This window comes from Salmonella sp. SJTUF15591 (assembly GCF_043356435.1).
Lineage (GTDB): Bacteria > Pseudomonadota > Gammaproteobacteria > Enterobacterales > Enterobacteriaceae > Salmonella > Salmonella enterica.
In genome coordinates, this window is the sequence record NZ_JBEUJO010000014.1 from 1 (window position 1) to 57,671 (window position 57,671).

Annotated in this window: 51 protein-coding genes (1 of these 51 running past the window's edge); 14 read left to right on the top strand and 37 right to left on the bottom strand. The window is 55.1% G+C overall.

The window, feature by feature from the left end; all coding sequences use genetic code 11:
* Positions 1-41: 41 nt before the first annotated feature.
* The 12 genes from ABVM99_RS22065 to torC form a co-directional block, all read right to left on the bottom strand.
* A complete protein-coding gene (locus ABVM99_RS22065) occupies positions 42-1,085 on the bottom strand; it encodes a cytochrome c-type biogenesis protein CcmH (protein ID WP_079810445.1) in 1,044 nt (347 codons plus the stop codon).
* The gene (gene dsbE, locus ABVM99_RS22070) at positions 1,082-1,639 is read right to left on the bottom strand and encodes a thiol:disulfide interchange protein DsbE (protein ID WP_000828299.1); all 558 of its coding nucleotides are present in this window, start codon (positions 1,637-1,639) and stop codon (positions 1,082-1,084) included. Before dsbE ends, ABVM99_RS22065 begins: the two co-directional genes overlap by 4 nt.
* Positions 1,636-3,567 (bottom strand): heme lyase CcmF/NrfE family subunit, encoded by a 1,932-nt coding sequence (locus ABVM99_RS22075; RefSeq protein WP_023194940.1) that lies wholly within the window; start codon positions 3,565-3,567, stop codon positions 1,636-1,638. Before ABVM99_RS22075 ends, dsbE begins: the two co-directional genes overlap by 4 nt.
* Positions 3,564-4,043 (bottom strand): cytochrome c maturation protein CcmE, encoded by a 480-nt coding sequence (gene ccmE, locus ABVM99_RS22080; protein WP_023194941.1) that lies wholly within the window; start codon positions 4,041-4,043, stop codon positions 3,564-3,566. The genes ABVM99_RS22075 and ccmE overlap by 4 nt, the downstream gene beginning before the upstream one ends.
* Positions 4,040-4,252: a heme exporter protein CcmD gene (ccmD, locus tag ABVM99_RS22085; RefSeq protein WP_000074110.1), complete on the bottom strand. Its 213-nt coding sequence runs from the start codon at positions 4,250-4,252 to the stop codon at positions 4,040-4,042. Before ccmD ends, ccmE begins: the two co-directional genes overlap by 4 nt.
* Positions 4,249-4,986 carry a heme ABC transporter permease gene (locus tag ABVM99_RS22090; protein ID WP_000265996.1) on the bottom strand — a complete coding sequence of 246 codons (738 nt, stop codon included), beginning with the start codon at positions 4,984-4,986 and terminating at the stop codon, positions 4,249-4,251. Before ABVM99_RS22090 ends, ccmD begins: the two co-directional genes overlap by 4 nt.
* Before the next feature lie 51 nt (positions 4,987-5,037).
* A complete protein-coding gene (gene ccmB, locus ABVM99_RS22095; protein ID WP_023194942.1) occupies positions 5,038-5,697 on the bottom strand; it encodes a heme exporter protein CcmB in 660 nt (219 codons plus the stop codon).
* On the bottom strand, positions 5,694-6,311 hold the full coding sequence (ccmA, locus tag ABVM99_RS22100) for a cytochrome c biogenesis heme-transporting ATPase CcmA (RefSeq protein WP_052938313.1): 618 nt from the start codon (positions 6,309-6,311) through the stop codon (positions 5,694-5,696). Before ccmA ends, ccmB begins: the two co-directional genes overlap by 4 nt.
* Before the next feature lie 5 nt (positions 6,312-6,316).
* Entirely contained in the window at positions 6,317-7,717 is a 1,401-nt protein-coding gene (locus ABVM99_RS22105) for a cytochrome-c peroxidase (protein WP_000724476.1), read from the bottom strand.
* A gap of 188 nt (positions 7,718-7,905) precedes the next feature.
* Positions 7,906-8,538 carry a molecular chaperone TorD gene (gene torD / locus ABVM99_RS22110; RefSeq protein ID WP_023194944.1) on the bottom strand — a complete coding sequence of 211 codons (633 nt, stop codon included), beginning with the start codon at positions 8,536-8,538 and terminating at the stop codon, positions 7,906-7,908.
* A complete protein-coding gene (gene torA / locus ABVM99_RS22115; RefSeq protein ID WP_023194945.1) occupies positions 8,531-11,083 on the bottom strand; it encodes a trimethylamine-N-oxide reductase TorA in 2,553 nt (850 codons plus the stop codon). Before torA ends, torD begins: the two co-directional genes overlap by 8 nt.
* Positions 11,073-12,257 (bottom strand): pentaheme c-type cytochrome TorC, encoded by a 1,185-nt coding sequence (gene torC, locus ABVM99_RS22120; protein ID WP_023194946.1) that lies wholly within the window; start codon positions 12,255-12,257, stop codon positions 11,073-11,075. Before torC ends, torA begins: the two co-directional genes overlap by 11 nt.
* A gap of 129 nt (positions 12,258-12,386) precedes the next feature.
* Here torC and torR point away from each other — a divergent pair, with 129 nt between their 5' ends.
* Positions 12,387-13,079 (top strand): two-component system response regulator TorR, encoded by a 693-nt coding sequence (torR, locus tag ABVM99_RS22125; protein ID WP_001562512.1) that lies wholly within the window; start codon positions 12,387-12,389, stop codon positions 13,077-13,079.
* Here torR and torT read toward each other — a convergent pair.
* Positions 13,052-14,092, bottom strand: a complete 1,041-nt coding sequence (gene torT / locus ABVM99_RS22130) for a TMAO reductase system periplasmic protein TorT (RefSeq protein WP_023194947.1) — start codon at positions 14,090-14,092, stop codon at positions 13,052-13,054. The genes torR and torT overlap by 28 nt on opposite strands.
* A 79-nt stretch (positions 14,093-14,171) precedes the next feature.
* Between torT and torS the strand changes: the two genes are divergently transcribed.
* The gene (torS, locus tag ABVM99_RS22135; RefSeq protein ID WP_023194948.1) at positions 14,172-16,907 is read left to right on the top strand and encodes a TMAO reductase system sensor histidine kinase/response regulator TorS; all 2,736 of its coding nucleotides are present in this window, start codon (positions 14,172-14,174) and stop codon (positions 16,905-16,907) included.
* A gap of 104 nt (positions 16,908-17,011) precedes the next feature.
* Here torS and ABVM99_RS22140 read toward each other — a convergent pair whose 3' ends face one another.
* From ABVM99_RS22140 to yidA, 4 genes are all read right to left on the bottom strand, one after another.
* Positions 17,012-18,139 carry a DUF4056 domain-containing protein gene (locus tag ABVM99_RS22140; RefSeq protein ID WP_001258176.1) on the bottom strand — a complete coding sequence of 376 codons (1,128 nt, stop codon included), beginning with the start codon at positions 18,137-18,139 and terminating at the stop codon, positions 17,012-17,014.
* On the bottom strand, positions 18,136-19,275 hold the full coding sequence (locus ABVM99_RS22145; protein ID WP_023194949.1) for a BamA/TamA family outer membrane protein: 1,140 nt from the start codon (positions 19,273-19,275) through the stop codon (positions 18,136-18,138). Before ABVM99_RS22145 ends, ABVM99_RS22140 begins: the two co-directional genes overlap by 4 nt.
* Positions 19,272-20,294: a hypothetical protein gene (locus tag ABVM99_RS22150; protein WP_000747398.1), complete on the bottom strand. Its 1,023-nt coding sequence runs from the start codon at positions 20,292-20,294 to the stop codon at positions 19,272-19,274. The genes ABVM99_RS22145 and ABVM99_RS22150 overlap by 4 nt, the downstream gene beginning before the upstream one ends.
* 201 nt (positions 20,295-20,495) lie before the next feature.
* On the bottom strand, positions 20,496-21,308 hold the full coding sequence (gene yidA / locus ABVM99_RS22155; protein WP_000985571.1) for a sugar-phosphatase: 813 nt from the start codon (positions 21,306-21,308) through the stop codon (positions 20,496-20,498).
* A 439-nt stretch (positions 21,309-21,747) separates the two neighbouring features.
* On the opposite strand from yidA, the gene ABVM99_RS22160 reads away from it, so the two are divergent.
* Entirely contained in the window at positions 21,748-22,440 is a 693-nt protein-coding gene (locus ABVM99_RS22160) for a hypothetical protein (protein ID WP_024146499.1), read from the top strand.
* A 338-nt stretch (positions 22,441-22,778) separates the two neighbouring features.
* On the opposite strand, the gene gyrB is transcribed toward ABVM99_RS22160, so the two are convergent.
* The 4 genes from gyrB to dnaA all read right to left on the bottom strand — a co-directional run bounded on the left by gyrB (position 22,779) and on the right by dnaA (position 28,948).
* Positions 22,779-25,193: a DNA topoisomerase (ATP-hydrolyzing) subunit B gene (gyrB, locus tag ABVM99_RS22165; protein WP_000072047.1), complete on the bottom strand. Its 2,415-nt coding sequence runs from the start codon at positions 25,191-25,193 to the stop codon at positions 22,779-22,781.
* 28 nt (positions 25,194-25,221) lie between these two features.
* Positions 25,222-26,295, bottom strand: coding sequence for a DNA replication/repair protein RecF (gene recF, locus ABVM99_RS22170; protein ID WP_000060081.1), 1,074 nt, complete (start codon positions 26,293-26,295; stop codon positions 25,222-25,224).
* Between the two features lie 147 nt (positions 26,296-26,442).
* Positions 26,443-27,543: a DNA polymerase III subunit beta gene (gene dnaN, locus ABVM99_RS22175; RefSeq protein WP_023194493.1), complete on the bottom strand. Its 1,101-nt coding sequence runs from the start codon at positions 27,541-27,543 to the stop codon at positions 26,443-26,445.
* A 4-nt stretch (positions 27,544-27,547) separates the two neighbouring features.
* Positions 27,548-28,948: a chromosomal replication initiator protein DnaA gene (gene dnaA / locus ABVM99_RS22180; protein ID WP_000059093.1), complete on the bottom strand. Its 1,401-nt coding sequence runs from the start codon at positions 28,946-28,948 to the stop codon at positions 27,548-27,550.
* Positions 28,949-29,608: 660 nt separating this feature from the next.
* Here dnaA and rpmH point away from each other — a divergent pair.
* The 9 genes from rpmH (at position 29,609) to ABVM99_RS22225 (ending at position 37,295) form a co-directional block, all read left to right on the top strand.
* Positions 29,609-29,749 carry a 50S ribosomal protein L34 gene (rpmH, locus tag ABVM99_RS22185; RefSeq protein ID WP_000831330.1) on the top strand — a complete coding sequence of 47 codons (141 nt, stop codon included), beginning with the start codon at positions 29,609-29,611 and terminating at the stop codon, positions 29,747-29,749.
* Positions 29,750-29,765: 16 nt separating this feature from the next.
* Positions 29,766-30,125: a ribonuclease P protein component gene (gene rnpA, locus ABVM99_RS22190; protein WP_000239725.1), complete on the top strand. Its 360-nt coding sequence runs from the start codon at positions 29,766-29,768 to the stop codon at positions 30,123-30,125.
* Positions 30,089-30,346 (top strand): membrane protein insertion efficiency factor YidD, encoded by a 258-nt coding sequence (gene yidD / locus ABVM99_RS22195; protein ID WP_001307474.1) that lies wholly within the window; start codon positions 30,089-30,091, stop codon positions 30,344-30,346. Before rnpA ends, yidD begins: the two co-directional genes overlap by 37 nt.
* A gap of 2 nt (positions 30,347-30,348) precedes the next feature.
* Positions 30,349-31,995 carry a membrane protein insertase YidC gene (gene yidC, locus ABVM99_RS22200; protein WP_000378278.1) on the top strand — a complete coding sequence of 549 codons (1,647 nt, stop codon included), beginning with the start codon at positions 30,349-30,351 and terminating at the stop codon, positions 31,993-31,995.
* A gap of 140 nt (positions 31,996-32,135) precedes the next feature.
* On the top strand, positions 32,136-33,500 hold the full coding sequence (mnmE, locus tag ABVM99_RS22205) for a tRNA uridine-5-carboxymethylaminomethyl(34) synthesis GTPase MnmE (protein WP_023194492.1): 1,365 nt from the start codon (positions 32,136-32,138) through the stop codon (positions 33,498-33,500).
* 182 nt (positions 33,501-33,682) lie between these two features.
* Positions 33,683-34,870 carry an MFS transporter gene (locus ABVM99_RS22210; RefSeq protein ID WP_023194491.1) on the top strand — a complete coding sequence of 396 codons (1,188 nt, stop codon included), beginning with the start codon at positions 33,683-33,685 and terminating at the stop codon, positions 34,868-34,870.
* Positions 34,839-35,798, top strand: a complete 960-nt coding sequence (gene yidZ / locus ABVM99_RS22215) for an HTH-type transcriptional regulator YidZ (protein WP_000749365.1) — start codon at positions 34,839-34,841, stop codon at positions 35,796-35,798. The genes ABVM99_RS22210 and yidZ overlap by 32 nt, the downstream gene beginning before the upstream one ends.
* A gap of 157 nt (positions 35,799-35,955) precedes the next feature.
* Positions 35,956-36,711: a 4'-phosphopantetheinyl transferase superfamily protein gene (locus ABVM99_RS22220; RefSeq protein WP_000190678.1), complete on the top strand. Its 756-nt coding sequence runs from the start codon at positions 35,956-35,958 to the stop codon at positions 36,709-36,711.
* The gene (locus tag ABVM99_RS22225; RefSeq protein ID WP_077684107.1) at positions 36,711-37,295 is read left to right on the top strand and encodes an NADPH-dependent FMN reductase; all 585 of its coding nucleotides are present in this window, start codon (positions 36,711-36,713) and stop codon (positions 37,293-37,295) included. Before ABVM99_RS22220 ends, ABVM99_RS22225 begins: the two co-directional genes overlap by 1 nt.
* Positions 37,296-37,339: 44 nt before the next feature.
* Here ABVM99_RS22225 and adeP read toward each other — a convergent pair whose 3' ends face one another.
* Positions 37,340-38,677 (bottom strand): adenine permease AdeP, encoded by a 1,338-nt coding sequence (gene adeP / locus ABVM99_RS22230; RefSeq protein WP_023194489.1) that lies wholly within the window; start codon positions 38,675-38,677, stop codon positions 37,340-37,342.
* A gap of 168 nt (positions 38,678-38,845) precedes the next feature.
* On the opposite strand from adeP, the gene yieH reads away from it, so the two are divergent.
* Positions 38,846-39,511, top strand: a complete 666-nt coding sequence (yieH, locus tag ABVM99_RS22235) for a 6-phosphogluconate phosphatase (protein WP_023194488.1) — start codon at positions 38,846-38,848, stop codon at positions 39,509-39,511.
* Between the two features lie 94 nt (positions 39,512-39,605).
* Here the strand turns inward: yieH and phoU are convergent, their stop codons facing one another.
* From phoU to ABVM99_RS22270, 7 genes are all read right to left on the bottom strand, one after another.
* Positions 39,606-40,331, bottom strand: a complete 726-nt coding sequence (gene phoU, locus ABVM99_RS22240) for a phosphate signaling complex protein PhoU (RefSeq protein WP_000377800.1) — start codon at positions 40,329-40,331, stop codon at positions 39,606-39,608.
* 14 nt (positions 40,332-40,345) lie between these two features.
* Positions 40,346-41,119 (bottom strand): phosphate ABC transporter ATP-binding protein PstB, encoded by a 774-nt coding sequence (pstB, locus tag ABVM99_RS22245; RefSeq protein WP_000063118.1) that lies wholly within the window; start codon positions 41,117-41,119, stop codon positions 40,346-40,348.
* 86 nt (positions 41,120-41,205) lie between these two features.
* Positions 41,206-42,096 carry a phosphate ABC transporter permease PstA gene (gene pstA / locus ABVM99_RS22250; RefSeq protein WP_000212197.1) on the bottom strand — a complete coding sequence of 297 codons (891 nt, stop codon included), beginning with the start codon at positions 42,094-42,096 and terminating at the stop codon, positions 41,206-41,208.
* Positions 42,096-43,055, bottom strand: coding sequence for a phosphate ABC transporter permease PstC (pstC, locus tag ABVM99_RS22255; protein WP_000741630.1), 960 nt, complete (start codon positions 43,053-43,055; stop codon positions 42,096-42,098). The genes pstA and pstC overlap by 1 nt, the downstream gene beginning before the upstream one ends.
* 135 nt (positions 43,056-43,190) lie before the next feature.
* Complete coding sequence (gene pstS / locus ABVM99_RS22260; protein WP_000867131.1) at positions 43,191-44,231, bottom strand: phosphate ABC transporter substrate-binding protein PstS; 1,041 nt, start codon at positions 44,229-44,231, stop codon at positions 43,191-43,193.
* Positions 44,232-44,396: 165 nt separating this feature from the next.
* Positions 44,397-45,770: a fructose-specific PTS transporter subunit EIIC gene (locus ABVM99_RS22265; RefSeq protein WP_023194487.1), complete on the bottom strand. Its 1,374-nt coding sequence runs from the start codon at positions 45,768-45,770 to the stop codon at positions 44,397-44,399.
* A 48-nt stretch (positions 45,771-45,818) separates the two neighbouring features.
* The gene (locus ABVM99_RS22270) at positions 45,819-46,637 is read right to left on the bottom strand and encodes a shikimate 5-dehydrogenase (RefSeq protein WP_000166709.1); all 819 of its coding nucleotides are present in this window, start codon (positions 46,635-46,637) and stop codon (positions 45,819-45,821) included.
* A 94-nt stretch (positions 46,638-46,731) separates the two neighbouring features.
* On the opposite strand from ABVM99_RS22270, the gene ABVM99_RS22275 reads away from it, so the two are divergent.
* A complete protein-coding gene (locus ABVM99_RS22275) occupies positions 46,732-48,489 on the top strand; it encodes an SgrR family transcriptional regulator (RefSeq protein ID WP_023194486.1) in 1,758 nt (585 codons plus the stop codon).
* Positions 48,490-48,638: 149 nt separating this feature from the next.
* Here the strand turns inward: ABVM99_RS22275 and glmS are convergent, their stop codons facing one another.
* The 8 genes from glmS to atpH all read right to left on the bottom strand — a co-directional run.
* Positions 48,639-50,468: a glutamine--fructose-6-phosphate transaminase (isomerizing) gene (gene glmS, locus ABVM99_RS22280; RefSeq protein ID WP_000334059.1), complete on the bottom strand. Its 1,830-nt coding sequence runs from the start codon at positions 50,466-50,468 to the stop codon at positions 48,639-48,641.
* A 188-nt stretch (positions 50,469-50,656) separates the two neighbouring features.
* The gene (gene glmU, locus ABVM99_RS22285) at positions 50,657-52,027 is read right to left on the bottom strand and encodes a bifunctional UDP-N-acetylglucosamine diphosphorylase/glucosamine-1-phosphate N-acetyltransferase GlmU (RefSeq protein WP_001525665.1); all 1,371 of its coding nucleotides are present in this window, start codon (positions 52,025-52,027) and stop codon (positions 50,657-50,659) included.
* Between the two features lie 319 nt (positions 52,028-52,346).
* Entirely contained in the window at positions 52,347-53,045 is a 699-nt protein-coding gene (locus tag ABVM99_RS22290; RefSeq protein ID WP_000009908.1) for a Bax inhibitor-1 family protein, read from the bottom strand.
* Between the two features lie 229 nt (positions 53,046-53,274).
* Complete coding sequence (locus ABVM99_RS22295; RefSeq protein ID WP_001251971.1) at positions 53,275-53,694, bottom strand: F0F1 ATP synthase subunit epsilon; 420 nt, start codon at positions 53,692-53,694, stop codon at positions 53,275-53,277.
* Between the two features lie 20 nt (positions 53,695-53,714).
* Entirely contained in the window at positions 53,715-55,097 is a 1,383-nt protein-coding gene (gene atpD, locus ABVM99_RS22300; protein ID WP_000190499.1) for a F0F1 ATP synthase subunit beta, read from the bottom strand.
* Between the two features lie 26 nt (positions 55,098-55,123).
* Positions 55,124-55,987 carry a F0F1 ATP synthase subunit gamma gene (gene atpG / locus ABVM99_RS22305; protein WP_000896506.1) on the bottom strand — a complete coding sequence of 288 codons (864 nt, stop codon included), beginning with the start codon at positions 55,985-55,987 and terminating at the stop codon, positions 55,124-55,126.
* A gap of 50 nt (positions 55,988-56,037) precedes the next feature.
* Entirely contained in the window at positions 56,038-57,579 is a 1,542-nt protein-coding gene (atpA, locus tag ABVM99_RS22310) for a F0F1 ATP synthase subunit alpha (RefSeq protein WP_001176751.1), read from the bottom strand.
* A gap of 12 nt (positions 57,580-57,591) precedes the next feature.
* A protein-coding gene (gene atpH / locus ABVM99_RS22315; protein ID WP_001288957.1) for a F0F1 ATP synthase subunit delta crosses the window boundary here: on the bottom strand, positions 57,592-57,671 show its 3' portion. 454 nt of this gene lie beyond the right edge of the window; only the last 80 of its 534 coding nucleotides appear in the window; its start codon lies beyond the right edge, outside the window; the stop codon is at positions 57,592-57,594.

A 57,671-nucleotide genomic window follows, 5' to 3' on the forward strand; every position in this document is an offset into this window, starting at 1 on the left:
AGCCAGGCCCGGTGGCGCCACGCCACCGGGCCGTCAGGGTCTTATTTCTCCTGCGCCAGCCGGATACTGCGCTCTATCACCGCCCGCCTGGCGTCACCCGCCGGCAGCAGCTTCAGCATCATCTCCCAGGCCGCCACCGCCTCGCCAAAGCGCTGCTGCTCAAAGGCGCTGAACGCATACAGGCTTAACACCCGGATATCCGTGTGGTCGCGGCTCACCAGCCGGCGCAGCAGCTCCCCGCCACGGCGGTTATCCTCCGGGTCGGACGAGCGCGTCAGCGCCTCCGCGTAGCCCAGCGCCGCATCGCGGTTTTTCGGGTCCAGCCGGTACGCGTTCGCATAGGCCCCGGTGGCGGTACCGGCATTACCCAGTACCATGCCAATGCGCCCCAGCATGAGCCAGCCCTCAACATTGCCGGCATCATTCTGCAGGCGGGTGCGCAGCCCCAGCGCCAGCCGCGCCATCTCCTCCTCATTCAGCGGCTGCGCCTGCGGGTCCAGCGCCCGCGCCAGCAGCCCGGGCGTCTGCGCCGTCGCCTGCTGCCAGGCCCTCACCTGCGGATAGCTGCCGGTCAGGGCGTAGCTGCCGGCGCCGACCGCCAGCGCAATGACGGCCCCCGGCACGTAAACGCCCCACCCGGCGCGCGCGCCGCAAACCGGGGTGTCCGCCGGCAGCGGCTCCCGGCGCAGGCGCACCCGCCGGCGCGTGCGGGCGACGATTATCCACCCGCCCGCCACGATGGCGGCCAGCGGCAGCACCCACAGCAGCACCGTCAGCGGGGTCAGCGGCGGGTCGTAGGTGACAAAGTTGCCGTAGCGCGCCACCATATAATCGATGATTTCCTGGCGGCTCTTCCCCTCCTGCATCAGGTCATACACCCTGCGGCGCATGTCGGTGGCTATCATCGCGTTCGAGTCCGCAATGCTGTTGTTCTGGCATTTCGGGCAGCGCAGCTGCTCCGTGAGCTGGCGGAACTGCTGCTCCTGCGCTTCATCTTTAAACGGCATCACGTCGGTGGTCGCCCGCGCTGACCCGGCGATAACCAGCGCCAGCATCAGCATCACCATGCCCGGTAACAGTCTCATTGCGCCGCCTCCCGGCTGTATCTGTCCCACAGCGGTTTCAGTTCACTTTCCCATACCCGGGCATTCAAATCGCCCGCATGGCGGTAGCGGATAATCCCCCTGCCGTCGATGAGGAAGGTTTCCGGCGCGCCGTACACGCCCAGGTCCAGCCCCAGCATCCCGTCGCTGTCCGATAAACTCAGCGCATACGGGTTACCCAGTTCTTTTAACCAGGCCACCGCCTTCGCCCGGTCATCCTTATAGTTCAGCCCGACCACCCGGATACCCTGCGCGGCCAGCCGGTTCAGGTACTGATGCTCGGCGCGGCAGGTCGGGCACCAGGTGGCCCAGACGTTAAGCAGCACCGGTTTCCCCTGCGTCAGCACCTCCGCCTGGTAGTACTGACCCGGCGTCTCCAGCGATTCCAGGCGGAACGCCGGCACCGGCTTTCCGGTCAGTGCCGATTCGAGATTCGTCGGGTCATCCCCCTGCGCGTTGCGCGCCAGCTGCCACAGCAGCGCCGCGGCAATCAGCAGAAAAATCAGCAGCGGTAATAACAGTACGTTGCGTTTCATCCGGCCTCCGGCAATGGTTTACGGCGGCGGTAGCGCGGGTCCGCCAGGCACAGCAGCCCGCCCAGCGCCATCAGCAGCCCCCCGGCCCATATCCAGCGGACAAACGGTTTGTAGTACAGGCGCACGGCCCACGCGCCGTTGTCCAGCTCCTCCCCGAGCGCGGCGTACAGGTCGCGGGTCAGCCCGCCGTCAATCGCCGCCTCGGTCATCACCATCCGGCTGGTGTTGTAGAGCCGTTTCTCCGCGTGCAGCACCGCCTCCGGCTCGCCGTGGCGCGTCACCCCGATGAGGGCCACCCCGCCGCGGTAGTTGGGGCCGGTGATGTCCCGCACCTCCCGGAAGGTGAAGCGGTAGTCGTGAATGGTCACGCTGTCGCCCGCCCGCATCCGCACGTCACGCTCCACGCTGTAATTCTGGCTGAAGGCGATGCCGGTAATCGTCACCGCCAGCCCGAGGTGCGCCGCCACCATTCCCCAGTAGCTGAGAGAGGTTTTCGTGCCGCGGGACACGCGCTGTACGGCTTCGGCCACCGCCAGCACCGCAATCCAGCAGGCCATCGCCATCCCCACCGCCGTCATGGCGATGATTTTATCTTCCAGCAGCCATGGCAAAAGTACCGACAGCACCAGGGTGGAGACCAGGGCGGTGAGCAGCAGTTTCCTGATGTTACGCGGCCGGTCCCGGCCCCAGCGCACCAGCGGCCCCACCCCCAGCAGCAGGGCAAAGGGGACCATCAGCCAGGTGAACATGGTGTTAAAGAACGGCTCCCCCACCGAAATGCTGCCCAGCCCCAGCTGTTTGTGCACCAGCGGCAGCAGGGTGCCCAGCAGCACCACCAGCATGGCGGCCATCAGCAGGACGTTGTTGCCGAGCAGCAGCGACTCGCGCGACCACAGCGTGTTGTTCACCCGCGAACGCACCCTGTGCCCGCGCACGGCGAACAGCAGCAGCGAGCCGCCGGTGACCAGCACCATAAAGGCGAGGATAAACATTCCGCGCGCCGGGTCGGAGGCGAAGGCGTGCACCGACACCAGCACCCCGGAGCGCACCAGGAAGGTGCCCAGCAGGCACAGCGAGAAGGCGCAGATGGACAGCAGCAGCGTCCACGCCTTAAAGCCGGCGCGCTGTTCCGTGACCGCCAGCGAGTGCAGCAGGGCGGTACCCGCCAGCCACGGCATAAAGGAGGCGTTCTCCACCGGGTCCCAGAACCACCAGCCGCCCCAGCCCAGCTCGTAGTAGGCCCACGCCGAGCCGAGCACGATGCCCAGCGTCAGGAACACCCACGCCGCCAGCGTCCACGGGCGGGCAAAACGGGTGAACGCGCTGTCCAGACGCCCGCTCAGCAGCGCGGCGATGGCGAAGGCGAAGGCCACCGAGAAGCCGACATAGCCCATGTACAGCAGCGGCGGGTGGAAAATCAGCCCCGGGTCCTGCAGCAGCGGGTTCAGGTCGCGCCCCTCCACCGGAAAGGCCGGCAGCGTGCGGGCGAACGGGCCGGAGGTGAACAGGATGAACGCCAGAAAACCGGCGCAGACCATCCCCATCACCGCCAGCACCCGGGCGACGATATCCGCCGGCACCCGCCGGCTGAACACCGCCACCGCCAGGGTCCAGCCGCTCATCAGCAGCACCCACAGCAGCAGCGAGCCCTCGTGCGCTCCCCAGGTGGCGGCCACCCGGTACCACACCGGCAGCTGCGTGTTCGAGTTGCCGGCGACATAGGCCACGGTGAAGTCGTTAACCACAAAGGCGTGCACCAGCACGAAAAACGCGCCCGCCACGCAGATGAACAGCAGCCAGGCGAACACCCCGGCCGACGCCATCATCCGCGCGTCGCCGCGCGCCACGCCCCACAGCGGGTAAACGGACAGCAGCAGCGCCACGCCGAGCGCCAGGCACAGCAGTGCGTGGCCGTATTCAGGCATCATGATGAGGTGTCCTTATCAGCGCGTTGCGGGCGGCGGTGGTTTTCCTGCATCGCCTTTTCCACTTCCGGCGGGGTGTAGTTCTCGTCATGCTTGGCCAGCACCTCGTGCGCCAGAACGTGGTTGCCCTTCTCCAGGGTGCCCTGCACCACCACCCCCTGCCCCTCGCGGAACAGGTCCGGCAGTATCCCCTCATAGCTCACCGTCACCGACCCTTCGGCGTCGTAGAGGCTGAAGTTCACCTTCAGCGAGTCCGGGTCGCGCCTGACGCTGCCGGGCATCACCATCCCGCCGACGCGCAGGCGCTGGCCCACCGCCGGCAGCTGCTGCGTCTCGCGCTTGCCGTAGAGGATTTCGCCGGGGGTATAGAACAGGTCGATATTCGCGCGCAGCGCGTACAGGACCAGGGCGGTGGTCAGCCCCAGGCCCGCCAGCACCGCGCAGACCACCCGTAACCGGTTTTTACGTCGCAGGTTCACGCGGCCTCCTGTTGCGCCTGTGCGGCACGCATCCGCGCCTCGCGCGCCCGCTGCTGCGCCACGCCGCGCAGAATGGCCCGGCGCTGCAGCACCGTGTGCAGCGCCAGCAGCGCCAGCGGCGCCACGGTCATCGCCACCGCCAGCCAGACAAAAAAGGCGTACCCGCCCATGGCGAAAAAATCGCTCCACGATGAAAATGCCGGACTCACCGGTGCCCCCTTTTCAGTATCAGTTCGCTCACCCACGGGCGGCGTTTTTCCATCAGTAAAATCAGGTTGCGCATCCGCATCAGCGCCAGCGTCATAAAGAGCAGCAGGTAGCCGGCGATGGCCCAGCGCAGCGGCGAGCGCATCGCCGGGTCGATGCTCTGCTGCATCCGCGTCGAGCCCTGGTGCAGGGTGTTCCACCACTCGACGGAATAGTGGATAACCGGCAGGTTCACCACGCCGACCAGCACCAGAATGCCCGCCGCGCGCCCGGCCATTTTACGGTCGTCAAAGGCGTGCCACAGGGCGATGACCCCGGCGTAGAGAAACAGCAGCACCAGCTCCGAGGTCAGGCGCGCGTCCCACACCCACCAGGTGCCCCACATCGGTTTGCCCCACGCCGCGCCGGTGACCAGCGCGATGAAGGTGTACACCGCCCCCACCGGCGCCATCGCCGCGACGGCAAGGCTGGCCATTTTCATCTGCCAGACCAGCCCGGTAAACGCCGCCACCGCCATCGCCGCATAGATACCCATTGACCAGATGGCCGCCGGGACATGCAGGTACATAATGCGGTAGCCCTCCCCCTGCTGGTAGTCCGCCGGGGCGAAACCAAAGCCCCGGACCCAGCCGGTGGCCAGCGCGATGATGCCGGCCGCCGCCAGCCACGGCACGAGCCTGCCGCAAATCTGATACAGCCGGGGCGGCGCCGCCAGCTGATGAAGGGTTTTCCACATAGTCGTCACCTGACCTCCTGAAACCAGTAAAATGTCCGTCGTGCCGGGGCGCTACTGCGTACTGATGCGCAGCGCCGCCGCGGTGGCGAACGGGCTTAACGTCGCGCTGCCCGCCAGCAGCGCCCCCAGCACCGCCAGATAGCCGTCAGCGGGTAAATGCATCGATGCCGCGTCCATCGCCGCAGCGGCGAAAATCAGCACCGGAACACTCAGCGGCAGCACCAGAATGCCCAGCAGGACGCCGCCGCGCCGCAGGCCGGCCGTCAGCGCAACGCCCGGCGCGGCGAGAAACCCCAGCGCCGGCGTGCCGAGCAGCAGCGTCAGCGCCATGATTTTCCAGCCGTACACGTCCATCCCCAGCAGCAGCGCCACCAGCGGGGAGAGCATCATCAGCGGCAGGCCGGTCACCGCCCAGTGGGCCAGCACCTTCGCCAGCACCACCGCCGGCAGCGGCACCGGCAGCAGCATCAGCTGCTCCAGGCTGCCGTCCTGCAGGTCGTCGCGAAACAGCCGCTCCAGCGCCAGCAGCGAGGCCAGCAGCGCCGCCACCTGGATGATGCCCGGCGCGATACGCGCCAGCAGCTGCGGCTGCGGCCCGACGCTTAACGGAAACAGGGTGATGACCATCAGGAAGAACCACAGCGGGCCGGCGATGTCCGCGCCGTGGCGGAACGCCACGCGCAGCTCGAGACAGAAGACACGCCACATCACAGCCCGGCCCCCCCGCCGGTCAGCGCCAGGCGGCGGACGGTGTCCGCGGTCCCCGGCAGCGGCTGGTGGGTGGTGAGAATGACCATCCCGCCCTGCGCCGTGTGTGCCGCCATCCGCCGGGTGAGGCGCGCCACGCCGTTAACGTCAATGGCGGTGAACGGCTCGTCGAGCACCCACAGCGCGGCGCGGGTCAGCCACAGGCGGGCCAGCGCCACCCGGCGCTGCTGCCCGGCCGAGAGCCGGGCGACCGGCACGTCCTCAAATCCCGCCAGCCCGGCCTGCGCCAGCGCCTCCGGGAGGCGCGCGCCGTCACCGGGGTGGAAGAAGTGCAGGTTCTCCCGCGCCGTCAGGCGGGATTTAATCCCCGGCTGGTGCCCTATCCACAGCAGACTGCGATGGAAGCTGTCGCGCACGCGGCGCAGGGGCTCGCCCTGCCAGTACACCTCCCCGCCGTCCGGGCGCGCCAGCCCGGTCAGCAGGCGCAGCAGGGTGGTTTTTCCGGCGCCGTTGCCGCCGGTGACCTGCACCCACTCCCCGGCCTCCACGGTGAACGACAGCCCACTGAACAGCGTCCTCTCGTCCCGCTCGCAGTACAGATCTCTGGCTTCAAGCATCATTGTCATTGCGCATATTCAGGTTGATATGGCGTATAAACACCGGTCAGGCTTTCCAGGAAGGCGACGATATCGTCAATATCGTTTTGCGGCAGATCGGTGCCAACCTGGTAACGCAGCATCAGTTTTACCGCGCCATCCAGCGTCGGTACGTCGCCCCGATGGAAATAAGGCGCCGTTAACGCGACGTTGCGTAAGCCCGGGACTTTTTGCCGTAATTTATCGCGAACCTCTTTGGTGACGTTCATACGACCAATATCCGCTGCGGTAATTTCGCCAAAATTAAAGTCTCGCTTTAATCCCAATGGTTCAAAAGAGCGCCCGCCTAAAATGATACCGCCGTGACAGGTTGCACATTTATTCTCTTTAAATAATTGATAACCGTGTTTCTGTTGCGCGGTCAGCGCATTTTCATCTCCACGTAGCCATTTATCAAAGGCGGAATCCGGCGTTATCAACGTTTTTTCAAATTCGGCGATCGCATCAGTAATATTTTCCCCGGTAAATCCTTGCGGATAAACCGCCTGGAAATCTTTTTTCAGGACAGGATCTTTATCAAGCTTGCTAATAATCTCATCCCAGGATTTAGAGGCCATTTCAATAGGATTTAACGGCGGTCCGCCTGCTTGCTCCTGCAGGGTTGCAGCACGACCATCCCAAAATTGTTCGATATTAAATACGGAGTTGAATACCGTCGGCGCATTTATTGGTCCTACCGCACCGCCAACGCCAATTGAGGTTTTTCTGCCATCGACACCGCCCGCATTTAACGCGTGACAATGCGCACAGGATATTGTGCTGTCGCCGGATAAACGTTCATCATGATAAAGACGGAAACCTAAGTCGACTTTTTTCGCATCGACGGGAATATTGCGCGGAATAGGCTGAACGGGTTCATTCCGGTGCGCCGGGTCGGTATCGGCGCTGGCATAGTTGCGCTCACGCTGATCGGCTATCCAGTTCAGGATGTCAGTACGCTCTTTATCGCTGACGCCCCCCGCCCAGTGCAGCGCGACATAGCGGGTTGGCGGCATAGTCTGATGTTGCATAACCCATTCAATTTTATTCAGTTCGCTTTGCGGCACCGGCGTATCCGCAATCAGGGCGGCCCGTACCGCCTCCAGGTTAAACGATTTGTAGCCGAGCTGGATATCGTAATCCATTAGCTGCTTTGCCACCGGAAAAGAGGAATAAAAAGGTAATTCAGCGGAAGGCGTATGACAATAATCACATCCTTTCTCCCTGAAATAACCCAGTATTTTATTATTTTCACCCACAACCGAGGCCTGCACATCGCTTTTTTTACTGCGCTGTTTGTCGTAATACCATACATACCCGGACAAACCTAAATAACATAACAGCCCAACGGTGATAACCGTTGTCGCATAGAGGGTAATTTTTTTCATATCACTATCCTTATGGGGTATTGCGGCATGATTAATTAAATTTTATTTTTTACTCATGAGGCCCGTCAATACTAAATACAAACCCATCATGGATATTGATTGGTATCAATAATTACAATTGGCTAAACCTATAGATATGATAACCCCCGACTATCGTAAGATTTATTTTGCGATGCCCGTCACAGGGTTTATTCAACCGCAACAATGGATAAATCCTCTTTTCCGTCATCAAAACGAACGATAGCCAACAATAATTGACTTAACGCAGCATAAAAACCATAGGAATCATGCTTAAGGCAATTATTTGTAAATTCCGGAAGCCATTCCAGTAATGACGACAATGTTTTCTGGCGTAATTTATTCATTCTCCGTTGTTGGAACGATTCACCCAATGAAAAATGTAAATGGCTGAGTAATTCCAGATAAATCGCCAGGTGGTCGGCCGGCTCTTTAAAATCGTCGTTGACTTCCATCCCGGCTTCAAGCAATAAATGTTTAATCATGCCGGGTTCCTGCTGCGGGTATTGCGAGGCGTAGGGCAAGGCCGATTTTTTATCCGTCATCAGGAACAATCCGCAAAAATCTGCGGCCAGCTCCAGCTGCGCATCCTGGCGCAGGCTAAGCGCGGCAATTTTTTGTTCGAGTAACGCCACCGACGCCGCCAGCGCAGGCTGACGCTTTAACAGCGCCAGCCAGTCCGCGATCTCCGCGGACTGTAATTGTATTAACCCTTCATCATCCACTTCCCGGAAAAAGAGTAACGCCAGCCATGCATATACGCAGGCGTACTGTTCCTGAGCAAGCGCTGGCTGCTTAATCATGCGGATTCCCCTGCGATGCGGGTACATATTCACACTGCGCGACCATCTCGACCGGACCGTTAAACGCCGTGACGTTATCAATAGGGCCGGTATATTTTTCAATTTCCACCAGCGTCGTATGCGCGCTGGTCGCCTGCGCGAGCTGTGATGTACCGATATCCAGCGTTAATACGTTAGGGTTGCCGTACTTACATAACGCGTTGATGTCGCCGCCTTTATCAGGATCGTACCAGGCACCTTCATGAATTCGCGCCACGCCCGGCGCATAGCGATCGGAAACTACCGCCCCCGCCAGTACCTGCCCGCGTGCATTGAATACCCGCACGATGTCACCGTTGCGGATCCCGCGCGCGCTGGCATCCTGTGGGTTAATAAAGACCGGCTCCTTGCCGCCAACGGCATATTGCTGACGCAGCGTTTCCGACTCGCACAGTTGGGAATGCAGACGGAAATCAGGGTGGACGGATTGTAAGTGCAACGGCCAGCGCTGCGATCCCGGCCCGCCATGCGAGCGTTCGATTTTTTCGAACCACATGGGATGGCCCTGACAATCGTCGTATTGCATGTCGGCGATCGTTTTGGAGTAAATCTCGATCAAACCGCTTGGCGTGCCCAACGGCTCCAGGTCCGGATCTTCACGGAAAGCCTGATGGCGCACAAACATCTGCGGATGATCAAACTCGATGTACTCCTGTTGATTCCAGAACACCTCGAAAGTCGGTAAGTGGATACCGCGACCTTTTCCCTGCTGGCTCCCTTCCTGCCAGATGCGTTTCAGCCAGCCCATTTCATCAAGACCTTCCGTGAATGCCGCTTCACGGTTAAAGCGTCGGCAGAGATCGCGGAAAATATCAAAGTCATTACGCGCTTCAAACTGCGGCGACACCACCTGTTTCATGGCGATAATGCCGCGGTTAGAGTGGTTGCCGAACTGATCGAGGTCGTTACGCTCAAATTGGGTGGTAGCCGGCAAAACGATATCCGCAAAGCGGCAGGTCGACGTCCACTGGTTATCAATAGCGATGACCGTTTCCAGCTTGCGCCAGCCTTCAATTATGCGGTTAATTTGTTGGTGTCGGTGGAACGGGTTGGTCCCGGCGAACACGCACATCTTCAGCGGCGGTAATTTAACCGATTTCCCGTTCCAGTTAATGATCTTGCCCGGTTCAAGAATGGCATCCATAAAACGCGCAATAGGAATGGTGCTGCTGTAGCCTTTGTAATCCGTGCTGTCGTGCACTGGCGGAACGGTCGTCGAACCGGAAAAGCCGCTTAAAATGATCCCTTTACGGCCAGGCGTCCCGGCGCCGTTGTAGTGCCAGCCAAAACCAAAGCCGCCGCCCGGTAAACCAATCTGTCCCAGCATTGCCGCCAGCACGACGACCATCCATGACCACTGTTCGCCATGCTGCATACGTTGTACGCACCAGCCAGCGATGATTTGCGTTCTGTCGCCCGCCATCTGCCGCGCCAACGCGCGGATGGTGTCGGCGTCAATACCGCACAGTTTTTCCGCCCAGGCGGCATCTTTGGGCTGTCCATCTTTTTCGCCCAGCAAATAGGGGAGGAACTGCTCAAAACCGACGCAGTAGTTATCGAGGAAATTTTTATCGTACAGTTTCTCGCTGTACAGGGTATGCGCCAGCGCCAGTTGTAACGGGACATCCGTCTGCGGGTTAATGGCGATATGTTTGACCTTATCGCGCCCCAGATAATCGTGCGTGGAGGTAACAACCGGGTCGATGCTGATGACCGAGATAGCACCACTGGCAACCTTCTCTTTTAATTGTTCATAGTACTGATAGACATCGTGATCCGGGCACCACCAGTTTGCCTGCTGGTTTTTCACCATATCAGAACCCCATAGCACAATCGTTTTACTGTTCTGTAAAACCAGAGGCCATGACGTTTGCTGCTCGTACACTTCCATTGAACCCACCACGCGCGGCAAAATCACCTGCGCCGCGCCGGTCGAATAGTCCCCTCCCGTGCTGACGCTATTGCCATGTAGCGCAATCGCGCGCGCCAGCATCCCGGAGGCGTTATGGAACATGCCGGTAGATTGCCAGCCGCTCGCCGTCAGTAACGCGCTCGGCCCGTAGGTTTTTTGCACCCGCTCCAGTTCCTGATAGAACAGATCCAGCGCTTCATCCCAGGAGACGCGCACAAAACGATTATCGCCGCGCTGCGAGGTGTCGCTTTGATGACCTTTGCGCATCCAGTCGACGCGCACCATCGGATAGCGAATACGCGCCGCGTTGTGGACGTGATCGGGCAGACCGGCGATCATTTTGGACGGGTATTTATCCTGTTCAAACGGTTTTGCCGCCACAAATCGACCGTCAACCACCGTGGCGCGAATCGCCCCCCAGTGAGAGCCGGTAAGGATACCCTCTTTCGTCGCGGCGCCTGGTGCAACGGCATCCGCCGCGCGGGCGCTACGGGGCGTCAGTAGTGACGGCCCCAGCATTCCTGCCACCGTCAAGCCGCCAAGCTGCGCCAGAAAACGTCGACGAGAGACGTGTAACGAGTCCTTATTTTTCATTGTGTTCTCCCTTATCGCTGTGCGGCGTGTTGGTGGTATCAGACGCATTCATCTGGAGATATTTCAACAAGGTACGTTCTTCACGCTTATCCAGACTGGTGAAACCGATCATGCCGTTGAGCGTGCCGATCCAGCCGTTAGCGTCAAAGTGCGCTTTGTCCGGCGCGCCGTGACACTGATTACAGGTGCCGTTATAGAGGGAGTCGGCATAGGCCCAAATCGGTTTAATGTCATTTACCATGTCGCCTTTTTGCATCCACGCGGTTGCCTGTAATTTGCTCCACTGAGTATTGGTCGCCGCGACGGTGGTCTCTTCCAGCGTTTTCACATGCTGTTGCACATCGCCGCGAATCGAGGCGACAAAAATACGTTTACCGGGCAACTGCGTCAGCACGCGCTGGCGACCGTCCGTCTCCGTCCAGCCTTCGATTTGCACTTGCAGCCAGTCACCGTCCCGTTTAAGGACTTTCACTTCAGAAGCAGGTAACAGCGAACCTGCCGGTTCTTTATCGCCTTTAGTGGCGTAAATCGGCTTGATATCCAGCGAATAGAGCGTATCGCCGTCATTATGCGTACTGGCGCTGGCGCGCAGTTCATCAAACTGTTTGCGGAAACCGCTGCTCATATCCGGTAGCTGGTGGGCAATCCCTTTATGGCAGTCGATGCAGGACTGATTTTCTTTCGCGGCGATTTTCATTTGCCGCGCCGCTTCCGGGTTCTGTTTCGCGTGATCCATCGCATCGTAGTTATGGCAGGAACGACAGGTCGCGGAGTTATTCTCTTTCATGCGCGCCCATTCACGCTCGGCAAGCTCGGCGCGTTTGGCTTCAAATTTTTCCGGGGTATCAATCGAGTGGGCGATAAATGTCTGGTAAAGATCGTTGCTGGCTTCCAGCTTACGTTTCACCATGCCTGGAATATCAGGGGGGATATGGCAATCGTGGCATTCCGCGCGTACGCCGGAAGCGTTCTGGAAATGTACGGACTGTTTATATTCCTGATACACCGGCTGCATACTATGGCAGCTGACGCAAAACTCTGTCGTACTGGTCAGTTTGATACCGACGTGAGGTAACACGATCAGCGCAACGCCGATCACAATCCCGACAATGACCAGCGCCAGTATCGACCAACGGGCGCTTGGCCTGAGTAGCGCTCTCCAGAGTTTTCGCATAATAGCCCCTGTAATTATATGGTTTAATGCGCAGATCTTATTCCGCAAATATGAACAGCGTCACTGGTCAGGATGAACGGGATACGGCAATATATGAACAGATATGAACAGAAAGAGACCGCGCGCAGGATGTCACATCACATTGTTATTGTTGAGGATGAACCTGTTACTCAGGCCAGATTACAGGCCTATTTTGAGCAGGAGGGGTATCGCGTTTCGGTGACCGACAGCGGCGCGGGCCTGCGTGACATCATGGAGCATGAGCACGTTTCGCTGATCCTGCTGGATATCAACCTCCCCGATGAAAACGGGTTGATGCTGACCAGGGCGCTACGCGAACGCTCCACGGTGGGCATTATTCTGGTGACGGGGCGTTGCGACCAAATCGACCGCATCGTCGGACTGGAGATGGGCGCGGACGACTACGTCACCAAGCCGCTGGAACTGCGCGAGCTGGTAGTGCGGGTAAAAAATCTTTTGTGGCGTATCGATCTGGCCCGCCCCACGCCGCAAAATGCCAGTGAAAACTGCTATATGTTTTCCGGTTACTGCCTGAACGTGATGAATCACACGCTGGAGCACAATGGTGAAGCCATTAAGCTTACGCGCGCGGAGTACGAGCTACTGCTGGCCTTTGTGACCAACCCAGGCAAAGTGCTGCATCGTGAACGCCTGCTGCGAATGCTTTCCGCCCGCCGCGTAGAGACTCCGGATCTCCGCACAATTGATGTCCTGGTTCGCCGCTTACGCCATAAAATTACGCCGGAACTGCTGGTCACACAGCATGGCGAAGGCTACTTTTTAGCCTCGGAGGTGTATTGATACAGATAGACGGGCCGAAATCCCGGAGGCGATAGCGAACGACGAACGCGCGCGCTGTCGGCGTTGTTATGCGTCAAAATAAGCACCGGCGGGCTGATATTTTCAGGTACCGGTTGCCCCTGTAAGACCTTAATCGACTGCGTTATCGCTAATTCTCCCTGCCAGGCCATCTGATCGCTGAGCGCCATCAGGATATGGCCGCGTTTTAAACCGCGATAAACCTGATGCGTCAGATAAAATGAGACGATTGTGAGCGGAGTCGTCAAATTTCGCCCTTCGCCCATCGCCGCCTCCGCCGCTATCGCCGACCCGGCGACCACATTGGCGTCCGGATGGCGCTCCAGCATTTCCTGGAGTAAGTTTCGTTGCACTTCAATGTCGTTATCGCCCCAGGCGATATCCACAATGTTGATGGCGCTGCCTTTAATTGCCTGACGAAAACCCGCCACCATCTCCTGACTGCCGCCGGCTTCTTCCGGCCCCGGGAAGAGTAAAACGTTAAGCGCTTTTCCTTTGCTCCACTGCACCAGGAAACGTCCCGGCAGATACCCCATCTGAAACCACGGCAGACCAACGCGGGTTGCGACGCTGGCATCGTGAATCATGTTCACCAGTTCAATAACCGGCACATTACCGGCATACCGTTCCAGTTCCGGGAAACAATCGGTACTGCTGCCAAGCAGAATAGCGTCGGCGCCCCACTCCCGGCATTGCATCATTTGCTGTTGTTGCGTCGCCAGTTGCCGATAGCCATTCGCTTCCAGCACTTTTAAATCAACGCCATACAATTTGGCCGCTTTTTGCATCCCGTAGTTGACGGACAACCAGTAAGAATCTTTCAGGCTGGGGTATAATGCGCACAGTTTCCAGGGTTTACTCGCATTGACTGACGTTTGCCGCCAGGGAATCGCCCGATCGGCGCGCGTCCAGTGTAGCAGTCCGGTTTCGGCTGACGCCGTTTCTACATTCGAGACGATGATTATCAAAAAAAAGAACGAAATAAGCGCGCGCATGATAGCCCCACCAGCAACAAGGTTTTATCCTAATGGTTTTTCCGGCGGCAACTCAACCCATTTCACCCGCGGCGCATAAATGTCAACGCCTTCACTGACCCGCAGATTATGGCTGGCCTTCGCCCTGATGGCGGCGCTCACCCTGCTCAGCACCGTGATCGGCTGGATAAGCCTGCGCGTCATTAGTCAGGTGGAGCAAACCAATACGCAAGCGCTGCTCCCCACGATGAATATGGCCAGGCAGTTAAGCGAAGCCAGCGCTTACGAGCTCTTTTCCGCGCAAAATCTGACCAATGCCGACAGTGAGGGCGTTTGGCTGGCGCAGGGGAAGATGCTGAAAGCGCAAAGCCTTAAAATTAACCATCTTTTGCAGGCATTAAGCGAGCAGGGATTTAATACCTCGGCCATCGCCCGGCAAGAAAAAGAGATTGCGCAAACGCTTGGGCAACAGGGAACGCTGGTCGGTGAAATTCTCACGCTGCGCGCACAGCAACAGCAGTTAAGCCGCCAGATTGCGGAGGCGGCGGAAAGCATTGCCGCCCAGGCTCACGGCCAGGCCAATAATGCCGCGACATCTGCGGGCGCCACCCAGGCCGGTATTTACGATCTTATCGAAAGCGGTAAAGGGGACCAGGCTGAACGCGCGCTTGACCGATTGATTGATATCGACCTTGAGTATGTGAATCAGATGAATGAGTTGCGGGTCAATGCCCTGCGGTTTAAGCAGCTCATTGTGACCTTAAAAGACGCGCAAGGGCTGAGCGATGCCGAGGACACCGATGAAAAACTTAATCAGTTGGTTAAAATTTTATCCCGCCGCCAGCAGCGTATAGAAGATCCTACCGTTCGCACCCAAATCGCCGACGCGCTGGAGAAAATAAACCAGTACACCACACTGGTTACCCTGTTTCGTAAGGAAAACGCCATCCGCGATCAGCTTCAAACGCTTATGGCCAATAACCTCTTTCAGTTTACCCGCTTCAGTACGGAAGTGTCGCAGTTGGTGAACGCCATCGAAAAACGAAACGAGGCTGGGTTAGCGCGTCTTACACACGCCAGTCAGCGTGGGCAAATAGGGTTAGTGATCTTAGGTATCCTGGCGCTGTGCTCATTAAGTTTTATTCTTTGGCGAGTGGTTTACCGTTCCGTATCCCGCCCGCTGGCGCAACAAACGCAGGCCTTACAGCGGCTACTGGAGGGCGATATTGATTCGCCGTTTCCGGAGGCGGCTGGCGTCAGCGAACTGGATACCATCAGCCGTCTGATGGAAGCGTTTCGCGCCAACGTGCGCAAATTGAACCGCCATCGTGAGGATTTGGCGGAACAGGTGCGATCGCAAACGGCGGAGCTTCATGCGCTGGTGCTGGAACACCGGCAGGCGCGCGCCGAAGCGGAAAAGGCCAACGAGGCGAAATCGACGTTCCTTGCCGCCATGAGCCATGAAATTCGCACGCCGCTTTACGGCATTCTCGGTACGGTACAATTGCTGGCCGATAAACCGCTCATGGCAAACTACCGCGACGACTTACAGGCCATTAATGATTCAGGCGAATCGCTACTGGCGATTCTTAACGATATTCTTGATTACTCGGCGATTGAAGTAGGCGGCACCAACGTTTCTATTAGCGAGGAGCCGTTTGAACCGCGACAATTGTTGAATAGCGCGCTGCATTTAATGCACAGCCGCGTGCAGGTGGCGCTCATCGCCGACTTTAGCGAGCAACTCCCCTCCACGCTACAAGGCGATCCGCGCCGGATACGTCAAATTGTGATTAATCTTTTAAGTAATGCGGCGAAATTTACCGATCGCGGCAGCATAGTGCTGCGCACGTTTTGCGACGATCAGAGCTGGTTTATTGAGGTTGAAGATACCGGGTGCGGTATCCCTGAAGCGAAGCTGACGGCTATTTTCAAACCGTTTGTGCAGGCGACAGGACGCCGGGGCGGGACGGGCCTGGGGCTGGCTATCAGCGCCAGCCTGGCAGAAGCGATGGGCGGGACGCTAACCGTCACCAGTACGCTTCATGTTGGCAGTTGTTTTCGTTTACAACTGCCGGTTCGCCACCCCAAACCCGCAAGCAAAAATGCGTTCAGAGAACCGATAAATCTTAACGGACTACGCCTGTTGCTGATTGAAGATAATATGCTGACGCAGCGTATTACCGCTGAAATGCTCACGGGTAAAGGGGTGAAGGTCTCAGTAGCTGAAAGCGCGAATGACGCGCTACGCTGTTTAGCCGAAGGCGAGTCCTTTGATGTGGCGCTGGTGGATTTTGATTTACCGGATTATGACGGCTTAACCCTGGCGCAGCAGTTGATGAGCCTGTATCCCGCCATGAAACGCATTGGTTTTAGCGCGCATGTGATAGACGATAATCTTCGTCAGCGTACCGCCGGTCTTTTCTGCGGGATTATTCAAAAGCCCGTTCCCCGCGAGGAGCTTTACCGCATGATAGCGCACTATTTACAGGGCAAATCTCACAACGCGCGGGTGATGTTGAATGAACATCAGCTTGCCGGCGATATGGCGTCTGTCGGCCCGGAAAAGCTCCGGCAATGGGTCGCGTTATTCAAAGACAGCGCGCTGCCTTTAGTCGAGGAGATCGAGGCAGCGCGCGCCATGAATGACGACGTTAACATTAAGCGGCTGGCGCATAAATTAAAAAGCGGCTGCGCCAGCCTGGGGATGACGCAGGCAACCGAAGCCTGTCGGGAGCTGGAATTGCAACCGCTTAGCGATATAGATATTAAAACTATCGTGACGCAGGGAGTGACGGCGCTCGACGCATGGATAGCCGATCATCCTTCGCCATAATAGCTTCCGGCTCGCCAAACGACGCGTTTCACATCGCCAGTGATCAGGACATAAAACAGTACGCCGAGGGTATAAGAGGGAAATAGCCTACGGCTACTGCCTGTTTAATGATTCTGTGTTTTTTCGTCCTGTAGCCGTGCCTGCTCCGCCAGGGCGGCAAAATCTTTTTCGCTGTAATAGTGCGCGGGAGGCGGTAGCTGCGCCATATCCTCGCTGGGCCACAATTGTAGTTGCGCCAGCGTGCTAAGCTGGATACCGCGCCAGCAATGGGGCAAGCTCAGCGGCAATAGCGGCATTATCTCGCCAGGAATAGCGGTCGGCAGGCGGTCATCGCCCATCTGATAATTACGATGCAGCACCAGATATTTTTCCGGTACCCGCCGCTGGCTGTTCCACCAACGGCCATCAAGCATATCAAACTGAAAACGGGTGATCTGCGCCGGCTGCGCTGCCAGCTGCGTCAGCGCTTGCCGCAGCGCGGTTTCCATCGCCGTGTTGTACATCTCTTGCGTTTTCGTCTGGCCGCCGACAATTAAAGACGCCGCCAGACGGGCACCCGCGAGGTTAGAATAGAGATCTTCCGGCGAAAAGGCCGATACTCCCTCAGAAAATCCGCGAACAGACTCGAAACCGTACCATTGGGCGATTTCGTGCCACTCCGCCACCTGGAACGCCAGATGCGCCGACAGCCAGGCGGCCAGCGTGTAACGCTCGCGTGCATCGACCGGAGGGGTAAAAGCAGTAAAAACCAGACGCCGTTCGGCCAGCTCCTCGCCCAGATTCAGCGTAAAAGCCTGCCCCAGCTTTGGTAGTAGTTGGCTGAAGATATACACTGTCATATCAGCGGTATCCCGCACATGTGCGGTGTCGATGAATCCGCCACGCAAGGTATACACAATACCGTTATTCTCACCGCTAAGGCCAATCAGGTTTGCCACGCCCGAGTACAGATGGTCGTTGTACTGATGATGCCCCAGCGAGTCCACCGTCACGACGTTATTTAACTGATAGAACGGAACCGGCAGTCCCAGCAGCTCGGCATGCAGGTCGTAACCAAAAGCACAACACGGCCGCAACCCCTTTGGCAGCGGCTGCGGCGGCATCGTCGGCCAGGCTTCACTGGCAGCAGGCGTTGGGTGAGTGGACAGATAGAGCGTCAGTGGTAAGGCGGCGCGGGCGCTCCCCGCCAGAAACAGCAGCGCCAGAAAGATAACCCGAACGACGGACCTCAAAATGCTTCTCCTACCTGAAAATAAAAACCGCTGCTAGCTTTGCCCACGCCGTAATCCAGCCGCACGTTGACGCGCGGCTTGAACTCAAAGCGATAGCCCACGCCCGCAGAAGGCAGCCATCGCCCGTCATCCAGATGGTGCAAAGACGATCCCATGGTGCCCGCGCCCACCCAACCGACAACGCCATGCCGCCAGCTCAGCTTATGGCGATATTCCAGCTGACCGCTGATAGCATTTTTATCGCGATAGCGCCCTTCATAATAGCCGCGCATACGATGGTTACTGCCCAGCAGCGGCAGCATATTCCACGGCACGTCGCCCTGGGTAAAGGCGCCGTCAGCTTCCCAGGCCAGCACATCTTTATCATTGACGGCATGGTAACGACTATAGTGCAGTTGGTATTCATCAAACCGCGTATCGCTACCGACGTCCGGTGCGAAGTGGGTATAGCGAAGGGTGGCATACTGCCCTTTGCGTGGGTTAGGTATAAAATCACGATCATCCCAGCTAATCTCAACGCTACCGCCGTTACTCAGTGAAGAACAGCCCTGCGCTGTACTTTGAATTTTGGGCGGATCGGTCTCATCAATTTGCGCGGCGTGCTGTATATCCAGCGTCCAGCCAACGCCAAGATAGATATTGTTGACCAGCCGACGATACAGCATGGGTTGCAGATCCAGCACCTGCGCAGTATAGGCCTGCTTATGGCTGTCTTTATCACCGGCGGCAAAACCCTGTCCCCAATAGTAAGTGGGCGTGTCGCTCAATGCGCCAGTGAGGAAGAAACGCCAGCGATCTTGCGCGAAAAAAGCGTAATTTTGCAGGCTTACGCCAAAAGCGCCTGTGGAGCTAAAATAGCCGCTCAGCGACAGCGTGGATACCTGGCTAACCTTATCGGCAGGATCGGGGCGATACATACCGACGATGGCGGTGCCGATGCCCAACCCCAGTTCAGGGGTATAAAATGGCCCGGGCATTACTCCCCAGTTGACGCCTTTGGCGGCATCGTAAGTATCGCTATCCCCCATTTGTTGTAGCCAGCCGTCCACCTGACTGCGGCTGGGCAGCGCCGCCTGCGCCACGCCGGACAGCACACCGGCGACGCAAAGCAACAGTCGGCAATGGCAGCGGTTCAAAAGCGGTACTCACCGGCCACAAAGAAGCTATTGCGCTCGGCAAAGCCAAACTCAGTGGTAACGTTGAAATGGCGGGTTATTTCATACTGAGCGCCCAGCAGCATGTTCCACGGTGATTGTAGATGCTGTTTGACGTCAAAGCGGCCGTTATTGTTATAGTTAGCCATACTCACCAGCCTTTGTAGCGTCGCTGACGGCATGGTCAGGTCGTCGAGGCTGCCTTTAAACTCCTGCTGCACATCCTGATACATGCTGCCGACCCAGACGTTTAGCTTGCCCGACGGCAGATGCATCTTATCTATACCCGGGGTGGTAAAACGGTAACCAACGCGAGGTGAGACGGTAAAGGCGTCGATGCTGCCATCAAGAATATCGAACTGTGTCTGGGTGTAGTTAGCATCAACAGCGGTAAACCAGTTACCTACGCCGCCGACCAGCGTGGTGCCGATGCCATAGGTAGTGCCTTTAAAGTCGAGTTTAAACTTGAGGTTTTGCAGATCGGCGGGATGAAAAACGTGGCCATTTTTCGTCATCAACCCAACACCAATTTGCGAAATGGAATGACCATCGGTATAGCCCACCAGGCCGTACACATTCATAAATGGCAGCAGCCAGGCATCCAGCTTGACCGTTTCGGTCTTGCTCTTTTCACGGGTATGACCGACGTTAATTTTAAATGCGTTATCTAATGGAATTCCCCCGTTGGGACCTAAAGCCAGGCCATTAAAGTTGATGCTATCAACGTTAATATTCTGCCCAATATTCATGTAGTTAATATTGAGGCCAAATGGCTCGGGAAGCTCATAGCCACGCTTTCGGGCTTCATCACCCAGAAAAGGCAACACTGATGTACTGGCAGGCTTTGCCACCGGCGTTGTCGCGACTGGCGGTGTGGCAGCAGATGGGACGTCATCCTGATAGCTATAAACAGGCGACAGGTTCGCCGGGGGGCTGGTAGCCGCCCAGGTAGAAAAAGCCATAGCGGGCAGCGCCAACAGCAAAAGGGAGCGTTTTTTCATAATGATGAAGCGTTTATTCTGGCGAGAAGCGCCGCCGGATCGAAAGGAGGAGGGAGAATATAGTAATCGTCGCCTGGTGGGCGGGATTTCTGTGCGAATTAATCTTTTGAAATAAAAAACTATTTTCTACAACGTCTTTGTTGCAACACATTAGCTTCATGAGTGGAACTATCGGCCCGACGGCGATCGGGCCGGAGTGAATCAGGACAGAACATGTTGTTCAATCGCCCAGGCAACACCATCTTCAAGGTTCGATTTAGTCACAAAGTTAGCCACCTCTTTGACCGACGGAATGGCGTTGTCCATTGCCACGCCCATGCCGGCGTATTCGATCATCGCAATGTCGTTTTCCTGATCGCCAATCGCCATCACCTCCTCTGGTTTAATACCCAGCGCCTCGGCCAGTGATTTTACGCCAGTGCCTTTATTAACCCGTTTATCGAGAATTTCAAGGAAGTACGGCGCGCTTTTCAGCACGGTATACTTTTCCTTCACCTCTGCCGGTATACGCGCAATCGCCCGGTCGAGAACGGCAGGCTCATCGATCATCATAACTTTCAGGAACTGGGTGTTCGGGTCCATCTTCTCTGCTTCACAAAATACCAGCGGAATGGTCGCCACATACGACTCATGCACCGTGTAGTAGCTGATATCGCGGTTAGCGGTATAAAGCGTATTTCGGTCTAATGCGTGGAAGTGAGAACCCACCTCACGGGACAGTTTTTCCAGGTAACGGTAGTCATCATAGCTGAGCGCCGTTTGCGCAACCGTACTGCCGTCCCCTGCTTTCTGCACCAGCGCCCCGTTATAGGTGATGCAATAATCGCCGGGCTGTTCCATGTGAAGTTCTTTCAGGTAACTGTGCACACCCGCATACGGACGGCCTGTGGTCAGCACCACATTTACCCCTTTTTCACGCGCAGCGGCAATCGCGTTTTTAACCGCCGGAGAAATGGTGTGATCGGGCAGCAGAAGGGTGCCATCCATGTCGATAGCAATAAGTTTGATAGCCATGAAATCCCCGCATTAAATGAGTCCTGACTCATGCTAACGCGATTCCGCTCAAAAAACAGCAAAAGAGTCAGGGATAAAGGGGGATAAACTCTGGAAAAAGGATTCCTCTTTTGTCCGACATGATGAGGAGTTTAACGGTCTTTACAATGGTTGCTTCTATTGTGCATTGACCGATTTATCAGGCAATAACATACAGCAAAATAAAGGAGGTTATTGGGAAACTCACCGTCTATAGAAGAAAAAGAGACTGAGTGTCCCGTTAAACCATTTGAGGAATGAATAATTTGATGACAATTACCGTTAGTACTCTCTGAAAAAAATAAAAATAACACAGCTTTCGATTAAACGGCACACCGGTAAGAAAGCGCAGATAGAAAAAATAGCAATAAAATTAGCGGCGTGGTAATAATAACGAATATGACATGTAAGGAATACATTCATGAAAATAATTAAAATAATATCAGCCATTGCCATGAGTTATTTTTTAAGCGGTTGTATGACGTCATCTTTACTCGATACTATAAAAACGGAAAGCGCACCCACGACAGAAGTCTGGAAAACAGATGAAATAAAAAGTATCAAACCATCAACGACCACAAACGGAGAGGAAACGTGGACATTTGTTGGTGAAGACAATAATTATCAACTTGATATAAAAGATGATAATATCAACACAACAACCAGAAATTTCGTCACTTTACTGAATAATCCTCATATCGATAAAAGAATTATCGAATTTTCCAAACAGCTTTACTGTTCTACCGATAGTAAAAAAGGGAACAAACAAAATGAGTTTCATTGCGTCCGCCCTTCAGATATTAGATACAGTTATAAGTCTTTGACGGAAGAAGAAAAATCAAAAGTCAGAGAGGCATTTTATGTACATGAAAACGATCCTGGCAGTCCTTTTTATTTTACGTTAGCAGGAAAAATCCAACCCAAAGATGCCGGTAATGAAAATGAAATATTACTAAAATCTTCCCATAAAATAAATTTCACACGTGATAAGAAGCATTTCTCGGCTAAGGTTTTATTAATGCCATTCTCTATTATTGGCGATGTTATCACTGCGCCCTTCCAGGCAATTGGCTATATTATTATCATGAATTCTTTACCGGCGATGCGCTACTAATAATAAAGAATGCCTGAATGTATTCAGGCATTCTATGTCAGCCTCACCTTGTCGGATGGCGGAGTAAATACTCTATCCAACCAACAACGTATCTTTAATGCTAAACAATGGAAAATACATCAAGGATATATTATGAACACATTATTTAAAATATTAGTTATAACATTACTTATAGTGGTTATAGGATACGTTATTGTATTGCACTCACTACCCCCAATGCGTTACTAAATCTCAGACTGCTGACAAACCTTCCAGGCGCTGTTAAATGTTGGGATTCGCTCCCCTCAACCTACAGACTAAATCTCTCCCTTATATAAGGGAGAGATTACGCGGGAATATTAAATATCGATATTCGCTGCTTTCAGGGCGTTCTCTTCGATAAAGGCACGACGAGGCTCAACGGCATCACCCATCAGCGTGGTGAACAGCTGGTCGGCAGCAATCGCATCTTTGACGGTCACACGCAGCATACGGCGGCTTTCCGGGTCCATGGTGGTTTCCCACAGCTGATCCGGGTTCATTTCACCCAGACCTTTATAACGCTGGATAGCCAGACCGCGACGTGATTCTTTCACCAGCCACTCCAGCGCCTGCTCGAAGCTGGTTACCGGCTGGCGACGCTCGCCGCGTTCGATAAACGCGTCCTCTTCAATCAGACCGCGCAGCTTCTCGCCCAGCGTGCAGATACGACGATATTCCGCGCCGGTCACAAACTCGTGATCCAACGGATAATCGGTATCCACACCATGCGTACGCACGCGAACGATCGGCTCGAACAGATTCTGTTCCGTATTAGTATGAACATCGAACTTCCACTGACTGCCGTGCTGCTCTTTCTCATTCAGCTCGGTAATCAGCGCATTCACCCAACGCGTTACAGTCTGCTCATCAGAAAGATCGGCTTCGGTCAGAGTTGGCTGATACACCAGCTCTTTGAGCAGCGCTTTCGGGAAGCGACGCTCCATACGACCAATCATTTTCTGCGTGGCGTTATATTCAGAGACCAGTTTTTCTAACGCTTCGCCGGATAGCGCTGGCGCATGAGCGTTCGCGTGCAGAGTCGCACCGTCAAGCGCGATGGAAATCTGGTACTGATCCATCGCTTCGTCGTCTTTGATGTACTGTTCCTGCTTGCCTTTCTTCACTTTGTACAGCGGCGGCTGGGCAATGTAAACGTGGCCGCGCTCGACGATTTCCGGCATCTGACGATAGAAGAAGGTCAACAGCAGCGTACGGATGTGCGAGCCGTCGACGTCCGCATCGGTCATGATGATGATGCTGTGATAGCGCAGCTTGTCCGGGTTGTACTCGTCGCGACCGATACCGCAGCCCAGCGCGGTGATCAGAGTCGCCACTTCCTGAGAGGAGAGCATCTTGTCGAAGCGCGCTTTCTCGACGTTGAGGATTTTACCTTTCAGCGGCAGAATCGCCTGGTTTTTACGGTTACGCCCCTGCTTCGCAGAGCCGCCCGCGGAGTCCCCTTCCACCAGGTACAGTTCGGACAGCGCCGGGTCGCGTTCCTGACAGTCCGCCAGTTTGCCCGGCAGACCGGCTAAATCGAGCGCGCCTTTACGACGGGTCATTTCACGGGCGCGACGCGCCGCTTCACGCGCACGCGCGGCGTCGATAATTTTGCCGACGACGATTTTCGCGTCAGATGGGTTTTCCAGCAGGTATTCGCTCAGCAGTTCGTTCATCTGCTGTTCTACCGCCGATTTCACCTCGGAAGAGACCAGCTTATCTTTGGTCTGCGAGGAGAATTTCGGGTCCGGCACTTTTACGGAAACCACCGCAATCAGACCTTCACGGGCATCGTCGCCGGTGGCGCTGACTTTAGCTTTTTTGCTGTAGCCTTCTTTGTCCATGTAGGCGTTCAGCGTACGGGTCATCGCCGCACGGAAGCCTGCCAGGTGGGTACCGCCGTCGCGCTGCGGAATGTTGTTGGTAAAGCAGTAGATGTTTTCCTGGAAACCGTCGTTCCACTGCAGCGCTACTTCCACGCCGATACCGTCTTTTTCGGTGGAGAAGTAGAAGATATTCGGGTGGATCGGCGTTTTGTTCTTGTTGAGGTACTCAACGAAAGCCTTGATGCCGCCTTCGTAGTGGAAATGATCTTCTTTGCCATCGCGCTTGTCGCGCAGACGGATGGAGACGCCTGAGTTCAGGAATGACAGTTCACGCAGGCGTTTCGCCAGGATCTCATATTCAAATTCAGTGACGTTGGTGAAGGTTTCGTGGCTCGGCCAGAAACGTACCATCGTGCCGGTTTTATCGGTATCGCCAGTGACGGCCAGGGGTGCCTGCGGCACACCGTGCTCGTAGATCTGACGGTGAATTTTGCCATCTCGCTGGATAACCAGTTCCAGTTTTTGCGACAGAGCGTTGACTACCGAGACGCCCACGCCGTGCAGACCGCCGGAGACTTTATAGGAGTTATCGTCAAATTTACCGCCCGCGTGCAGAACGGTCATGATCACTTCCGCCGCCGAGACGCCTTCTTCCGGGTGAATACCGGTCGGAATGCCACGGCCATCATCCGTTACGGACACGGAATTATCGGCGTGAATAGTCACGACGATATCTTTACAGTGACCTGCGAGCGCTTCGTCGATAGCGTTATCTACCACCTCGAATACCATGTGGTGCAGACCGGTGCCGTCATCCGTGTCGCCGATATACATACCCGGGCGCTTACGCACCGCATCCAGCCCTTTCAGGACTTTGATACTGGAGGAGTCATAAGAATTCGACATCAACGTTTCTCGCTCATTTAATCTTGGGTTAATCCGTTATTTTACCCTTTTCCACGGTAAACATCTTCGAATTTTCATCCGACATGTCTATAACGTGTTCAGCGCTAATTGCGCTGACAAAGACCTGCGATTGCGTGGCTTTTAAGCGGCTGGCCAGCAGTCCGCGACGCGCATCGTCAAGTTCAGAGGCAAAATCATCTATCAGGTACAGGCAGCGCCGCCCGCTTTCGCGGGTGAGGAACTCGCCCTGCGCCAGACGTAAGGCGCACATCAATAACTTTAGCTGCCCGCGCGACAGGGTATCTTCCACCGGCGCGCCGTCGGCGCGAATGCGAAAGTCCGCTTTATGCGGCCCGTGCGCGGTGTAGGTCAACATACGGTCACGCTCAAAGCTTCGCTCCAGCACGTCCGCATAGTCTGTCTCTTTCTCCCAGCCGCGCTGGAAAGAGAACGTCAGGGAAAATTCAGGTAAAAACTGCTGACAGGTATCCGCCATGTCCTGTGCGATAGCGCTACTGTACTCCGCCCGCCAGGTACTAATTTGTTCCGCCAGCGGAATCAGCTCTTTATCCCACGGGCGCAATTGCTCATAACGACTCACCTGGCGCAGCGCGGCATTACGCTGTTTCAGCAATCGTTTCAGGTTGCTCCAGGCGGTGAAGAATCCGGCTTCGTTGTGAAAGCATCCCCAGTCAAGGAACGCTCTTCTGTATTTGGGGCCGCCGTTGAGTAAAGTAAACCCCTCCGGCGTAATCAACTGCATCGGCATTAAATGCGCCAGCTCCGCGATCTTGTGGCCGTCGGTACCGTCGATACGGACTTTGCTGTCGCCCTGCTTATCTTTGGTTAAGCCAATCGACGTCTCACGCTCTTCGCCCTGCAGGCGCCCGTGAAGAACAAACGCTTCCTGCTCATGACGAATCACGCGGCCAGGCTGCAAACTGCGAAACGCCCGACCGTGGCCAAGCGTATAGATAGCTTCCAGCACGCTGGTTTTGCCGCTACCGTTGGCGCCAACCAGGAAATTAAAGCCGGGGGATAAAGCGAGATCCGCATTTTCTATGTTGCGGAAGTCTTTGATTAAAAGGCGCGTCAGTGACATATATTAGTACATTCGTCCAGGGGCGTGTGTGTCGCAGCCAGTTCGTCTACCGCCAGCGCGCAGAAAGCGGAGCGTACACGAAGTACGTGAGCATTTCGAGCACTGCCGGGAGGCGAAATGGCAAGTAAACCAGCCCCTTTTCAGATTCTACAGCCTCATTGGCATAACAACGTAGGCAGCACTCTGTGACGCCGCATCCTCAATCTGTACGCTGGATACGGAATCCGTCAGCATAATGCGCACGGTTTCGCACTTCAGCGCATTGAGCACGTCCAGCACGTAACTGACGTTAAAGCCGATTTCCATCTCCGTCCCGCCGTAGCTCACGTCCAGAATCTCTTCCGCTTCTTCCTGCTCCGGGTTATTGGCGGTGATTTTGAGCTGATTCTCACTGACGTACAGACGCACGCCGCGGAATTTCTCATTCGAGAGGATTGCCGCGCGGGCAAACGCCTGCTTGAGGATATCGCAGCCCGCTTCCAGATGTTTATCCGGATTCTTCGGCAGAACGCGACGGTAATCCGGGAAGCGACCATCCACCAGCTTCGAGGTAAAGATAAAGTCGCCGACGTGCGCGCGGATATTATTACTGCCGATCTGCACGCGCAGCGGGTTTTCGCCGCCGTCGAGCATACGCATCAGTTCAATCACGCCTTTACGCGGCACAATCACCGAGTGGCTGGGTAAGGACGCTTCCAGCGGCATTGAGCACACCGCCAGACGGTGGCCGTCGGTCGCGACAGTGCGCAGTTCGCTACCTTCCGTTTCAAACAGCATACCGTTTAAGTAGTAGCGCACATCCTGATGGGCCATCGAAAACTGGGTCGCTTCAATCAGGCGCTTCATCGTGGCCTGCGGCAGCGTAAATTCAACTTCGCTTTGCCAGTCGTCAAGATTCGGGAAATCGGCGGCAGGCAGTGTAGACAGCGAGAAGCGGCTACGGCCAGAACGCACCAGCATCCGATCGCCTTCCAACTGAACGGCAATCTCCGCGCCCTCCGGCAGGCCGCGGCAGATATCAAAGAATTTCCGCGCCGGCACGGTAGTGGCGCCCGGCTCATGCGGCTGAGAAAGCGTAACGCGCGCGACCATCTCCATTTCAAGATCGGTGCCGGTCAGAGAAAGCGTACCGCCCGCTACCTGGAGGAGCAGGTTACCGAGAATCGGCAGCGTAGGACGACCGCCCAGCGGGCCGCTGACCTGCTGAAGCGGTTTTAATAAATGTTCACGTTCAACGGTAAATTTCATAGGATCACGACGACAATGTTCTGATTAAATTCGAAAAATCTTCTTTGATATCGTGGCTTTCTTCACGCAGTTGCTCAATTTTACGACAGGCATGAAGTACGGTAGTGTGGTCGCGCCCGCCAAACGCATCGCCGATTTCCGGCAGACTGTGGTTGGTGAGCTCTTTTGCCAGCGCCATAGCCATCTGGCGCGGACGTGCTACCGAGCGAGATCGACGCTTAGAAAGCAGATCCGCAATTTTGATTTTGTAATACTCGGCCACCGTCTTCTGAATATTGTCGATGGTGACCAGTTTTTCCTGCAACGCCAGTAAATCGCGCAGCGCTTCGCGCACAAAGTCGATAGTAATCGCCCGGCCGGTAAAGTTGGCATTGGCGATCACCCGGTTCAGCGCGCCTTCCAGTTCACGTACGTTAGAGCGTAGACGCTTGGCGATAAAGAACGCGACCTCGCCTGGCAGACGAATATCATTTTCGTCCGCTTTTTTCATCAGGATCGCCACGCGGGTTTCCAGTTCTGGCGGTTCGATCGCCACTGTTAGCCCCCAACCAAAGCGGGACTTGAGACGATCCTCAACGCCGTTGATCTCTTTCGGATAGCGATCCGACGTCAAAATGATCTGCTGATTGCCTTCCAGCAGAGCGTTAAAGGTGTGGAAAAACTCTTCCTGGGATCGTTCTTTATTGGCGAAGAATTGAATATCGTCGATCAGCAATGCGTCAACGGAGCGGTAGTAGCGTTTAAACTCTTCGATGGCGTTATTTTGCAGGGCTTTTACCATGTCCTGCACAAAGCGCTCGGAGTGCATATACACGACTTTCGCGTTGGGTTTGCGCGCCATAATGCCGTTACCTACCGCGTGCAGCAGGTGAGTTTTACCCAGACCGGTGCCGCCATAGAGGAATAAGGGGTTATAGGCGCCGCCAGGATTATCCGCCACCTGACGTGCCGCCGCGCGCGCCAGTTGGTTGGATTTACCTTCGACGAAGTTATCAAATGTATGTTTAACATTGACGTTGGAGCGGTAGGTCGGCTCCGCCGGCGCTGGTACGTTATCCCAGCCCGAACGGGCCGCAGGCGCTACGCGCTGCGGCTGCGCCGTCGTTGTCTGCGCAGGCGCGACAACGTTATGCACAGGCGTTTTTAGCGTTTGCGTAACGGGCTTTGTTCCCACTTCAAAACGCAGTTGTGGGGCATCCGCGCCGCAGAATGTGTTGAGTAATCCATTGATATTGTTGAGGTACTTATCTCTTACCCAATCGAGCACAAAACGGTTTGGCGCATACAAAGCCAGCGTGTTATCGCTCAGTTCCGCCTGCAACGGGCGTATCCACATACTGAATTCTGTGGCTGGTAACTCATCCTGCAATCGGGCAAGACACTGCTGCCAAAGCGAAAGTGACACGGCGGACTCCACTCGAACAAAAGTCGATAAATGACAAAGGCTGATACATTAATGATTGTTGGCGCACGTCGATAAGACCCTGCATGAAGGGTGACGCACGAACCGCTGTCTGCGGTTTTCACGGATCTTTCAAACGATCGCGATTTCACGCAGCCTGAAAGATTCCGTGTTCATGCCTGACCAGGATCGTTTGAAACGATCAGGACCGCGGATCATAGCCTAAACTGAGCAAGAGATCTTCTGTTTCTCACAGATTCTTCCCGATTTATCCACAGGACTTTCCAGGAAAGGATAAGTGTAATCGATCCTGGGGAACTCCTGTACGCTTTCGCGCGCATATTGAAAAAATTAATAGGTAAAGGTGAGCAGACGCCTAAAAGATCGCATAAAGATCCAGGGCGATCCTTGCGCTTTACCTGGCAGTCCGTATAATTCTCCACCCGTCGCGCAATGCCCGTCATATGGCGTCAACGCTGCTTATTTTCCGCACAAAAAGGCGTGGAAAATCGCGGGAAAATAAGGAAAGAGAATTGACTCCGGAGTGTACAATTATTACAATCCGGCCTCTTTAATCACCCACACTGTGGCGTAAGTCGTTCAAAGTTTGTTCGGGTATACGCAAAAGTCAGTGAATTTATTCAAGTTTAGGTAGAAATCGCCATGAAACGCACTTTTCAACCGTCTGTACTGAAGCGCAACCGTTCTCACGGCTTCCGTGCTCGTATGGCTACTAAAAATGGTCGTCAGGTTCTGGCACGTCGTCGTGCTAAAGGCCGCGCTCGTCTGACCGTTTCCAAGTAATAAAGCTAACCCCTGAGTGGTTAAGCTCGCATTTCCCAGGGAGTTACGTTTGTTAACTCCCGCTCATTTCACATTCGTCTTCCAGCAACCTCAACGGGCTGGCACGCCGCAAATCACCATCCTCGGCCGCCTGAATTCGCTGGGGCATCCCCGTATCGGTCTTACCGTCGCCAAGAAAAATGTTCGACGTGCGCATGAACGCAACCGGATTAAACGTCTGACGCGTGAAAGCTTCCGTCTGCGCCAGCATGAACTTCCTGCAATGGATTTCGTGGTGGTGGCGAAAAAAGGGGTTGCCGACCTCGATAACCGTGCTCTCTCGGAAGCGTTGGAAAAATTATGGCGCCGCCACTGTCGCCTGGCTCGCGGGTCCTGATAGCCCTTATTCGGGTCTATCAACGCCTGATCAGTCCGCTGCTTGGGCCGCATTGTCGTTTCACGCCAACGTGCTCAAGCTACGGAATTGAGGCATTGCGCAGGTTTGGAGTGATAAAAGGCAGTTGGTTGACGGTGAAACGCGTATTAAAATGCCACCCTTTACACCCTGGTGGTGACGATCCCGTCCCGCCCGGACCATTTGATACCAGAGAACACTAACGATGGATTCGCAACGCAATCTTTTAGTCATCGCTTTGCTGTTCGTGTCTTTCATGATCTGGCAAGCCTGGGAGCAGGATAAAAATCCGCAACCTCAGACTCAACAGACCACGCAGACAACGACCACCGCAGCGGGTAGCGCCGCCGACCAGGGCGTACCAGCCAGTGGCCAGGGGAAAATGATTACGGTGAAAACCGATGTGCTTGATTTGACTATCAACACCCGTGGTGGTGATGTCGAGCAGGCCTTGCTCCCGGCTTACCCGAAAGAACTGGGTTCCAACGAACCGTTCCAGCTGCTGGAAACCACCCCGCAGTTTATCTATCAGGCGCAAAGCGGCCTGACAGGCCGTGACGGCCCGGATAACCCGGCGAACGGCCCGCGTCCGCTGTACAACGTCGAGAAAGATGCGTTTGTACTGGCCGACGGTCAGAACGAACTGCAGGTTCCGATGACTTATACTGACGCCGCAGGCAACACGTTTACCAAAACGTTTGTCTTTAAGCGTGGCGATTATGCGGTTAACGTGAACTATAGCGTGCAGAACACCGGCGAAAAACCGCTGGAAGTCTCCACCTTTGGTCAGTTAAAACAATCCGTCAACCTGCCTCCTCATCGCGACACCGGCAGCAGCAACTTTGCGCTGCATACGTTCCGCGGCGCAGCGTACTCCACGCCGGATGAGAAGTATGAGAAATACAAATTCGACACCATTGCCGATAACGAAAACCTCAACGTCAGCTCCAAAGGCGGTTGGGTGGCAATGTTGCAGCAGTATTTCGCTACCGCATGGATTCCGCGTAACGACGGCACCAACAATTTCTACACCGCCAATCTGGGTAACGGCATTGTCGCTATCGGCTATAAAGCGCAGCCGGTACTGGTACAGCCAGGCCAGACTGGCGCGATGACCAGCACCCTGTGGGTCGGCCCGGAAATTCAGGATAAAATGGCGGCTGTTGCACCGCACCTGGATTTGACCGTGGACTACGGCTGGTTGTGGTTCATCTCTCAGCCGCTGTTCAAGTTGCTGAAGTGGATCCACAGCTTTGTGGGCAACTGGGGCTTCTCCATTATCATCATTACCTTTATCGTTCGCGGTATCATGTACCCGCTGACCAAAGCGCAGTACACGTCAATGGCGAAGATGCGTATGCTGCAGCCGAAAATTCAGGCGATGCGCGAACGTCTTGGCGATGATAAACAGCGCCAAAGCCAGGAGATGATGGCCCTGTACAAAGCGGAGAAGGTTAACCCGCTGGGCGGCTGCTTCCCGCTGATCATCCAGATGCCTATCTTCCTGGCGTTGTACTACATGCTGATGGGTTCCATTGAACTGCGTCATGCGCCGTTCGCGCTGTGGATTCATGACCTGTCCGCACAGGACCCGTACTACATTCTGCCGATCCTGATGGGCGTAACGATGTTCTTCATTCAGAAGATGTCGCCGACCACCGTGACCGACCCGATGCAGCAGAAGATCATGACCTTTATGCCGGTCATCTTTACGGTGTTCTTCCTGTGGTTCCCGTCAGGTCTGGTGCTGTACTATATCGTCAGCAACCTGGTCACTATCATTCAGCAGCAGCTGATTTACCGTGGTCTGGAGAAGCGTGGCCTGCATAGCCGCGAGAAGAAAAAATCCTGATTCGGTGTAGGCCGGATAAGGCGAAGCCGCCATCCGGCAAGGCGCGCCGGTCAGCCTGATGGCGCTAACGCTTATCAGGCCTACAATCAAAAGGCGGTCATATGACCGCCTTTTTTATTGCAACAAAGTTGAGACTAACCATGAGCCATAACGACACTATCGTCGCCCAGGCAACCCCACCGGGACGCGGTGGCGTGGGTATCCTGCGTATCTCTGGTCTGAAAGCGCGCGACGTTGCGCAAGAGGTGCTGGGCAAGCTGCCGAAGCCGCGCTATGCCGACTACCTGCCGTTTAAAGACGTTGACGGCAGCGCGCTGGATCAGGGTATTGCGCTGTGGTTCCCCGGCCCGAACTCCTTCACCGGTGAAGATGTGCTGGAGCTACAAGGGCACGGCGGTCCGGTGATCCTGGACCTGCTGTTAAAACGTATCCTGACGCTTCCAGGCGTGCGCATTGCCCGACCTGGCGAGTTCTCCGAGCGAGCGTTCCTCAACGATAAGCTCGATTTAGCCCAGGCGGAAGCCATTGCCGACCTGATCGATGCCAGTTCCGAACAGGCGGCGCGTTCGGCGCTAAACTCGTTACAGGGGGCATTTTCCGCCCGCGTTAACCACCTTGTGGAAGCACTTACTCACCTGCGAATCTACGTCGAAGCGGCTATCGATTTTCCGGATGAGGAGATCGACTTTCTCTCTGACGGCAAAATTGAAGCGCAGCTCAATGGCGTCATCGCCGATCTTGACGCCGTGCGAACCGAAGCGCGCCAGGGCAGCCTGCTGCGCGAAGGGATGAAGGTAGTGATTGCCGGACGCCCGAATGCCGGGAAATCCAGCCTGCTGAATGCGCTGGCAGGCCGTGAAGCGGCCATTGTCACCGATATCGCCGGTACCACGCGCGACGTGTTGCGCGAGCATATTCACATCGACGGGATGCCGCTGCATATCATCGATACCGCCGGACTGCGCGACGCCAGCGACGAAGTTGAGCGTATCGGCATCGAACGCGCCTGGCAGGAGATTGAACAGGCCGATCGCGTGCTGTTTATGGTGGATGGCACCACGACGGACGCCGTTGACCCTGCCGACATCTGGCCGGACTTTATCGCCCGTCTGCCCAAAAATCTACCGATTACCGTGGTACGTAACAAGGCGGATATCACCGGCGAACCGTTGGGTATTAGTGAAGTAAACGGTCACTCACTGGTTCGCCTCTCGGCGCGTACCGGCGAAGGCGTCGACGTGTTGCGTAACCACCTCAAGCAGAGCATGGGGTTTGATACCAATATGGAAGGCGGCTTCCTGGCCCGCCGCCGTCACCTACAGGCGCTGGCGGAAGCCGCTAACCATCTTGAACAGGGCAAAGCGCAGTTATTAGGCGCATGGGCGGGGGAACTGCTGGCGGAAGAGTTGCGCCTGGCGCAGCAAAGCTTAAGCGAGATTACCGGCGAGTTTACCTCCGACGACCTGCTGGGACGGATTTTCTCCAGTTTCTGTATTGGTAAATAACGTTGTGTGGCCCGGTGGCGCGATGCTTACCGGGCCTACAAAACCCGTAAGCCGGATAAGGCGTTTATGCCGCCATCCGGCAGCAATGATTTCCCATGCGGAAATCACTGTTGTCCAAATGGCAACTCGTCTCGCGCAACGTCGCCCCGTATTCTTAGCGCCACACTTTTCGTGAGGCCGCTATGAAACGTTTTCTACTGTGTAGTTTTGCCCTGGTTTTACTCTATCCTGCCGGTATTGATATGTATCTGGTCGGTTTACCGCGTATAGCCGCCGATCTGAACGCCAGCGAGGCGCAGTTGCATATCGCCTTCTCCGTTTACCTGGCCGGAATGGCGACGGCCATGCTGTTTGCCGGGAAGATAGCCGACCAGTCAGGCCGCAAGCCGGTCGCGATCGTCGGCGCGATCGTCTTTATGATGGCCTCACTGCTTTGTTCACGGGCGTCGGAAGGCTCGCTATTTCTGAGTGGGCGTTTTCTTCAGGGGGTAGGAGCAGGCGGCTGCTATGTGGTGGCGTTCGCCATTCTGCGCGACACGCTCGACGAGCATCGCCGGGCGAAAGTGCTGTCATTATTGAATGGGATTACCTGTATTGTGCCGGTACTCGCCCCGGTGGTGGGGCATTTGATTATGCTTCGTTTCCCCTGGCAAAGTCTGTTCTATACGATGTCCGCGATGGGCATTATTGTGGGCCTGTTATCACTGTTTATCCTGCGCGAGACGCGCCCGGTAAGGCTGGCTCCACGCGATTTATCACGATCGTCGCCCGCCGCCGAGTCGCTGATTAACCGTTTTTTCGTTAGTCGACTGGCGATCACCACCCTTAGCGTGTCGGTGATCCTGACCTTTGTCAATGCCTCTCCAGTGCTGCTGATGGAGGTGATGGGATTTAGCCGTGGCGACTATGCCATTACCATGGCGCTCACCGCAGGCGTCAGTATGGTCGTCTCTTTTTCCACCCCTTTTGCGCTTGGGTTATTTAAGCCGCGAACCTTAATGCTCGTCTCACAGGGGCTGTTTTTGACGGCTGGCGTGACGTTAAGCCTTGCTCATACCAATACCGTCACACTCTTTGGCCTGACGCTTATCTGCGCCGGATTCTCGGTTGGTTTTGGCGTCGCGATGAGCCAGGCGCTGGGGCCGTTTTCGCTGCGCGCCGGAGTGGCCAGTTCCACGCTCGGTATCGCGCAGGTTTGCGGTTCATCACTGTGGATTTGGCTGGCGGCAATACTCGGTATCAGCGCGATGAATATGCTGATCGGGATTCTGATTGGTTGTAGCATAGTGAGTATTCTGCTGATCTTCTCCGTCACGCCCAACAGGTCCGTAGCCGAGCATGAAGAAATCCCTTACCAATCTCGACCTTAATTTGCTGTTATGCCTACAGTTACTCATGCAGGAGCGCAGCGTCACTAAAGCTGCAAAACGGATGAACGTAACGCCCTCAGCGGTCAGCAAATCGCTGGCGAAACTCCGGGCATGGTTTGACGATCCGCTGTTCGTCAATACGCCGCTGGGCCTGGCGCCGACGCCGCTGATGGTCAGTATGGAGCAAAGTCTGGCGGACTGGATGCAGATGGGGAATCAACTGCTTGATAAACCGCATCATCAAACGCCGCGCGGTTTAAAATTTGAGTTGGCAGCAGAGTCGCCGCTGATGATGATTATGTTTAATTCACTGTCGCAGCAGATTTATCAGCGCTATCCGCAGGCTACCATTAAGGTTCGCAACTGGGATTATGACTCGCTGGAGGCGATTACGCGTGGGGAAGTCGATATCGGATTTACCGGACGCGAAAGCCATCCCCGCTCGCGAGAATTGCTCAGTCTGTTACCGCTCGCGATTGATTTTGAGGTACTGTTTAGCGATTTACCGTGGGTCTGGCTGCGGGAAGATCATCCGGCGCTGCGCGAAGCGTGGGATCTGGACACTTTTCTGCGCTACCCGCATATCAGTATTTGCTGGGAGCAAAGCGATACCTGGGCGCTGGATGATGTCCTGCAAGAAATGGGACGCAAACGCCATATTGCGTTGAGCCTGCCGGGGTTCGAGCAGTCGCTCTTTATGGCCGCCCAGCCGGATCACACCCTGATAGCAACCGCGCCGCGCTATTGCCAGCACTACAATCAGCTCCACCAGCTACCGTTAGTGGCGCGCCCCCTGCCTTTTGATGCGCAACAGCGGGAAAAGCTGATGGTGCCGTTTACCCTATTATGGCACAAACGTAATAGTCATAATCCCAAGATTGTGTGGCTACGACAGGCTATCAACACGCTCTGCCGTCGCCTTATCTGACCACCTGCGTTGATAAATTCACCTTCCTTTTACCAGAAATGTCACCGTCTGATTAAAGAACCTTCTGAAATTGAATTTTTAGCGCGTAAAACCTGTCCATAATTTACGTTAATGTTACTCTCGTCATTATCACGGCCCATTAATCACGGAGCGAAAAATGGCGACTCACTTTGCCAGAGGGATACTTACGGAGGGACAGTTGGTTTCAATTCGTCTCTCTTCGTCTTGCCATATTGAAGCCAGAAACCTGCCTGCTCACCGACGAACGCGTTTTCTCGCCTCCAGAGGCCTTCTTGCCGAACTGATGTTTATGCTGTACGGAATTAGCGAGCTGCCGGAAATCATTATTCAGGCGAAAGGTAAACCCGCGTTTCGTGACAAAAATCTGCCAGGCTTTTCTATCTCCTACGCCGGAAATATGGTTGGCGTGGCGTTGACCACCGAAGGAGAGTGCGGGCTGGATATGGAATTACAGCGCACCTCCCGCGGCTTTCACCATCCGCATTCGCTCGAACGCCACCCTTTCTCCCGTAATGAAAACTTATGGGTAGCCAATCAAAACGATCCCAACGAAGCGCGAGCGCAACTCATTACATTGCGCCAGAGCGTGTTAAAACTCACCGGCGATGTCATGAATGACGATCCGCGGGAGCTGCAACTTTTACCCGTTGCCGGACGCCTGAAGTGCGCGCATGTCACGCAGCTTGAAGCCGTGTGCGATGCGGAAGATGTACTGGTATGGTCCGTAACCGTTACGCCAGCGATAGAAAAATTAAAAGTGTGGGAGTTCGATGGCAAACTGGGCTGGAAAAGCCTGCCCGATATCCAGACGCGCGCCAATGAGCCAACCGGTCGTCTGATGCGATTCGCCCAACTCCCCGCCGCCAAATCGTATACGCTTAATCGTTCATAATGAAAAAAGGGGCACGTATGTCTGAAACGCTGAATGTGGTTACACTGCTGGGAAGTTTACGCAAAGGTTCCTTTAACGGGATGGTGGCGCGTACGCTGCCTAAAGTCGCGCCGGCAGGAATGACGGTATCGCCGCTGCCTTCGATCGGGGATATTCCGCTGTATGACGCCGATATCCAGCAGGAAGAGGGATTTCCAGCCAGCGTAGAGGCGCTGGCGGAGCAGATTCGCAACGCCGACGGCGTCGTCATTGTGACGCCGGAATATAACTATTCCGTTCCCGGCGGCCTGAAGAATGCCATCGACTGGCTATCCCGTCTGCCTGAGCAGCCGCTGGCGGGTAAGCCCGTTCTTATCCAGACCAGTTCAATGGGGGCGATTGGCGGCGCGCGCTGCCAGTATCATCTGCGCCAGATTCTGGTGTTCCTTGATGCGATGGTGATGAATAAACCGGAATTTATGGGCGGCGTGATTCAGAATAAAGTCGACCCGCAGAATGGAGAAGTGGTGGATCAGGGAACGTTAGATCATTTGACCGGTCAGTTGACCGCATTTGGCGAGTTTATTCAGCGCGTTAAAGCGTAAGTTATTTAAAAACCCTCCCCCCGATGGGGCGAGGGTTCATTTCATCAGTGTGCGTCAATAAACACAATCTTCAGCACAAATAACAGCGCGACAATCACTACGCACGGGCTAAGGTCGCGCAGGCGACCGGTACCGATTTTCATCACGCAGTAAGAGATAAAGCCCAGCGCGATACCTTCGGTGATCGAGAAGCTAAACGGCATCATTACCGCCGTAATAAACGCCGGGACCGATTCGGTTAAATCCTGCCAGTTTACCCGCGCCAGGCTGGAGGTCATCAGCACGCCGACGTAAATCAGCGCGCCCGCCGCCGCGTAAGGCGGCACCATGCCCGCCAGCGGCGACAGGAAGATAACCAGCAGGAACAAAATACCGACCACCACCGCCGTCAAACCGGTGCGACCGCCCACCGAAACGCCGGAAGACGATTCAATATAAGCGGTCACAGAAGACGTTCCGACAAATGCGCCAGTGACGGAAGATATACTATCAACAAACAGCGCCTGCTTCATGCGCGGGAATTTGCCTTTCTCATCCGCCAGGCCGGCTTTATCGGTCACGCCAATCAGCGTACCGGAGGAGTCAAACAGGTTTACCAGCATGAAGGAGAAAATAACCCCCGCCAGGCCAAGATTGAACGAACCTGCCAAATCGACATGCCCTACCACGCTGGTGACGCTTGGCGGCGCGGAGACAATGCCGTTGTAGTGTACATCGCCCATCATCCAGCCAAGCAGCGTCGTGACGATGATGGACACCAGCACCGCCGCATGAATGTTGCGCGAAGCGAGAATCGCAATAATAAAGAATCCGAGAACCCCCAGCAGCACGCTGTGCGAGGTCAGGTTGCCGATGCTGACCAGCGTTTCCGGGTTAGCGACGATCACGCCGGCGTTTTTTAGCCCCATCATGCCGATAAACAGGCCGATGCCGCTGGTGATGCCCACGCGCAGGCTGACCGGAATGTTGGCGATCATCCAGTAACGCACGCGGAAGATAGTCAGCAATAAAAGACCAACAGCGCCCCAGAAAATGGCGCCCATGCCTACCTGCCACGGCAGTCCCATTGCCTGCACAACCACGAAGGCAAAGAACGCGTTCAGCCCCATCGCGGGCGCCAGCGCCACCGGCAGGTTAGCGAACAGGCCCATCAGAATACTGCCAAAGGCCGCAATCAGACAGGTGGTCACAAAGACGGCGCTGGTGTCCATGCCAGCTACGCCCAGAATTTGCGGGTTAACAAAAACGATATAAACCATCGTCAGGAAAGTGGTAAAACCGGCGATCACTTCGGTTCGTGCCGTCGTGCCATGTTCGCGCAGTTTAAACACGTGTTCCAGCATACCCTGACCAGCAGCCTGGGTGGTGTGTTGTTGACTCATTATCAATTTCCGGAGAAAGGAGGGAAAATTCGCCGTTATCCTATACCAAAATGCGACACCTGGCGCAGTTGTGTGGTAATTTTTTTCACTCAATTTGTTAGTACGGCAACGATTGCGTCCCCTCATTCAGCATTACGTAAACGTTAAACTTGTTAAAATGGAAATGACATGTCCCAAATCGAAGCGGTGTTTTTTGACTGTGACGGCACGCTGGTCGACAGTGAAGTGATTTGCTCGCGCGCCTATGTCACTATGTTCCGGCAGTTCGGCATTACGCTTGAGCTCACGGAAGTATTCAGACGCTTTAAAGGCGTAAAGCTCTACGAAATTATCGATACCATCAGTAAAGAGCATGGCGTTGCGCTGGCAAAGGCGGAGCTGGAACCCGTGTACCGCGCGGAAGTGGCGCGCCTGTTCGATACCGAACTGGAAGCGATCGCGGGCGCAAATACCCTGCTGGAGAGCATTAAGACGCCCATGTGCGTGGTATCCAACGGGCCGGTCAGTAAGATGCAGCATTCGCTGGGTAAACTGGGCATGTTGCATTATTTTCCCGATTTGCTGTTTAGCGGCTACGATATCCAGCGCTGGAAGCCGGACCCAGCCCTGATGTTCCACGCGGCCAAAGCGATGAACGTAAACGTCGAGAACTGCATTCTGGTGGATGACTCCAGCGCAGGCGCGCAGTCAGGAATTGCGGCGGGAATGGAAGTATTTTATTTCTGCGCCGATCCGCATAACAAACCGATCGATCACCCTAACGTGACGACGTTTACCGATTTGGCGCAGTTGCCGGGATTGTGGAAAGCGCGCGGGTGGGAGATTACGCGTTAACTGAAATGCCGGATGGCGCTAACGCTTATCCGGCCTACAGCATCTGTACCTGTAGGCCCGGTAAGCGCAGCGCCACCGGGCAAAAGAATGAGATTTACTCTTTCGGATCTTTCCCCGCCAGCAGCTTATCCAGCTCATCACCGCCCACGTGACGGAAATCCTGCCCCTTCACGAAGTAGAAGATGTATTCGCAGATATTCTGGCAACGGTCACCGATACGCTCGATAGAACGAGCGCAGAATAACGCGGTCAGCACGCTGGGAATGGTGCGCGAGTCTTCCATCATGTAGGTCATCAGCTGACGCACGATACCTTCGTACTCCTGGTCAACTTTCTTGTCTTCACGGTAGATACGCACCGCTTCGTCGAGATCCATCCGCGCGAACGCATCCAGCACGTCGTGCAGCATCTGCACGGTGTGGCGGCCCAGTGACTCCAGACTCACCAACAGCGGCTGGTGCTGCTGGGAGAATTTCTCCAGCGCGGTACGGCAGATTTTATCCGCCACGTCGCCAATGCGCTCCAGTTCGGCGATGGTTTTGATAATCGCCATCACCAGACGCAGATCGCTCGCCGTCGGCTGGCGCTTGGCGATAATACGCACGCAGGCTTCATCGATGGCGACTTCCATCATATTAACCTGATGGTCGCCTTCTACCACGCGCTTCGCCAGCTCGCTGTCCTGGTTGTGCATGGCGGTGATAGCGTCAGAAAGCTGCTGCTCCACCATGCCGCCCATGGTCATTACCTGAGTGCGGATGCTTTCCAGTTCGGCGTTGAACTGGCCGGAAATATGTTTATTAAGGTTCAGACTGTCCATTACGCACTCCTGAATTAACCGTAACGACCGGTGATATAGTCTTCTGTTTGTTTCTTCGCGGGCTTGGTGAACAGATCGTCCGTGTTGCTGAACTCAATCAACTCGCCCAGGTACATAAACGCCGTATGATCGGAGCAACGTGCCGCCTGCTGCATGTTGTGGGTCACGATCACCACGGTGTAATCCTGTTTCAGCTCGGTGATCAGCTCTTCAATACGCCCGGTAGAGATCGGGTCCAGAGCTGAACATGGCTCATCCAACAGCAACACTTCCGGGCGAATGGCGATACCGCGCGCAATGCACAGACGCTGCTGCTGACCACCGGAGAGAGAGTACCCGCTCTGGTGCAATTTATCTTTGGTTTCGTTCCATAATGCGGCTTTGGTCAACGCCCACTGCACGCGCTCGTCCATATCGGCGCGAGACAGCTTCTCAAACAGACGCACGCCAAAGGCGATATTGTCATAGATGGACATCGGGAACGGCGTCGGCTTCTGGAATACCATCCCCACTTTTGCGCGCAGCAGCGCGATATCCTGGGTGTTGGTGAGAATATTGTCGCCATCCAGCAGAATTTCACCTTCCGCGCGCTGCTCCGGATAAAGCGAATACATTTTATTGAAGGTACGCAGTAGCGTTGATTTACCGCAGCCGGATGGCCCGATAAATGCCGTTACCTGATTCTTCGCGATATCCAGATTAATGTTCTTCAGGGCATGGAATTTGCCGTAGTAGAAGTTCAAATCACGAACCTGAATCTTACTCGGGGCAGTTTCAACCATACTCATTTCACTCTTTTCCTCATCCAGCGCCGCATCCGCCACGCCGTAAAATAATGCCTGATGGCGCTACGCTTATCAGGCCTACAATGTCTTTAACCGTGTTTTTTCTTCGCGAAAACAACACGCGCCAGAATATTCAGCAGCAGTACGCACAGGGTAATAATCAGCACGCCCGCCCAGGCTAATTGTTGCCATTCGGCAAACGGGCTCATCGCGAATTTAAAGATGGTCACCGGCAGGTTGGCGATCGGCTGCATCATGTCGGTGCTCCAGAACTGGTTCGAGAGCGCGGTAAACAACAATGGCGCCGTTTCCCCGGCGATACGCGCAATAGCCAGCAGGATACCGGTCATAATCCCGGAGATAGAGGCTTTCAGCGTAATCGCGGAGATCATCTTCCACTTCGGCGTACCCAGCGCATAAGCGGCTTCACGCAGGCTATCCGGCACCAATTTGAGCATGTTTTCAGTGGTACGGATAACGATCGGTACCTGCAACAGCGCCAGCGCAATCACCCCTGCCCAGCCGGAGAAGTGCTGCATCTGCGCCACCACGATGGTGTAAACAAACAGCCCCACAACAATTGACGGCGCGGAAAGCAGAATGTCGTTAATAAAGCGAATGATTTCCGCCAGCCAGGATTTACGGCCATATTCCGCCAGATAGATCCCGGCCATAATCCCCAGCGGCGTACCCAATACGGTAGCCCAGAGAATCAATAATCCACTCCCTGCCAGGGCGTTCGCCAGCCCGCCGCCCGCCGTGTTCGGCGGCGGCGTCATTTCGGTAAACAGCGCCAGCGACATCCCGTCGATACCACGCGTGATGGTGGACATCAAAATCCAGATCAGCCAGAACAGGCCAAATGCCATCGTCGCCATTGAGAGCGTTAGTGCGATACGGTTCTTCATGCGGCGACGCGCCTGCATCTTGCGACGGGATTCCGCGAGCTGCGCGGTGTTCTGCATATCAAGCGTAGCCATTAACGTGCTCCCTCGTTCTTCGCCAGACGCATAATCATGAACTTAGACGCCGCCAGGACGATAAAGGTGATCACAAACAGGATCAGTCCCAGTTCCATCAACGCTGCCACGTGCAGACCCGATTCCGCCTCAGCGAATTCGTTGGCCAGCGCGGAAGTGATGCTGTTGCCCGGCATATACAGCGACGCGCTGTCGAGCTGGTAGGTGTTGCCGATGATAAAAGTGACCGCCATCGTTTCACCCAGAGCACGGCCCAGCCCCAGCATAATGCCGCCGATCACGCCATTTTTGGTGAACGGTAGCACGATGCGCCAGATAACTTCCCACGTCGTACAGCCGATACCGTAAGCGGACTCTTTCATCATTACCGGCGTTTGCTCGAAGACGTCGCGCATAACCGCCGCAATGTAGGGAATGATCATGATGGCGAGGATGACGCCCGCCGCCAGAATGCCGATACCAAACGCCGGGCCGGAGAACAGCGCGCCGACAAAAGGAATGTTGGAAAGAATATTGCCGACCGGCTCCTGGAAGTACGTCGCAAACAGCGGCGCGAAGATAAACAGCCCCCACATGCCGTACACGATACTGGGGATCGCCGCCAGCAGCTCAATGGCGATGCCGAGCGGACGTTTTAGCCAGCCTGGCGCCAGCTCGGTTAAAAACAGGGCAATGCCGAAACTGACCGGAACGGCGATCAGCAGTGCGATAAAGGAGGTCACCAGCGTGCCGTAAATGGGCACCAGTGCGCCGTAGATATCGTTTGGCGCGTCCCATTCCTTAGTCCAAAGAAATGAGAAACCAAATTTCTGAATACTTGGCCAGGAGGAGATGATCAATGAGACGATAATACCGCCCAACATCAATAGCACAATCAGCGCAGCCAGTTTTACCAGCGCGCTGAAAATCATGTCGCCTTTTTTACCCGGCGGGTTAAAAGCAGGCTTGGTTGCAGCCATAAATTACTCTTTCCATTAAACGCGTTTTACGACGTTGCCCCTGCCGGATGGCGCTACGCTTATCCGGCCTACAACGTGGGCCTGCGGTCGAAACCGTAGGGCGGATAAGCGTAGCGCCATCCGCCAATTCGTTAATTAATACAGCGCCTTACCGTTGCTGTCTTTTATGCTGGTCTTCCAGGCGGTACGAACCTGCTCAACAACGTTATCCGGCAGGCTGGCGTAGTCCAGATCATTCGCCTGCTTAGCGCCATTTTTGTAGGCCCAGTCGAAGAACTTCAACACTTCAGCACCCTGCTCAGGTTTCTTCTGCGCTTTGTGGACCAGGATAAAGGTGGTGGAGGTGATTGGCCACACATCGTCACCTTTCTGGTTGGTCAGATCCTGCGCGAAGGTTTTGCTCCAGTCTGCGCCTTTCGCCGCATTAGAGAAGCTCTCTTCCGTCGGGCTTACCGGCTTGCCGTCGGCAGAAACCAGTTTGGTGTAGGCCAGGTTGTTCTGCTTGGCATACGCATACTCAACGTAGCCGATAGCGCCTGGCAGGCGCTGTACAAATGCCGCGATGCCGTCGTTACCTTTACCGCCCAGACCGGTTGGCCAGTTCACGGTAGAACCCGCGCCCACTTTCGATTTCCACTCGTCGTTGACTTTCGCCAGGTAACTGGTGAACACGAAGGAGGTACCGGAACCGTCAGCGCGACGCACCACAGCGATATTCTGTGAGGGCAGCTTCACGCCTGGGTTCAGTTTAGTGATGGCTTCATCATCCCACTTCTTGATTTTACCGAGGTAGATGTCACCCAGCGTTTTACCATCCAGCACCAGTTCGCCGGATTTGAGGCCTGGAATATTCACCGCCAGCACCACGCCGCCGATCACCGTCGGGAACTGGAACAGGCCTTCCTGATTCAATTTTTCGTCAGACAGCGGCGCATCGGAAGCGCCAAAATCAACGGTATTCGCGGTGATTTGTTTCACGCCGCCGGAAGAGCCTATCCCCTGGTAATTGACTTTGTTACCGGTTTCTTTCTGGTAGGTATCCGCCCATTTGGCATACACCGGCGCAGGAAACGTTGCACCGGCACCTGTCAGGCTTGCTGCTGCAAAGGCAGAGAACGCGCTCATCGATAAGGTCGCGGCGACAACAGTTGCGACAGTGGTACGCATAACTTTCATAATGTCTCCTGCACGGTTTCGGTAAATCGTTGTTTGAGTTGCTACGATGAGCAAAATAGGACAAATTGATGACAGTTATATGTCTTGATTATGACGGTTTGATGACAATGGAAATAAAAAAGCTGGCCCGGGGAGACACCAGACCAGCCTGCAGGGGGAGATGAATTAAACTGTTTGCGCAACCGCAGACGGTTTCAACAGCGCGTACATCAGGCCGCAGGCAATAGTGCCCAGGGCAATAGAGAGCAGATATTGCATCACATGTTCTACCGCATGTGGGATCGCCAGGACAAAGAGGCCGCCGTGTGGCGCCATCAGTGTACAACCGAAATACATGGATAGTCCCCCGGCGATTGCGCCACCGACCATCGTAGAAGGGATGACGCGCATCGGGTCACGCGCGGCGAAGGGAATCGCCCCTTCAGAGATAAAGCACAGCCCCAGGATAAAAGATGCATTACCCGCTTCATGCTCAGCGGCATTGAATTTCGCTCTGGCTGCCCAGGTTGCGACGCCCATTCCTAATGCCGGTACCATCCCTGCCGCCATAATGGCCGCCATTGGCATATAAGAATGAGAAGCCAGTAAACCGACGCCGAAGGTATACGCAGCTTTATTCACCGGCCCGCCAAGGTCAAAACCTTGCATTGCGCCCAGCAACATTCCCAGCAAGATAGCATTCGTAGAGGTCATATTCCCCAGGAACGTCGTCAGCCCTTCCATCACCGCAGAAACGGGGCCACCCACCACGTAAATCATGATTAGGCCGGTAACCAGCGTAGACAGTAGCGGCAAAACCAGCACAGGCTTAAGCGCTTCCATTGACGCCGGCAGCTTAATATTTTGCGCCAGAAACCGTACGCTGTAACCGGCCAGAAAACCGGCCACAATCCCTCCCAGGAAACCAGCGCCGCACAGGCTGGCCAACATCCCGCCAATAAGCCCCGGGGCCAGACCCGGACGATCGGCAATTGAAAAGGCAATAAACCCAGCCAGTACCGGCACCATCAGCGCAAAGGCCGCCTTACCACCAATTTGAAATAGCGCAGCCGCCAGCGTGCCCGGCTCATTGAAGGCCTGGATACCGAAGACAAAAGAGAGCGCGATACACAATCCTCCCGCAACCACCAGGGGAAGCATATGGGATACGCCGGTCATTAAATGCTTATAAACGCCAGGTAGCTCTGTTTTACCAGCTGAAGAAGAGCGCCCGGCACTCCCCTGATAGACCTCGGCGCTATTGAAAGCATTATCCATTTCCTGCGCACTCTTTTTTAGCGCCGCGCCGGTACTGGTGCGATAGAGTCTTTTGCCAACAAAGCCTGACAGATCCAGTTCAATATCCGCCGCGATAATCACCACATCCGCCTGCGCTATCTCTTCCGCGGTCAGCGTGTTCTTCGCCCCGACGGAACCGCGGGTTTCAACCTTGATCCAGTCACCACGCTTGCGGGCTTCAATTTCCAACGCTTCTGCCGCCATAAAGGTATGGGCGACGCCCGTCGGACAGGCCGTCACAGCAACAATTTTTTTAGTCATAGTAGGGTACCCTGTTCTTTTAATTTAAAGAAAAAGCGGGAAAAAATGTTACAGACGTGACCAGGCCGCGGCTTTCTGGAACAGCGCGTCGTCCGGGCGAATCCCGGTATAAAGGACAAATTGTTCCACGGCCTGAATAGCAAACACTTCGGAACCGGTAATCACGGTTTTACCGCGTTCACGGGCGTAGCGGATTAGCGGCGTGACGGGCGGTAGCGCCACCACATCAAAGATAACGCTCGCCTTATCCACTTCCTGTTCGGAATAAGAGAGTTTGTCGGCATCATTACCGCCAGCCATTCCGATAGGCGTGGCGTTAATTAACAAATCGGCTTCAATACCGTCGGTATCCGGGCGCCATTCATAGCCATAGAGTTCGGCCAGTTGTTTACCTGACGCTTCATCAATCGCGACAATATAACCACGGGTAAACCCCGCATCCTTCAGCGCGCAAGCCACCGCCTTTGCCATACCACCGCTGCCACGCAAAGCAAACACCAGGTCGGGAGAGACCTTGTAATTCGCCAGCAAGCGAGCTATTGCAATGTAATCGGTGTTGTACGCCTTCAGATGGCCATTGGTATTCACAATGGTATTAACTGAGTGAATGGCCTGAGCGGAAGCATCCAGTTCATCCACCAGCGGAATGCAGGCTTCCTTAAATGGCATAGAGATCGCGCACCCACGGATCCCCAGACCGCGCACGCCGCTAATGGCCTGCGTAAGATCGGTCGGCGAAAAGGCTTTGTAGAGATAATTGAGATCCAGCGCTTCGTACAGATAGTTGTGAAAGCGTGTACCGAAGTTACTCGGGCGTGCCGCCAGGGACATGCAGACCTGAGTATCTTTATTAATGCGCTTTGTCATGATGAATCCTCATAGAAGTTGCGATAGAGAAAATCATCGGCTAAAAAGGGGATATTAAAAATTGCTCATTCCCGTTAGGGAAATTTCACCTTTTATGGCAACCCGGCACACTGAACAAAAATACTTAAAGCTACTCCAGCACTATGGCGACAAGCCTGTTAGCGTGACGCTACAGGAGCTGGCGGATGTGTTGTTCTGCACCCGGCGGCATATGCGTAATCTGTTGCTTCAGATGCAGGAGGCAAAGTGGCTCATCTGGCAATCACAGGCCGGGCGTGGGCATCGCGCCCGGCTTCACCTGCGCTATAAACCAGAACAGCTGTTAAGCGAAAAGGCGGAGCAGTTGCTGGAGTCTGGTCATGTTGATCAGGCCATTCAGCTGCTGGGTAAAAATAAGCACCAGGTGGCGCAACTGCTGCGCTCAAAACTGGGCTATAGCGTGCGGGCAGACTATCAGCGGCTGTGCATCCCCTATTACCGGACAATGCCGTCGCTGTGCCCCGGCACGCCGTTGCGCCGCTCTGAACAGCATCTGGTCAGGCAGATTTTTAGCGGCCTGACGCGCATAAATGAGGAAAAAGGTGAAGTCGAAGCCGATCTTGCCCACCACTGGCGGCAGATTGATCCACTGCGCTGGCGTTTTTATCTGCGCCCCGCCGTCCTCTGGCATGATGGTCAGGAGCTGACGATCGACGCGGTTATCGCTTCACTGACCCGCAGCGCTAAGCTGCCGTTGTTCTCGCACTTGCAGACCATTCAGGCCACCGGGCCGCTGAGCCTTGAAATTACGCTGGCGCACCCGGATAACCGACTGCCGCTGCTGCTCAGCCATATTGATGCCATGATCCTACCGCCTGACCATACACAACGCGCTGATTTCCCGGCACATCCTGTGGGAACTGGCCCTTATGAGGTGGTGGAAAACAATGGCTTTCATCTGCAAATGAAGGCCTTTGACCACTATTTCGGTCTGCGCGGGCTGCTGGATGAAGTGGAGGTCTTTATCTGGCCGAATTTAACGGAGACAGACAATCTGGCGGAATCGCTGTCGGATAACGACACGGCAGCCTGGCTCAGCTCCAGCCTGAGCGATGAGGATTACGTTTCCGGACGGCTTAGCCAGGTATCAGGCAAACCTTCTGACAGCCTGCGCGAGATGTTTCTTGAGCGTGGAGGCTATTTTTTATTATGCGACAGCCGCTCCCCGCACTGGCATATCGCCGAACATCGCCGCTGGCTGCGGGAAACACTCAGCCCTTACGCCATACTCCAGCATCTGAGTGAGGCAATTCGCCCCTTCTGGGTACCGGGCGGCAGCCTGCTGTCCTCCTGGTTTCATACTATTGAGGCGGGCCCGGCCTGTTCACCTTTTATCTCGTCGTCGCCCTACGCAAAACTGCGTCTGGCCTATCACGATCAGCACCCTGAATTTCCAATGCTCCTGGATATCATGCAAGAGATCATGCGCCAGCAGGGCATTTTACTTGAGGGCGTTGCACTGAATTATGATGACTGGGCAAGCGGCAAGGCCAATGTGGATCTCTGGCTGGGGACAGTTAATTTCCCCATTCCCGAAGAGTGGAACGTCGGTACATGGCTGCTGGGCTCCCCTTTACTGCGCCACGCCATCAGCGGTGGGGATGATGCGCTGCTGGCCCAATGGGAAACCCAGTGGCATGCCGAAACAATCAGCGCGGAACAACTGGTCAGGGAAACCACCCGTTCAGGCTGGCTACAACCGCTTTTTCACCACTGGATGCGACTCAAAGGCCCCGACCGGGCCAGGGGGATCCACCTGAATAACCTGGGGTGGTTTGATTTCCGATCCACCTGGATTGAGCCAGGGCCTTAAAGAAGAGAATGTGACCGGGTGCCCGTAGCGCAGGCCGGCGTAGCACCTCTTAGTCGCTCTTCAGCCACCATAGAGAAAGAACAGCGCCTGTCACGGTGCACAAAAAAAGGCCGTCTATCGACGGCCTTCTGCCTGGTACTACATTTGACTTACTCTACGGTAACCGATTTCGCCAGGTTACGCGGCTGGTCAACGTCGGTGCCTTTAATCAGCGCCACGTGATACGCCAGCAGTTGCAGCGGAACGGTGTAGAAGATAGGCGCGATCACTTCTTCTACATGCGGCATCTCAATGATGTGCATGTTGTCGCTGCTGACGAAACCCGCATCCTGGTCGGCGAAGACGTACAACTGACCGCCACGCGCGCGAACTTCTTCGATGTTGGATTTCAGTTTCTCCAGCAGTTCGTTGTTCGGCGCCACCACAATCACCGGCATATCGGCGTCAATCAGCGCCAACGGCCCGTGTTTCAGCTCGCCTGCAGCATAGGCTTCCGCGTGAATGTAAGAGATCTCTTTCAGCTTCAGCGCGCCTTCGAGCGCAATCGGATATTGATCGCCACGCCCCAGGAACAGCGCATGGTGTTTGTCAGAGAAATCTTCCGCCAGGGCTTCGATACGTTTGTCCTGCGACAGCATCTGCTCAATACGGCTCGGCAGCGCCTGTAGGCCATGAACGATATCATGCTCAATGGACGCATCCAGACCTTTCAGACGCGCCAGTTTCGCCACCAGCATCAACAGCACGGTTAACTGGGTGGTGAAGGCTTTGGTAGATGCTACGCCAATTTCCGTACCCGCGTTGGTCATCAGCGCCAGATCGGATTCACGCACCAGCGAAGATCCCGGCACGTTACAAATTGCCAGAGAGCCCAAATATCCCAGCTCTTTCGACAGACGCAGGCCAGCCAGGGTATCTGCCGTTTCGCCAGACTGTGACAGGGTGATCATCAGGCTGTTACGGCGCACGGCAGATTTGCGATAGCGGAATTCAGAGGCGATTTCAACGTCGCACGGAATACCTGCCAGCGATTCAAACCAGTAACGGGAAACCATACCGGAGTTGTAAGACGTACCGCAGGCGAGGATCTGAATATGCTCAACCTTCGACAGCAGTTCATCGGCGTTCGGTCCCAGCTCGCTTAAATCCACCTGACCGTGGCTGATACGCCCGGTAAGGGTGTTTTTGATCGCGTTCGGCTGTTCGTAGATCTCTTTCTGCATGTAGTGGCGGTAAATACCTTTATCGCCCGCGTCATATTGCAGATTGGATTCGATATCCTGACGTTTTACTTCCGCGCCGGTGTTATCGAAGATATTTACCGAACGGCGAGTGATTTCAGCGATATCGCCCTCTTCAAGGAAGATAAAGCGACGAGTCACTGGCAACAGCGCCAGTTGGTCAGAAGCGATAAAGTTTTCGCCCATACCCAGGCCAATCACCAGCGGGCTACCAGAACGTGCCGCCAGTAGGGTATCCGGGTGACGGGTATCCATGATCACTGTACCGTACGCACCACGCAGTTGCGGGATAGCACGCAGAACAGCCTCACGCAGAGTACCGCCCTGTTTCAGTTCCCAGTTTACCAGGTGTGCAATCACTTCGGTGTCGGTTTCAGAAACGAAGGTATAGCCACGCGCTTTTAACGCTTCACGCAGCGGTTCATGGTTTTCGATGATGCCGTTATGCACCACCACAATGTGTTCAGAAACATGCGGATGCGCGTTAGCTTCTGAAGGTTCACCGTGCGTCGCCCAGCGAGTGTGAGCAATACCAGTGCCGCCATGCAGAGGATGTTCTTCCGCTGCCTGAGCCAGCATCTGGACTTTACCGAGGCGACGCAGGCGGGTCATATGACCTTCTGCATCCACCACGGCCAGACCGGCAGAGTCATATCCGCGGTATTCCAGACGACGTAAACCTTCGAGAAGGATTTCAGCTACATCACGCTGCGCGATAGCGCCAACAATTCCACACATAGTTTTATTTCCTGATTATGGCATTACGCCATGCGTTGTCGCTGACCTGTATGCCCGTCGTTGCGGGCGCCCCGAGCCTTGTAGAGAGTGGGGTTATTTTTATAAGTACTGCTCATGGAGCGGAGGATTATTTTATCCTCTCATCTCCGGTCTGCCGGATGGCGCTGACGCTTATCCGGCTTACAAAATCACTTTTTCTTCACCGGACGCTGCCAGCCTTGCTTATGCACCTGCGGCACGCGGCTTAATACCAGTTCATTGTCAGCTACGTTACGGGTGACGGTAGTCCCTGCGGCGATGGTGGCCCCTTTACCAACAGTAACCGGCGCCACCAGTTGGGTATCGGAGCCGACAAACACATCGTCGCCAATAACCGTTTTGAATTTGTTCGCGCCATCATAGTTACAGGTGATGGTCCCCGCGCCGATATTCACGTTGTCGCCAATTTCCGCATCTCCCAGGTAGGTCAGATGGCCGGCTTTAGAACCTTTACCGAGACGCGCTTTTTTCATTTCAACGAAATTGCCGACGTGAGCGCCCGCTAACAGCTCCGCGCCGGGACGCAGGCGAGCAAACGGGCCGATGGTGCAGGCCGCTTCCAGATGCGCATCTTCCACCACGCTGTATGGGCTAATTTCGCAGTCATCGCCAATAACGCTGTTTTTAATAATGCAGCCCGCGCCGATCTTCACGCGGTGACCGAGCGTTACATAACCTTCGATGATAACGTTAGCGTCAATTTCGACATCCATTCCACAATGAAGGGTGCCGCGGAGATCAAAACGTGCCGGATCGCGCAACATAACACCGGATAACAGCAGTTTCTCCGCCTGTTCGGCCTGGTAAATACGCTCCAGACGAGAAAGCTGTAGACGGTTATTCACGCCGTCCGTTTCGCTGATGCGAGCCGGATGCACCGCGGCGATTTCCCGTCCTTCCTGATAAGCCAGCGCGATGATATCTGTGATGTAATATTCACCCTGCGCATTATTGTTAGTCAGCTTAGACAGCCAGCGTTTCAGGTCCGCGCCGTTGGCGATCAGAATACCGGTGTTAATTTCCTGAATCTGACGCTGTTCATCAGTGGCGTCTTTATGTTCAACGATGCCGGTCACTTTACCGTTTACACGCGTAATACGGCCATAGCCGCTCGGATCGTCCAGCTTCACGGTTAATAACCCAATACCACCCTGCGGTTTGGCATCGCGCAGGCGCTGTAAGGTTTCAACCGAAATCAGCGGCACGTCGCCGTAAAGCATTAAAATATCTTCATCGTCGCTAAAGAAGGGCGCGGCCTGCTGCATTGCGTGACCTGTACCCAACTGTTCCGCCTGAAGCACCCAGTTCAGCTTGTCATCTTTCAGGGTCTGTTTTAACAACTCGCCACCGTGGCCATAGACCAGATGAACCTGTGCGGCCCCTAATTTAGTAGCTGCATCAATGACATGCTGCACCATGGGTTTACCCGCCAGCGTGTGCAGCACTTTAGGAATATCGGAATACATGCGCGTGCCTTTACCTGCGGCAAGGATCACTACGCTCATAGCACTATTTAACATACGCGTCCTGACTGTAATTTGAGAACGAATTTATACTGTTTCACGTTGAAAATACTACATTTTTTTCATCGTAAAATGGAAGAAGGATAAAACGCTCACCGGGATAAAAACCCCGCCTGCTAATGAATCATTTTCGTTCATTACCGCGCCTCTTGTCTCCTGAAAAGTAAAAACACCCGCGTATTGGCAACGTAGTCCGATGTTTTTGCTGTTTTTTTACTCCATAAATAAAGAAGATAACGTAATAAAGCGCAGGGGAGTCAGAAAAGCAAAAACCAGCGACAGAGGCCGCTGGTTTTCCGTTGCGCGTATTTTTTACTTAATTACGCGACATAAAAATCCGCAAAATATACCAGAACATGGTCGCGATAGAAGCAAACAGATGTAATGCCGCGCCAGCAGGGCGATCGGTAGGGTAATGGTGAATAATGTTAGAAGTATCGTAAAGTATAAACCCGGCGCACAGCAGTACCATTAGCGCAGAAAACCAGACGCCCAGCGAGAAGCCGCAGATGACGCTGGCAATAATCGCGCCAAAAGCAATGAACCCAGCCATAGTCAGAAACGAGCGCAGAAAAGAAAAGTCTTTTTTTATGGAAAAAGCGGTAAACGTCAGGCCGCCGACCAGCAACAGGGTCGTTATTGCCGCCGCGCCAATACTCGACGGGTTAATATACGCCGCCACCGTTAACAGGGGGGCAAAAATCAGGGATTCTGCCAACACATAAATCCCCAGCCCGATAAGTTGCGTTTGATTAGTCCCCGCATTATCCGCCAGACGGGTTGCCAGCATTCCCACCAGCATAAAAGCGCCGAGAACAACCAACCAGCTATATCTTCCACCAGCCAGCAGCACATCAAGCGCATACTCCCCGACCCCTATAAAACTCCACGCCGCGCTCAATACGATAAAACCGACGATGGCGACGGCGAGATGAAGATAAGCGCGACGAATAAAGGTAGTACGATCAATCCTTGAGTCGGGTTGTGGACCCGCAAAGGATGGCTGAAATGACATAGTAATAATCCCTCATTTTATGCAATAAAAACGCATCCATTCCTTCCTTCTTCGCACAATGTGCAGATGCCAATGACAGAAAGAAAGATTTAATGAAAACAGCGCTGTCGCTGAAAACGCGTCGCCTTCAGCCGCTTGTTTTTGTCGTTGCTAGTTTATCGAATAAAAATTGAGAGGATAAAAAAAAACCAGTCCGCAATCAGACTGGTTTTATGCTTTCAAGCCGGTGTTACATCGCTTTTTTGGTCAACTCGATAACGCGCAGTTTAGCGATCGCTTTGGCCAGTTCCGCAGACGCCTGAGCGTAATCCACGTCACCGTGCGAGCTCTTAATGTGCTCTTCGGCTTTACGCTTCGCTTCCAGGGCTCGCGCTTCGTCGAGATCCTGACCGCGAATCGCGGTATCCGCCAGAACGGTCACGCTGCCAGGCTGCACTTCCAGAATGCCGCCGGACAGATAGATAAACTCTTCATGACCGTGCTGCTTAACGATGCGAATCATACCAGGCTTAATGGCGGTGAGCAGCGGCGCGTGCCCCGGGTAAATCCCCAGTTCGCCTTCGCTACCCGTAACCTGGATTTTCTCGACCAGACCGGAGAACATTTGTTGCTCCGCGCTGACGACATCCAGGTGGTAAGTCATTGCCATATCACCCTCCGATTAAGGCGTTAAAGTTTTTTGGCTTTTTCCACGGCTTCGTCGATGGAACCGACCATGTAGAACGCCTGCTCCGGCAGGTGATCGTATTCGCCTTCCATGATGCCTTTAAAGCCACGGATGGTGTCTTTCAGGGAAACGTATTTGCCCGGAGAACCGGTAAATACTTCCGCCACGAAGAACGGCTGGGACAGGAAGCGCTGAATTTTACGCGCGCGTGCTACCACCAGTTTATCTTCTTCAGACAGTTCATCCATACCGAGGATGGCGATGATGTCTTTCAGTTCCTGATAACGCTGCAGGATGGACTGAACGCCACGCGCGGTGTCGTAGTGTTCCTGACCAACAACCAGCGGATCCAGCTGACGGCTGGTGGAGTCCAGCGGGTCAACGGCCGGGTAGATACCCAGGGATGCGATCTGACGGCTCAGTACCACGGTTGCATCTAAGTGCGCAAAGGTGGTGGCTGGAGACGGGTCAGTCAAGTCATCCGCCGGTACGTATACCGCCTGTACGGAGGTGATAGAACCGGTTTTGGTGGAGGTGATACGTTCCTGCAGAACGCCCATCTCTTCCGCCAGAGTCGGCTGATAACCTACCGCGGAAGGCATACGGCCCAGCAGTGCGGATACTTCCGTACCGGCCAGGGTGTAACGATAGATGTTATCGACGAACAGCAGTACGTCACGACCTTCGTCACGGAATTTCTCCGCCATGGTCAGACCGGTCAATGCAACGCGCAGACGGTTTCCCGGCGGCTCGTTCATCTGGCCATACACCAGGGATACTTTATCGATAACGTTGGAGTCGGTCATTTCGTGGTAGAAGTCGTTACCCTCACGAGTACGTTCACCTACGCCCGCAAACACAGAGTAACCGGAGTGCTCGATCGCGATGTTACGGATAAGCTCCATCATGTTTACGGTTTTACCTACACCCGCACCACCGAACAGACCGACTTTACCGCCCTTCGCGAACGGACACATCAGGTCGATAACTTTGATACCGGTTTCCAGCAGTTCCTGAGAGTTTGACAACTCTTCGTAGGAAGGTGCTGCGCGGTGAATCGCCCAACGCTCTTCTTCGCCGATCTCGCCTTTCATGTCGACCGGTTCGCCCAGGACGTTCATGATACGACCCAGCGTGGCTTTACCTACCGGGACTTCGATCGGGTGTTCGAGATCTTTTACATCCAGACCGCGACGCAGACCGTCAGAAGACCCCATCGCGATGGTACGCACGATACCGCCGCCAAGCTGCTGCTGAACTTCCAGCACCAGCTTCTCATTACCATTCTGCACCTCAAGGGCATCGTACACGCGTGGTACGGCATCCTGAGGGAACTCGACGTCGACCACGGCGCCGATTACCTGGACAATCTTTCCAGTAGCCATCTTAAATCCTCTACGAAATAACCTGGTTAAACCGCGGCGGCCCCCGAGACGATCTCGGTGAGTTCCTGAGTAATGCTGGCCTGACGAGCTTTGTTGTATACCAACTGCAGCTCTTTAATCAGGCTGCCGCCATTATCGGTTGCGGCTTTCATCGCCACCATTCGTGCGGCCTGCTCGCTGGCCAGGTTTTCTACCACGCCCTGATAAACCTGAGACTCCACATAACGACGCAGGAGAGTATCCAGCAGCGCTTTCGGGTCTGGTTCATACAGGTAATCCCAGGCTTTACGCTTCAGATCATCATCTTCTGACGCCGGCAGCGGCAGCAGTTGAGTGATCGTCGGCACCTGAGACATGGTGTTAATAAATTTGTTGCTGACAATGTAAAGCTTGTCCAGACGGCCTTCGTCGTAGGCCTGCAACATCACTTTAACCGGACCGATCAGTTCGGACAGAGAAGGGTTATCCCCCATACCTGTCACCTGAGCGACAACGTTGCCGCCTACGGAATTAAAGAATGACACGCCCTTAGAGCCGATCATTGCGAGTTCGCACTGAACGCCTTTATCGGACCATGCCTTCATATCCGCCAGCAGCTTTTTGAACAGGTTAATGTTCAAGCCACCGCACAAACCACGGTCGGTCGACACTACCAGGTAGCCCACGCGTTTAACGTCGCGCTCTTCCAGGTAGGGGTGCTTATATTCCAGATTACCGTTCGCAAGGTGACCAATCACTTTGCGCATGGTCTCTGCATAAGGACGGCTGGCCGCCATGCGATCCTGCGATTTACGCATTTTGGAAGCGGCGACCATCTCCATCGCTTTAGTGATCTTTTGCGTGTTCTGGACGCTTGCGATCTTACTACGTATCTCTTTTGCGCCGGCCATGAGCTTCTCCTCAATGCCTTACGGCCTGCCCTAAGGCAAGCCGCCAGACGTTACCAGGACTGGGTTGCTTTGAAGGAATCGAGGATGCCTTTCAGCTTGCCTTCGATTTCGTCGTTATAGCCACCGGACTGGTTGATCTCTTGCATCAGCGGAGCGTGATCACGGTCGACGTAAGCCAGCAGTGCGGCTTCGAAGCTACCGATTTTCGCCAGTTCGACATCCGCCAGATAACCACGTTCTGCTGCGAACAGAACCAGAGACTGCTGCGCGACGGACATCGGCGCATACTGTTTCTGTTTCAGCAGTTCGGTCACTTTCTGACCGTGGTCAAGCTGTTTACGGGTGGCATCGTCAAGGTCGGATGCAAACTGAGAGAACGCCGCCAGTTCACGATACTGCGCCAGCGCGGTACGAATACCACCGGACAGTTTTTTCATGATCTTGGTCTGGGCTGCGCCACCTACACGGGATACCGAGATACCCGGGTTAACCGCAGGACGAATACCGGCGTTAAACAGGTTAGATTCCAGGAAGATCTGACCATCGGTAATGGAAATTACGTTGGTCGGAACGAACGCGGAAACGTCACCTGCCTGCGTTTCGATAATCGGCAGCGCGGTCAGTGAACCGGTTTTCCCTTTCACTTCACCTTTGGTGAAGGCTTCGACGTAGTCGGCGTTAACACGCGCAGCACGCTCCAGCAGACGAGAGTGGAGGTAGAATACGTCGCCCGGGAATGCTTCACGTCCTGGCGGACGACGGAGCAGCAGGGAGATCTGACGATAAGCAACAGCCTGTTTAGACAGGTCATCGTAAATGATCAGCGCATCTTCGCCGCGGTCGCGGAAGTATTCGCCCATTGCACAACCGGCATACGGCGCCAGATACTGCAGCGCAGCGGATTCGGACGCGGTAGCCACCACAACAATGGTGTTAGCCAGCGCGCCGTGTTCTTCCAGTTTACGCACCACGTTAGAGATGGTGGACGCTTTCTGGCCGATAGCGACATAGATACATTTGATGCCGGAGTCGCGCTGGTTGATGATGGCGTCGATAGCCAGCGCGGTTTTACCGGTCTGACGGTCACCGATGATCAGTTCACGCTGACCACGACCGATTGGGATCATGGAGTCAACGGCTTTATAGCCGGTCTGCACCGGCTGATCGACAGACTGACGATCGATAACGCCCGGCGCAATCGCTTCAACGGCAGAGAAGCCGTCATTATCAACCGGACCTTTACCGTCGATTGGCGCACCCAGGGTGTTTACCACACGTCCCAGCAGGCCGCGGCCAACCGGAACTTCCAGGATACGGCCCGTACATTTAACCTTCATGCCTTCGGCAAGGTCAGCGTATGGACCCATGACTACCGCACCCACGGAGTCGCGCTCCAGGTTCAGTGCGATAGCGTAACGGTTACCCGGCAGGGAGATCATTTCACCCTGCATACAATCGGCCAGGCCGTGAATGCGGATAACACCGTCACTGACAGAAACAATAGTACCTTCGTTGTGAGCTTCGCTCACCACATTGAACTGAGCAATGCGCTGCTTGATCAGTTCGCTGATTTCGGTGGAATTCAGTTGCATGCTCCAGTCCCCTTAAGACTGCAAGACGTCTGCAAGGCGCTCAAGACGGCCGCGTACGCTGCCATCAATGACCATATCACCCGCCCGGATGA

What these genes read in the sequence shown, in the direction of transcription:
- torC (WP_023194946.1), bottom strand. Translation starts at nt 12,257, where the DNA reads ATGCGAAAACTCTGGAGAGCGCTACTCAGGCCAAGCGCCCGTTGGTCG.
- rpmH (WP_000831330.1), top strand. Translation starts at nt 29,609, where the DNA reads ATGAAACGCACTTTTCAACCGTCTGTACTGAAGCGCAACCGTTCTCAC.
- pstA (WP_000212197.1), bottom strand. Translation starts at nt 42,096, where the DNA reads ATGGCTACGCTTGATATGCAGAACACCGCGCAGCTCGCGGAATCCCGT.
- yidC (WP_000378278.1), top strand. Translation starts at nt 30,349, where the DNA reads ATGGATTCGCAACGCAATCTTTTAGTCATCGCTTTGCTGTTCGTGTCT.
- torT (WP_023194947.1), bottom strand. Translation starts at nt 14,092, where the DNA reads ATGCGCGCGCTTATTTCGTTCTTTTTTTTGATAATCATCGTCTCGAAT.
- mnmE (WP_023194492.1), top strand. Translation starts at nt 32,136, where the DNA reads ATGAGCCATAACGACACTATCGTCGCCCAGGCAACCCCACCGGGACGC.
- dnaN (WP_023194493.1), bottom strand. Translation starts at nt 27,543, where the DNA reads ATGAAATTTACCGTTGAACGTGAACATTTATTAAAACCGCTTCAGCAG.
- ABVM99_RS22275 (WP_023194486.1), top strand. Translation starts at nt 46,732, where the DNA reads ATGGCAACCCGGCACACTGAACAAAAATACTTAAAGCTACTCCAGCAC.
- recF (WP_000060081.1), bottom strand. Translation starts at nt 26,295, where the DNA reads ATGTCACTGACGCGCCTTTTAATCAAAGACTTCCGCAACATAGAAAAT.
- glmU (WP_001525665.1), bottom strand. Translation starts at nt 52,027, where the DNA reads ATGTTAAATAGTGCTATGAGCGTAGTGATCCTTGCCGCAGGTAAAGGC.
- glmS (WP_000334059.1), bottom strand. Translation starts at nt 50,468, where the DNA reads ATGTGTGGAATTGTTGGCGCTATCGCGCAGCGTGATGTAGCTGAAATC.
- ABVM99_RS22160 (WP_024146499.1), top strand. Translation starts at nt 21,748, where the DNA reads ATGAAAATAATTAAAATAATATCAGCCATTGCCATGAGTTATTTTTTA.
- ABVM99_RS22265 (WP_023194487.1), bottom strand. Translation starts at nt 45,770, where the DNA reads ATGACTAAAAAAATTGTTGCTGTGACGGCCTGTCCGACGGGCGTCGCC.
- torS (WP_023194948.1), top strand. Translation starts at nt 14,172, where the DNA reads ATGTCAACGCCTTCACTGACCCGCAGATTATGGCTGGCCTTCGCCCTG.
- ccmA (WP_052938313.1), bottom strand. Translation starts at nt 6,311, where the DNA reads ATGCTTGAAGCCAGAGATCTGTACTGCGAGCGGGACGAGAGGACGCTG.
- yidZ (WP_000749365.1), top strand. Translation starts at nt 34,839, where the DNA reads ATGAAGAAATCCCTTACCAATCTCGACCTTAATTTGCTGTTATGCCTA.
- ABVM99_RS22065 (WP_079810445.1), bottom strand. Translation starts at nt 1,085, where the DNA reads ATGAGACTGTTACCGGGCATGGTGATGCTGATGCTGGCGCTGGTTATC.
- ABVM99_RS22105 (WP_000724476.1), bottom strand. Translation starts at nt 7,717, where the DNA reads ATGAAAAAAATTACCCTCTATGCGACAACGGTTATCACCGTTGGGCTG.
- pstS (WP_000867131.1), bottom strand. Translation starts at nt 44,231, where the DNA reads ATGAAAGTTATGCGTACCACTGTCGCAACTGTTGTCGCCGCGACCTTA.
- ABVM99_RS22270 (WP_000166709.1), bottom strand. Translation starts at nt 46,637, where the DNA reads ATGACAAAGCGCATTAATAAAGATACTCAGGTCTGCATGTCCCTGGCG.
- ABVM99_RS22290 (WP_000009908.1), bottom strand. Translation starts at nt 53,045, where the DNA reads ATGTCATTTCAGCCATCCTTTGCGGGTCCACAACCCGACTCAAGGATT.
- atpG (WP_000896506.1), bottom strand. Translation starts at nt 55,987, where the DNA reads ATGGCCGGCGCAAAAGAGATACGTAGTAAGATCGCAAGCGTCCAGAAC.
- ABVM99_RS22075 (WP_023194940.1), bottom strand. Translation starts at nt 3,567, where the DNA reads ATGATGCCTGAATACGGCCACGCACTGCTGTGCCTGGCGCTCGGCGTG.
- torR (WP_001562512.1), top strand. Translation starts at nt 12,387, where the DNA reads ATGTCACATCACATTGTTATTGTTGAGGATGAACCTGTTACTCAGGCC.
- gyrB (WP_000072047.1), bottom strand. Translation starts at nt 25,193, where the DNA reads ATGTCGAATTCTTATGACTCCTCCAGTATCAAAGTCCTGAAAGGGCTG.
- yieH (WP_023194488.1), top strand. Translation starts at nt 38,846, where the DNA reads ATGTCCCAAATCGAAGCGGTGTTTTTTGACTGTGACGGCACGCTGGTC.
- ABVM99_RS22295 (WP_001251971.1), bottom strand. Translation starts at nt 53,694, where the DNA reads ATGGCAATGACTTACCACCTGGATGTCGTCAGCGCGGAGCAACAAATG.
- phoU (WP_000377800.1), bottom strand. Translation starts at nt 40,331, where the DNA reads ATGGACAGTCTGAACCTTAATAAACATATTTCCGGCCAGTTCAACGCC.
- pstC (WP_000741630.1), bottom strand. Translation starts at nt 43,055, where the DNA reads ATGGCTGCAACCAAGCCTGCTTTTAACCCGCCGGGTAAAAAAGGCGAC.
- dsbE (WP_000828299.1), bottom strand. Translation starts at nt 1,639, where the DNA reads ATGAAACGCAACGTACTGTTATTACCGCTGCTGATTTTTCTGCTGATT.
- ABVM99_RS22150 (WP_000747398.1), bottom strand. Translation starts at nt 20,294, where the DNA reads ATGAAAAAACGCTCCCTTTTGCTGTTGGCGCTGCCCGCTATGGCTTTT.
- atpA (WP_001176751.1), bottom strand. Translation starts at nt 57,579, where the DNA reads ATGCAACTGAATTCCACCGAAATCAGCGAACTGATCAAGCAGCGCATT.
- ABVM99_RS22220 (WP_000190678.1), top strand. Translation starts at nt 35,956, where the DNA reads ATGGCGACTCACTTTGCCAGAGGGATACTTACGGAGGGACAGTTGGTT.
- pstB (WP_000063118.1), bottom strand. Translation starts at nt 41,119, where the DNA reads ATGAGTATGGTTGAAACTGCCCCGAGTAAGATTCAGGTTCGTGATTTG.
- ABVM99_RS22225 (WP_077684107.1), top strand. Translation starts at nt 36,711, where the DNA reads ATGAAAAAAGGGGCACGTATGTCTGAAACGCTGAATGTGGTTACACTG.
- ABVM99_RS22090 (WP_000265996.1), bottom strand. Translation starts at nt 4,986, where the DNA reads ATGTGGAAAACCCTTCATCAGCTGGCGGCGCCGCCCCGGCTGTATCAG.
- adeP (WP_023194489.1), bottom strand. Translation starts at nt 38,677, where the DNA reads ATGAGTCAACAACACACCACCCAGGCTGCTGGTCAGGGTATGCTGGAA.
- yidA (WP_000985571.1), bottom strand. Translation starts at nt 21,308, where the DNA reads ATGGCTATCAAACTTATTGCTATCGACATGGATGGCACCCTTCTGCTG.
- torD (WP_023194944.1), bottom strand. Translation starts at nt 8,538, where the DNA reads ATGATTAAGCAGCCAGCGCTTGCTCAGGAACAGTACGCCTGCGTATAT.
- atpD (WP_000190499.1), bottom strand. Translation starts at nt 55,097, where the DNA reads ATGGCTACTGGAAAGATTGTCCAGGTAATCGGCGCCGTGGTCGACGTC.
- yidD (WP_001307474.1), top strand. Translation starts at nt 30,089, where the DNA reads ATGGCGCCGCCACTGTCGCCTGGCTCGCGGGTCCTGATAGCCCTTATT.
- ABVM99_RS22210 (WP_023194491.1), top strand. Translation starts at nt 33,683, where the DNA reads ATGAAACGTTTTCTACTGTGTAGTTTTGCCCTGGTTTTACTCTATCCT.
- torA (WP_023194945.1), bottom strand. Translation starts at nt 11,083, where the DNA reads ATGAAAAATAAGGACTCGTTACACGTCTCTCGTCGACGTTTTCTGGCG.